Here is a 56,712-nt window from a genome sequence, read left to right on the forward strand (position 1 = left end):
CGTCGTGAAGAAGCGCTCCGGCTCCCCGAGCACGAGGGCCTGCTTCTCGGCCTCGTCGCCGACGTAGAGCACCGCGATGTCGGTGCGGATGACCCGTCGCTGCCCCGGGCGCCGCTCGGGCCAGGACCACACGAAGCCCTTGTTGCCGACCCGGAAGTCGAAGCCGTTGCTGGCCATCTCCTCGACCCCGGGCAGCGTCAGGGCCAGGCGACGGACGTCGTCGGCGTCGGCCATCGGCTCAGGCCCAGCCCAGGGCCCGCAGCACGGCTGCGGTGGCGGCGCCCAACGCGACGACGACGATGAACGGCGCACGAAGCAGGAGCGCCACCACCGCGACCGCCACGGCGACGGCGCGGGCATCGAGCACGAGGACGCCGCCCGCCCCGGTGAACGCCTGGGTGGCGACCAGTGCGGCCAGCAGCGCGATGGGCAGCGCGCCCGTGATGCGCCGCACGCGCGGGGCGTCGAGCAGGTGAGCAGGCACGAGGTGGCCGGCGAGCTTGAGCGCGAAGGCGATGCCGGCGGCGAGCAGCAGGGAGGTCCACAGGCTCACGGCGCCTCCCTCCGCGGCGTCCGCCAGGCCAGGAGCGAGGCGGCCGCCGCCGCGACGACGGGAATGCCGGGCGGCATCGTCGGTGACAGCACGACCGCCACCACGGCGCCCACGACGGCGATGGCGACCGCGTCCCGGTTGCGCAGTCGCGGCCACAGCAGGGCGGTGAACGCAGCGCACGCCGCGGCATCGAGACCGTAGGTGCGCGGGTCCCCGATGAGGTTGCCGATGAGGGCCCCGGCGAGGGTGGTGAGGTTCCACAGAGCGAATACCGTCAGGCCGGTGACCCAGAAGCCGAGGCGGGAGATGCGCGCATCGTCCTGGGCCACGGCCACGGCGGTGGACTCGTCGATGGTCAGATGGGCCGCGGCAACCCGGCGTGGCCCGCGCGCCCCGAGCAGGTGCGTCAGCTCCAGGGCGTAGAGGCCGTTGCGGATGCCGAGCATCGAGGACGCCGCGATCGCCGCCGGCGCAGCGTGCAGCCCGTTGGCGATGATGCCGACGAAGGCGAACTGCGAGCCGCCGGTGAACATCAGCAGCGACAGCGCCATCGCCTGCCACGTGTCCAGCCCGGCAGCGACCGCGAGCGCCCCGAAGCTGATGCCGTAGGCGCCGGTCGCGATGCCCACCGACAGCGCCTGGCGCACGACGGTGCGCCGTGCCCCCGGGTCAGCGGTGCCGAAGTCTGCCGCCGCGGTCACGCCCGCTCCAGGTCCTCGCCGTCTACGCCGTCCCCGCCATCCCCGCCATCCTCGCCGTCCTCGGCGTCGACGACGGCCGCCGACAGGCGGATCTCACCGGTGGTGCCACCGTCCTGCGCCACCACTCGCTCGCGGTGCGCGCCGTCGGCCACCATGCCGGCGGCGGTGAGGAAGCCGCGCGTGGAGTCGTCGCTCGCCAGCACCCACGCGGCGAGCTCGGCCCGGCCACGGGCGCGCGTCGTGTCGACGACCGCGTGCAGCAACCGTGAGCCGTGCCCCTGGCGCCGCGCTTCGGGGTGCACCCCGAGCACGAGAAGCTCGGCCGTGCCGGGATCGGCGTCGGCGTCGTTGGAGGCGCCGACCGCCGCGAACCCGACGACCTGCTCGCCCGCGCAGGCGACGAGCAGCACGCCGTCGCCGGACTGCGCGCCCTCGAGCGTCGCGCGCCAGGCGTTCCCGAAGGCCCGCGGCTCGAACGTCGCGAGGACCTCGGGTGCGAGCGTGGCGGCATACGCCTCCCGGAAGACGACGGCCTGCACCAGCCCCACGGCGGGGGCGTCCGAGACGCGGGCGACCCGGACCGACGCGTCGGCGACGGGCCCGCGCTCGTGCCCGTGGTCGTGCCCGTGGTCGTGCTGATGTCCATTCGCGTGCTCGTGTGCCACACCGGCATCCTCTCAGGCGAGGACGGGCCCGTTGTCCGCCCCGGCCCACCCCGGCTTTGGACGCCCCCCGTCCCATCTCGCATACTGGACTCATGTATGGCAACGACGTCATCGACCCGAACGAACCGCTGAACGCGGCCGAGACCGACGCCTATGACGCGTCGGCGGTGCACGAGGACCAGCGAGACACGGTCGGGAACGACTTCGACGCCCTGATCGCAGCCGACCAGCGCATCGAACCGCGCGACGCGATGCCCGACACGTACCGCGAGACCCTGATCCGCCAGATCGCCCAGCACGCGCACTCCGAGATCATCGGCATGCAGCCCGAGGGCAACTGGATCACCCGCGCCCCGTCCCTGCGCCGCAAGGCGATCCTCATCGCGAAGGTCCAGGACGAGGCCGGGCACGGGCTCTACCTCTACTCGGCCGCCGAGACCCTCGGCATCGACCGGCAGGAGCTGCTCGACCGACTGCACAGCGGCAATCAGAAGTACTCCTCGATCTTCAACTACCCGACGCTGACGTGGGCCGACTGCGGCGCCATCGGCTGGCTCGTCGACGGCGCGGCGATCATGAACCAGGTGCCGCTCTGCCGGTGCTCCTACGGCCCCTACGCCCGCGCCATGATCCGCGTCTGCAAGGAGGAGTCCTTCCACCAGCGGCAGGGCTTCGAGATCCTCTGGAACCTCATGCGCGGCACCGAGGCCCAGCAGGCGATGGCCCAGGACGCTGCCAACCGGTGGTGGTGGCCCGCGCTCGCGATGTTCGGCCCGCCCGACACCGGCGAGGCTGCCACCAAGGGTGGTCACACCGAACAGTCGATGGCGTGGGGCATCAAGCGCTTCAGCAACGACGACCTGCGCCAGAAGTTCGTCGACATGATGGTCCCGCAGGCCGAGAAGCTCGGAATCGTCCTGCCCGACCCCCAGCTGCGCTGGAACGAGGAGCGCGGCCACTACGACTTCGGCGAGATCGACTGGGACGAGTTCTGGCAGGTGCTGCGCGGTGACGGCCCCTGCAACGCCGAGCGCATCGAGCACCGCCGCCGCGCCCACGACGAGGGCGCCTGGGTCCGCGAGGCGGCCAACGCGTACGCCGCCAAGCACCCCGCCAAGCACGAGGAGAGTGCCGCGTGAGCGGAGTCGACACCACGCCGACGAGTGCGACGACCCCGGCGCCGCCGGCGACTCCGTCCGAGCGCAGCTGGCCGCTGTGGGAGGTCTTCGTGCGCGGGAAGCGCGGACTGTCGCACGTGCACGTGGGGTCCCTCCACGCGCCGGACGCCGAGCTCGCCCTGCGCAACGCCCGCGACGTCTACACCCGGCGCCAGGAGGGCGTCTCGATCTGGGTCGTCAAGGCCGACGACGTCACCGCGAGCAGTCCGTCCGAGAAGGACTCGTTCTTCGACCCGGCCGGCGACAAGATCTACCGGCACCCGACGTTCTACGACGTGCCCGAGGATGTCGAGTACCTATGAGCGACCATGTGACCGAGGCTGCGACCTCCGCCTCGGAGTCCGCGCAGCGTGAGCCCCTGCCGGGCGCCGCCGAGAACACCGGCGCCGACCCCGGCTCGAAGCCGTACGCCGGCTACCTCCTCGGCCTCGCCGACGACGCGATGGTCTACGCCCAGCGTCTGGGCGAGTGGATGACGAATGCCCCGCAGATCGAGGAGGACATGGCGCTCGGCAACATCGCGCTCGACCTCCTGGGCCAGGCGCGCGGCCTCTACCCCTACGTCGGCTCGATCGACGGTACCGGGCGCGGCGAGGACGACTTCGCCATGCTGCGCGACGAGCGCGAGTGGCACAACGTCCACCTCGTCGAGCAGGAGCGCGGCGACTTCGCCGACGAGATGGCCCGGTTGCTGTGGTTCTCGGCCTACCAGGTCGAGCTCCACACGGCCCTGGCCGGATCGACCGATGACATCGTCGCGGGCGTCTCGGGCAAGGCGCTCAAGGAGGTGCGCTACCACCTCGACCACGCCTCGCTCTGGGTCGTGCGCCTCGGTGACGGGACCGAGGAGTCCTCCCGCCGCATGCAGGCCGCCCTCGACCGCGTGCTGCCCTACCTCGCGGAGCTCTTCGACGACGACGAGGCGTCGGTGCTCGCCGCCCGTCTCGGCGCCGGCGTGCTGCCCTCGACCCTGCACCAGGCTGTCGTCGACCGGGTCGCGCGCGTCGTCGAGCAGGCGACCCTGACGCTGCCCGACGGGTCACGGTGGCGCTCGCGGGGCGGCCGTGCCGGCATCCACTCGCGGCCCATGGGCTACCTCCTCGCCGAGATGCAGCACATCGCGCGCTCCCATCCCGGCGCGACGTGGTGAGTGTCGTGGCGGCGGAATCTGCTGTCGCACAGGTGATCTCGCGCATCCCGGACCCCGAGGTGCCGGTCATCAGCATCGCCGACCTGGGCATCCTCCGGTCGGTCGACGTCGACGAACAGGCGCACACCGTCGTGGTGACGATCACCCCCACCTACAGCGGCTGCCCCGCCATGGAGGCCATCGCGTCCCGCATCGTCTTCGAGTCCGCCCGCCAGGGGTATGCCGCCGACGTGCACACCCAGCTGTCGCCGGCGTGGACGACCGACTGGATGAGCGACGAGGGCCGAGCAGCCCTGCAGCGGTTCGGGATCGCCCCGCCCGGGCCGGTGCCGACGGGCGAGGCGCACGGCCCGGTCGCCGTGACCCTCAGCCGTCACGTCGTCGCGTGCCCACACTGCGGGTCCACCGACACCTCCGAGATCGCCCACTTCGGTTCGACCGCCTGCAAGGCCCTGCGCCGGTGCAACGCGTGCCTCGAGCCCTTCGACGAGTTCAAGGCCATCTGAATGACCGACGTCACCACCCCGGCCGCGGCCGAGCTCTCTTCGACCACGCCGACCGCCGCGGCCGCGCGCCACCGGGCGCGCTTCCATCCCCTCGCCGTCTCCTCGGTCGAGCGGTTGACGGAGGACGCGGTCGCCGTGACCTTCGCCGTGCCGGAGGAGCTCGTCGACGAGTTCGCGTTCGAGCCCGGGCAGCACCTGACGCTCCGCGCGACGATCAACGGCGAGGACGTGCGCCAGTCCTACTCGATCTGCCAGTCACGTCGCGCCGACCCCGCCGGGCGTCGACTCCGGGTCGCTGCCGCGCGCGTGCCCGAGGGCCGGATGTCGAACTGGCTCAACGACGTCGTCTCGCCCGGCGACGTCGTCGAGGTCATGACCCCGCAGGGTTCCTTCACGTGCGCGACCCGGGCGGACGGCATACGCCATCACGTCGCGATCGCCGCCGGCTCCGGGATCACGCCGGTGCTCTCGCTGCTGACGAGCGCCCTGGAGGACGAGCCCGGCTCGCGCGCGACGCTGCTCTTCGGCAACCGGCGCACGAGCTCGATCATGTTCCTCGAGGAGCTCGAGGACCTGAAGAACCGCTTCCCCGGCCGCTTCCACCTGATCAACGTGCTGTCCCGCGAGGCCCAGGACGTCGAGCTCTTCCACGGTCGGCTCGACACCGAGCGCCTCGCGACGATCTTCGGCTCGCTCCTGCCGGTCGGGTCGGTCGACGAGTGGTACCTCTGCGGGCCGTTCGGCATGGTCACCGGCGCGGAGGCGTTGCTGACGGGACGCGGCGTCGACCCGCGCCACATCCACCACGAGATCTTCCACGTCGCCGACGGGACCGAACCGAAGCGCAAGGTCGTCGTCGACGCCGGGGCACCGCCCGAGGCCACGGTCACCGTCAACCTCGACGGGCGCACGACGGTCATCCCGATGCCGAGCCGTGAGGAGACGATCCTCGACGCGACGCTGCGGGCCCGGCCCGATGCGCCCTTCTCGTGCACCAACGGCGTCTGCGGCACCTGCCGCGCGCGACTCGTGTCGGGTGAGGTGCGGATGGACCGCAACTACGCGCTGGAGCCCGAGGAGGTGGCTGCCGGCATCGTGCTCGCCTGCCAGAGCCACCCGGTCACCGACGCGGTCAGCCTCGACTACGACGCCTGACGCCGGGTCTCACCAGCGCTGTGTGCACTAATCGGCGTCCTGGCCCCGACCGGTGCACACACGACGGTGAGTCACGCCGCCTTCCGCCCCACGATCGTGCAGTCTCGCCGCCTGCACGGCACGACTGATCCCGTCCAGCCGCGGGCACGCAGCAGCTCGCCGAGCTCCGCCGCCAGGTCACACGGAGTCACGGCGACGTCGGACCAGAACGCCCGGACCGTCAACAGGCCATGTCGCGCCGACTTCCGGTCTCGTATACCGTCGCGGACCCGGGCGCCCCACCCCTCGTGCCCGAGCCTGCCGTCCACCTCGAGCACGAGCTGCTCGGCGAGGTAGAGGTTGTCGCACCGCCTGCGCTCGCCGAGGTGGTACTGACGCAGCGCCGTCGGTAGTCCGTGGGCCCGCTCGACATCGCGGATGAAGCGCACCTCCGCGGGGCTCTCGGCTCCCGCGCCGACGTCGGCGAGGCACTCGCGGAGCAGGGCCCGATGCGTCTGGTCGGGGCGTTCCTGTAGGGCCGCCGCGAGACGGGCTTCGTCAGTGAGCCAACGCTGGCAGGCGAGCGTCGCGAGACCGAGCACCCGGTCGAGGGGCGTCCGCATGCCGAGGTCGAGGACGGTGTGCGGGACGGTGGTGCGGTGCGGCCACGCCCAGTCGTCGACCCGGTCGGCGAATCGCCTCGACCGCGTGACCTGGATGCCGGCACGGGTGCTCGCCCTCCGCCCGGCCGGCACCACCACGTGGACCGCGTCCGGCTCGCGCCGTTCCAAACCCCACGCCAAGGCCGCGCTGGGTCCGGCAAGCGCCACCGGGGTCCCGACGAAGAGCAGCGCTGCGACAGCGCGGACCTCCCAGTCGTCGCGACCCGGCAGCGTCAGGTAGACCCCCGGATGGGGCGCGGCCCAGCGGCCGGAGGTCACCGCCCAGCGGATGGCCTCGTCGCTGATGCCGGCGCGGTGCGCCTGAGCCCGGGTGAGCAGACCCGCCTGACCGCCAACCTGGGCGCGTAGCCGCGGCAACTGCTCCAGGACCCGGTCGGCGCGCATGTGCCCAGCGTGCCGAGGTTGGCGTGCGAACGGCCCCAGTCATCCACACCGGAGACTCCGGGGGAGGCGCTGTGTGCACCAGTCGTTGCCAGGACCCCGATTTCTGCACACAGCGTCGAAGCGCCGGGCGCGCTCCGACGCGGCGTCACTTAGCGGGGTTAGGCTGCGGACCGTGCGGCAGTACCTCGATCTCCTCGACCACGTCCTGACCCACGGCCAGGAGAAGTCCGACCGGACCGGCACGGGCACCCTGAGCGTGTTCGGCCACCAGATGCGCTTCGACCTCGCCGACGGCTTCCCGGCGATGACGACGAAGAAGCTGCACCTGCGCTCGATCATCGGTGAGCTGCTCTGGTTCCTCCGCGGCGACACCAACGTGCGCTGGCTCCAGGAGCGCGGCATCTCGATCTGGGACGAGTGGGCCGACCCCGTCACCGGCGACCTCGGCCCCATCTACGGCTACCAGTGGCGCTCGTGGCCCACGCCCGACGGCCGCCGCGTCGACCAGATCGCCAAGGTCATCGAGCAGATCCGGACCAACCCCGACAGCCGGCGCCTCATCGTCTCGGCGTGGAACGTCGCCGACGTCGACGACATGGCCCTGCCGCCCTGCCACACGATGTTCCAGTTCTACGTCTCGCCGCCCGGGTCCGACGGTCGCCGGCGCCTCTCGTGCCAGCTCTACCAGCGCAGCGCCGACATCTTCCTCGGCGTGCCCTTCAACATCGCGAGCTACGCCCTGCTGACGCAGATGGTCGCACAGCTGACCGACCTCGAGCCCGGGGAGTTCGTGCACACCCTCGGCGACGCGCACCTCTACCTCAACCACCTCGACCAGGCGCGGCTGCAGCTGACCCGCACGCCGCACCCGCTGCCGACGATGCGCATCACGCCCGGCAAGACGAACATCGACGACTTCGACCTCGACGACTTCGAGCTCGTCGACTACGTCGCCGAGCCGGGCATCAAGGCACCCATCGCCGTCTGAACCGCGTCCGTCTGGGAGCCTTGGCGCCATGACGACTGCCTGGCCGAACGTGACCATGATCGCCGCGGTCGGGCGCAACGGGGTCATCGGGGACGGCCTGACCATGCCGTGGCACCTCTCGGAGGACCTCAAGTTCTTCAAGCGCACGACGATGGGCCACCCGATGGTCATGGGCCGGCGCACCTTCGACTCGATGGGCGCGCTGCCCGGTAGGCGCAGCATCGTCGTGACCAGGCAGCGTGACTGGGCCGCGCCCGGCGTCGAGGTCGCGCACTCGCTCGACGATGCGCTCGAGCTCGTCGCCGACGCCGAGCAGGTCTTCGTCGTCGGCGGGGGAGAGGTCTACCGCCAGGCGATGGCGTATGCCGCCCGCCTCCTCGTGACCGAGGTCGACCAGTCCCCGGACGGTTCCGTCACCTTCCCGCAGATCGACCCCGCCCACTGGACCGAGACGGCGCGCGACGAGCACCCCGGCTTCGCCTGGGTCACCTACGAGCGGCGCCGCTGACACGGCATACGCACGCAGCCCCAAAAAACATCGGTCCGGGCTGTAACGCCCGTCGACCGCCCGCGATGGAGGGGGTGGCGAGGCACTACTCGGACCCCCGAGCGAGTAGTGCCTCGCCTCTTGTATGCCCGTGACCGGCACGCTGGCGCGCCCGACGTGGGCGCGGCGCCGAGCGCGAGGCCCGGGCGCTAACCTTGGGCGCATGCCTGACGCACCCGCCCTCGGACGTGTCCTCTCGGCGATCGTCACGCCCATGCGGCCTGACGGTTCGATCGACTTCGACGCCGCCCAGCGGGTCGCGACGCACCTCGTCGACTCGGGGCACGACGGCCTCGTCGTCTCCGGCACGACCGGTGAGTCGCCCACGACCTCGGCGGACGAGAAGGACGAGCTGCTCCGCGCCGTCATCGGTGCTGTCGGGGACCGCTGCGTCATCATCGCCGGCGCCGGCAGCAACGACACCGCCAAGAGCATCGAGTCGGTGCGCCTGGCCCAGAAGGCCGGCGCGGACGCTGTCCTGGCCGTCACGCCGTACTACAACAAGCCACCGCAGGCCGGGCTCGTCGCCCACTTCACGGCGCTCGCCGACGCCAGCGACCTGCCCGTCATGGTCTACGACATCCCGGGCCGCTCGGGCATCGCCATCGCCCGCGAGACCTACCTGCGCATCGCCGAGCACGACCGCATCACCGCGGTCAAGGACGCCCGCGGCGACCTCTGGTTCGCCGGCGAGATGATGCAGGAGACCGGCCTCGACTGGTACTCCGGCGACGACGCGATGAACCTCGCGCACTTCGTCAACGGCGCCGTCGGATTCGTCGGCGTCACCTCCCAGGTCGCGCCCGGTGCCTACCGCGAGATGGCCGACGCCGTCGTCGCGGGGCGCTGGGACGATGCCCGCGCGGTGCACCGTCGCCTCGTCCCGCTCGTCAATGCCGTCATGAACGTCACCCAGGGCGCGATCATGGCCAAGGCCGGCCTGGCCGCCCAGGGACTCATCGACTCGCCGGCCGTGCGGCTGCCGCTCGTGCCCGCGGACGAGGTGCAGACCAGGCTCGTGCGCGAGGCGATCGCCGCGGTCCCGGCGCCCCCGACGGTCGGGTGACCGCCCCATGACCTCCGACCGGAGCCCTCGACGGCCCGGCAGCACCACCGAATGACAGGACACCTGTGAGCCATCCGCACCCCGAGCTGACCACGCCCCCAGCCCTCCCCGCCAACGGCCTGCGGGTCGTCGCACTCGGTGGGCTCGGCGAGGTCGGACGCAACATGGCCGTGCTCGAGACGAAGGGCAAGCTCCTCGTCATCGACTGCGGCGTGCTCTTCCCCGAGGACCACCACCCCGGTGTCGACCTCATCCTCCCGGACTTCAGCTACATCGCCGACCGGCTCGACGACATCGTGGCCATCGTCCTCACGCACGGCCACGAGGACCACATCGGCGCGGTGCCCTACCTGCTCAAGCTCAAGGGCGACATCCCGATCATCGGCTCCACGCTGACCCTCGCCCTCATCGAGGCCAAGCTCAAGGAGCACCGCATCCGGCCCTACACCATGGCCGTGAAGGAGGGGCAGCGCGAGAAGCTCGGCGTCTTCGACCTCGAGTTCGTCGCCGTCAACCACTCGATCCCCGACGCGCTCGCCGTCTTCGTGCGCACCGAGGCCGGCACCCTGCTGCACACCGGCGACTTCAAGATGGACCAGCTGCCCCTGGACGGACGCCTGACCGACCTCCGCGCCTTCGCCCGGCTCGGCGAGGAGGGTGTCGACCTCTTCCTCACCGACTCGACGAACGCCGACGTCCCCGGCTTCACGACGCCCGAGCTCGAGATCGCGCCCGCCATAGACAAGGTCTTCCGCCACGCCGAGCGCCGGATCATCGTCGCCTGCTTCAGCAGCCACGTGCACCGCGTCCAGCAGGTGCTCGACGCGGCTGAGAAGGCCGGCCGCAAGGTGGCCATGGTGGGGCGCTCGATGGTGCGCAACATGGGCATCGCGGCCGAGCTCGGCTACCTCAGGGTGCCCGACGGCATCCTCGTCGACATCAAGAAGATCGACAGCCTGCGCGACGACGAGCTCGTCCTCATCTGCACCGGCTCCCAGGGCGAGCCGATGGCGGCCCTGTCGCGGATGGCCAACCGCGAGCACCGCATCGACGTCGGCCCCGGCGACACGGTGCTGCTGGCGAGCAGCCTCATCCCCGGCAACGAGAACGCCGTCTACCGCATCATCAACGGCCTGATGCGCCTCGGCGCCACCGTCGTGCACAAGGGCAACGCCAAGGTGCACGTCTCTGGCCACGCCAGCGCCGGCGAGCTGCTCTACTGCTACAACATCGTCAAGCCGCGCAACGTGCTCCCGGTCCACGGCGAGTGGCGGCACATGTACGCCAACGCCCAGCTCGCCATCGCCTCCGGCGTCCACGAGGACAACGTCGTGCTGGCCGAGGACGGCGTCGTCGTCGACCTCGTCGACGGACAGGCGTCGGTCGTCGGTGTCGTCGAGTGCGGCTACGTCTACGTCGACGGCAGCAGCGTGGGCGGCGCCGACGAGGCCCTCCTGAAGGACCGCCGCATCCTGCGCGACGAGGGCTTCATCACCTGTGTCGTCGTGCTCGACGCGGCCACCGGCAAGATCGCGAGCGGCCCGGAGATCACGGCCCGCGGGTTCGTCGAGGACGACGAGGTCTTCCAGCAGGTCATCCCCAAGGTCGAGCGGGCCATCGAGGAGGCCGTCGCCAAGGGGGTCCGCGACGACCAGCAGCTCCAGCAGGTCATCCGCCGCGCGGTCGGCTCCTGGGTCGGGGGCAAGATCCGCCGCCGCCCGATGATCATCCCGGTCGTGCTGCAGGCCTGAGGTGACGGTGCAGGAGGTCGACGGGGGGACCGCACGCGCCGACGCGCACCGCGCGGACCGCGCCCCACAGGGCGACACGCCGGGCTCCTCGCGCGGCGGCCGGCACGAGTTCCCCGGCCGCCGGGGTCGTCGGCTCTGGCTCGACGTCGTCATCGGGGTCCTGCTGCTCGTGCTCGTCGCGGTCGGGGCGCTGCGCTGGTACGACTCGACGGCATACCTCGTCGTCGTGCTCCAGACGGCAGGGCCGTTCGTCGTCGTCGGCCTGGGACTGCTCGCCGTCGCGACCCTGGTGCTGCGCCGGTGGCGGATGCTGATCCCTGTCGTCGTCGCGTTCGTCGTCGCTGCGACGGTCGCGGCGCCCGCCTTCCGGGCGACCTCCTCCCCGAAGGCCAGCCGCGACCTCACGGTCATGTCGGCGAACACGTGGATCGGTTCCGCCAACGCCGGGCAGCTCATGGACGCCGTGCGGTTCCACGACGTCGACGTCCTCGTCGTCACGGAGGCGACGCCCGCGATCATGCGACGGCTCGACGCCGAGGGTGCGAGCGACTACTTCACCCATCGCGAGGGGATCGCGCGGGCCAGCACGTTCACCGGGACGATGATCCTGTCGCGCTACCCGCTCTCGGTGCGCAACCCCGGCACCGACGCGGCGGTCGAGGCCACGCAGAGCGTGCAGCCCGAGGTCGACGTCACGGCGCCGGAGGGCACGGTGCGGCTCAAGGCCGCGCACCCCACGGCGCCGCTCCAGGGCGACACCGCCCAGTGGCGCGCGGGGCTGAGCGCTCTCCAGGCGTGGAAGGAGCACCTCGCCGGCGACCAGCCTGTCGTCATGGCGGGCGACTTCAACGCGAGCTTCGGTCACCCCGGTTTCCGTGACCTTGCGGAGGGACTTGACGACGCCCAGCGCACCGACGGTCAGGGCTGGGTGCGCACCTGGCCCTTCGCGGGCAACCGGTTGCCGCCGTTCGTGCAGCTCGACCACCTGCTGAGCCGGCGCCTGACGGTCGTCGCGGCCGGCCAGGTGGCGTTCAACCGGGCCGACCACGCGGCCGTGTGGGCGAGCTACCACCTGCCGGCGCGCTGACGCGCCGACGCGCGACATGGGGCCAGCCGCACCCGCCGGGGGTCACCAGGGACGGGCGACCTCGACGTCGCGCGGGTCGGTGCCCTCGACCGTCCAGCTGCCACCGGTGCGGGTCCACACCGCGCCGGTGCCGTGCTCGACCAGCCGGGCGACGGCGGCGACGAGCCGCTCGACGCCCTCGAGGGTGCTGCCGAGGCCGATGCTCGCGCGGACGGCCGTGGCCGGGCGCTCGCCCCACGGGTCCTCGAGGAGCTCGTCGACGAGCAGGTGGGCGCAGAACTTGCCGTCGCGCACGCCGATGCCGTGCTCGACGGAGAGCGCCTGCGAGACGAGGGAGGAGTCCCAGCCCTCGACGGTGAAGGCGACGACGCCGACGCGGTCGCTGTCGTCGCCGAAGATCGAGAGGACCTCGACACCGGCCACCTCGTCGAGCCCGGTGCGCAGCCGGTCAAGCAGGCGGGACTCGTGCTCCTCGATGGCCTCGCGGTGGCGGGCGATGGTCGAGCACGCCGCCGCGAGGGCGATCGCGCCGAGGACGTTGGGGCTGCCGCCCTCGTGGCGCGCCGGGCCGGTCGCCCAGGTCGTGCCGTCCTCGGTCACCGACCGGGTCGCGCCACCGCCGAGCAGGTAGGGGTGCCCGGCGTCGAGCCAGTCGGCGCGCCCGGCGAGCACCCCCGCGCCGTAGGGGGCATACGTCTTGTGGCCCGAGAACGCGACGTAGTCGGCGTCCCACGCGGCGAGGTCGATGGTGCGGTGCGCCGACAGCTGGGCCGCGTCGACGGCGATCCGGGCACCGTGCCCGTGGGCGAGGGCGGCGAGACGCTCGACGGGCCACACCTCGCCGGTGACGTTGGACGCCGCGGCGACGACGACGAGGCGGTGGCGCGACGGGTGGTCCGTCAACGCCTCCTCGAGCAGGAGGTGCGCGTCCTCGACGGTCTGCGGGACGGGGAGGCGCACCGTGCGGAAGCGCCCCCACGGCAGCAGCGTCGAGTGGTGCTCGGTGCCGAAGACGAAGACCGTCGTGCGACTCGGCAGCGCCTTGCTGAGCAGCGCCCACGAGTCCGTCGTCGAGCGGGTGAAGACGACCGAGTCGCTCTCCCGGGCGCCGACGAACGCCGCGACCTCCTCGCGGGCCTGCTCGTACCACGCGCTCGTCAGCCGTGAGGCGAAGCCCGCGCCGCGGTGCACGGAGGAGTAGGTCTCGAGCGCGCGGTTGACGGCCGCCTTGACCGTCTCGAGCGCGGGCGTCGAGGCGGCGTGGTCGAGGTTGGCGTATGCCGCGTCGCCGTGGAGCGTCGGGACACGCAGCCCCGCGCCGACGACGGTGGGCAGCGTGCGCGCCTCGGGCACGACGTGCAGCGCACGGCTGCGCACGACCGGTGCCGACGTCCCGCCACAGGGCGAGGACGCCGGGTGAGCGGCGGGGTGGGAAGAGGGACGGGTCGAGGACAGGACCGACATGCCAGTGCTCCTGGGTCATGGGACCCACCCGGTGCGGGTCCGCGCTTGCCGACCTCGATCGCACGTTCGGACCGAGGGTGGCCTGGTCGTCACCCGGAGCACCCCACCGCGGAGGAGGGTTGCTGGCCAGCGAGCCGGGGCTTGTCACTGGCACTCATGACCTGGCAAGGACGATAGGGGCCGCACCAGCCGTCTGTCCACCAGTCGGTACCGGGATGTCGCGATCTGAGACGACATCCGAGGCGCGGCCGGGCGGCGACCCACGCGAGCCACGCACTCGGCATACGGAAGCTCTCGTCGAACCCCGCAGACCGGCCACCGCTGTTGCGCGTGTGACGCGTGAGTTCAGCAGCGCCTTGACGTACGGTGCCACCATGGCGTCACGTCCGTCCAGCAGCCAGCGCTCGAGCACCACCGCGGCCACACGCGCCAAGGGGTCCTCGGGCGGTGCCACGTCGCGCCCGCCCGCAGCCCGCTCGACCCGGCCCGCGCAGCGCAAGCCCGCCGCCCGCAAACCGGCCGCCAAGGCCGCGTCCAAGGCCCGGGGCGGTGGCCTGCCCTTCCCGCTCGGCGCGATGCGCAACACGTGGATGGGCGTCTCGCACCTGGCCGGGGGAGCGGTGCGTCGCGTGGGCCACAGCGCCGCGGACCTCGAGCCGGAGCACCGCCGCGACGGCATCGGCTTCGCCCTCATCGCGCTGGCCGTCGTCGTCGCCGCCCGCGAATGGTGGGGCGTCTCCGGCACCTTCGGCGACGTCGTGCACGCGGTCTTCGCCGGCACCTTCGGTCGCGTGGCGTATGCCGTGCCGCTCGTCCTGATCGCCCTCGGCCTGCGCATGCTGCGCGCCCCCCAGGACGACGCCGCCACCAACCGCGTCGTCGTCGGCACCATCGCGCTGACCTTCGCCGCGTGCGGCCTGTCGCACCTCGCCGACGGCATCCCCAACCCGCCCGACGGCGCCGACGGCATGCGTGCCGCCGGCGGCATCCTCGGCTTCCTCGCGTCGAGCCCGCTCGCCGCGGCCGTCTCCACCTACGGTGCGGTCGTCCTGCTCATCATGCTCGGCCTCTTCGGCCTGCTCGTCGTCACGGCCACCCCGGTCAACATGATCCCGACCCGGATGCGTCAGCTCCGGGCCCTCGTCATCGACCGGGGCCACGAGGACGACCAGCACGACGACGCCGACGATGCCCCGGCGGCCGCCGTCAAGCGCGCCCGCCGCAAGCCCGTGGACCTGTCCGAGCGCGACGGCGACGAGGCCTTCCGCCAGGCAGCCCAGAAGGCCCTCGAGGACGAGGGCGCCACGGGGCCGCGCCCCGGCGAGAAGCGCGCGACCCCGCCCGGCCTGCTGGCGCCGCGCCCCGGCGGCGAGAGGAGCGGCGACAAGGGCCGCGAGAAGGTCATCGACGCGACGGACCCGAAGACCCTCGGCGCCCCCGACACGAGCAAGATCGGCCCCAAGGCCGAGCTCATCCCGCCGCCCATGTCGGAGCTGCCGGCGCGGGTCGAGCAGCTGAGCCTCGGCGGCGACATCACCTACCGGTTGCCCGACCCGGCGATGCTGACGCCAGGCCCGGCGCACAAGACGCGCAGCGAGACCAACGACCGCGTCGTCGAGTCCCTGACCAACGTCTTCGACCAGTTCGACATCGACGCCGCCGTCACGGGCTTCACGCGCGGCCCGACGGTCACGCGCTACGAGGTCGAGCTCGGCTCGGGCACCAAGGTCGAGCGCGTCACCGCCCTGTCGAAGAACATCGCGTATGCCGTCGCCTCGGCCGACGTCCGCATCCTCAGTCCCATCCCCGGCAAGTCCGCCATCGGGATCGAGATCCCGAACCTCGACCGCGAGAACGTCTCGCTCGGCGACGTGCTGCGCAGCCACACGGCGCGCGGCAACGAGCACCCGATGGTCATGGGTGTGGGCAAGGACGTCGAGGGCGCCTACGTCATCGCCAACCTCGCCAAGATGCCGCACCTGCTCGTCGCCGGTGCGACCGGCTCCGGCAAGTCGAGCTTCGTCAACTCGATGATCACCTCGATCCTCATGCGCGCCACGCCTGAAGAGGTGCGCCTCATCCTTGTGGACCCGAAGCGCGTCGAGCTCACGGCATACGAAGGCATCCCGCACCTCATCACCCCGATCATCACGAACCCGAAGAAGGCTGCCGAGGCGCTCGCCTGGGTCGTCAAGGAGATGGACCAGCGCTACGACGACCTCGCGGCGTTCGGGTTCAAGCACGTCGACGACTTCAACAAGGCGGTCCGCGCGGGCAAGGTCAAGCCGCTGCCGGGGTCCGAGCGCCAGATCACGACCTACCCCTACCTGCTCGTCGTCGTCGACGAGCTCGCCGACCTCATGATGGTCGCCCCGCGCGACGTCGAGGAGTCGGTGGTGCGCATCACGCAGCTCGCGCGAGCCGCCGGCATCCACCTCGTCCTCGCGACGCAGCGCCCGTCGGTCGACGTCGTCACCGGCCTGATCAAGGCCAACGTGCCCTCGCGCATGGCGTTCGCGACCTCGTCCCTGGCGGACTCCCGCGTCGTGCTCGACCAGCCCGGCGCCGAGAAGCTCATCGGCCAGGGTGACGCGCTCTTCCTGCCGATGGGCGCGAGCAAGCCGATGCGTGTGCAGGGCGCCTGGGTCAACGAGTCCGAGATCCACGAGGTCGTCAAGTTCGTCACGACCCAGCTCAAGCCCAACTACGTCGAGAACGTCACCGTCGCAGCCCCGAAGAAGCAGATCGACGACGACATCGGCGACGACCTCGACGTGCTGCTCCAGGCCACCGAGCTCGTCGTCACGACCCAGTTCGGGTCGACCTCGATGCTCCAGCGCAAGCTGCGTGTCGGCTTTGCCAAGGCCGGCCGGCTCATGGACCTGCTCGAGTCGCGCGGCGTCGTCGGCCCGAGCGAGGGCTCCAAGGCGCGTGACGTGCTCGTGCGCCCGGACGACCTCGAGCAGACGCTCGCGCTGCTGCGCGGCGACGACGTGCCGCACCCCAACGAGCCCGTCGACGTCGACGACCTCGATGACCTCATCGAGCCCGCGGAGCCGTATGCCGCCCCGCCCGTCGACGTGGAGCCGCCGGAGGTCTCGGCGCAGTATGCCGACGACGCCGAGCCGGACGCTGCGCCCCAGCGGACGGCCGCCCTCGTCGCGCAGCGCGGCGAGCAGCGCCTCGGTGACGACGAGACGACGGCCGTGCCCACGGCCCGGTGGACCCCGGGTGACATGACGCGCACGGTCGACGAGGACGACGAGGAGTCCGAGGACGCCTGGAACCTCACCGACCGCGGCGGCCGCGAGCGCTACTGACCCCCACCTTCAACCGTCGAGAGGCCACGAATGGTCGCCTCCCAACGGTCGAGGGGCCACGAATGGTCGCCTCCCAACCGTTGGCGACTCGCCCGATGTGGCGCGGATCAGCCGTGACAAGGCGGCGACACGTGGCCTCTCGACGGGGGCGAGGCGGCCACATGTGGCCTCTCGACGGTCGGGGTTGAAGCGGCCACACGTGGCCTCTCGACGGTCGGGGTTGAGTGGGTCAGGGGTTGAAGCGGTAGCCGAGGCCGGGCTCGGTGAGCAGGTGGCGCGGGCTGGCCGGGTCGGGCTCGAGCTTACGGCGCAGCTGGTTGGCGTAGACGCGGAGATAGTTCGACTCTCGCCCGTAGGACGGACCCCAGACGGCGCGGAGCAGGTCCTGCTGCTGGACGAGGTGCCCGGGCTCCCGGCACAGCGCCTCGAGCAGGCGCCACTCCGTCGGCGTGAGCCGGACGTCCTCACCGGCGACCGTCGCGCGCCGCTCGGCGAAGTCGAGGGTGAAGTGGCCGGTGACGACCGGCGCGAGGTGCCGACCGAGGTCGCTGCCGCGCCGCACGGCAGCCCGCACCCGGGCCAGCAGCTCCTCGACACCGAAGGGCTTCGTCACGTAGTCGTCTGCACCGAGGTCGAGGGCCTCGATCTTGTCGTCGGACTCGTGGCGGGCAGACAGGACGATGACGGGCACGACCGACGCGGCGCGGATGCGGCGCAGCACCTCGGTGCCGTCGAGGTCGGGCAGCCCGAGGTCGAGGATGACGACGTCGGGCGCGTCCTCCGCCACCGACTGCACCGCGGTGCGGCCGTCAGAGGCGGTCACGACCTCGTTGCCGTGCGCCCGCAGGGCGATCGACAGCGTGCGCTGCAGCCGTGGGTCGTCGTCGACGACGAGTACTCGGGTCACGTCTCCTCCTCCTGAGCGGCCTGGGGGGCGGGCGCGAGCGGCAGCTCGATGAGCATGGTGAGGCCACCTCCCGGGGTGTCCTCGGCCACGAGGGAGCCCCCCATGACGTTCATGAGTCCGCGGGCGACGGCCAGCCCGAGGCCGAGTCCGTCGCCCTGCGGGGCGTCACCGGCCCGCTGGAAGGCAGCGAAGATCCGCTCCTTGTCGGCATCACCGACCCCAGGGCCCCGGTCGATGACGCGCAGCTGCACCGTGTCTGCGATGCGCCCCGCCGTGAGGCGCACCTCGGCGTCGCCGCTGTGCCTCAGGGCGTTCTCGACGACATTGGCGAGCACCCGGTCGAGCAGGCCGAGGTCGGCGCGGACCAGGGGCAGGTCCGCCTCGAGGTCGACCTCGACGCGGTCCGGCTCGGACGTCGTGCGCACCGTGGAGACGACGGCATCGAGCACGTCGACGGAGTGGTGGTGGGGGCGCACCGCCCCCGTCTCCAGCCGGGAGAGGTCGAGGAGGTTGCCGATGAGGGCGTCGAGGCGATCGGCGCTCTCCTCGATCGACTCGAGCAGCTCGGCCTCGTCCTCCGGAGTCAGGTCGAGGCCGGACTGACGCAGGGTGGACACGCCGGCCTTGATGCTCGAGAGCGGAGTGCGCAGGTCGTGCGAGACGGCCGCGAGCAGGGTCGTGCGGGCGGCGTTGTCGCGGGCCAGTCCGGCGGCCTCGCGTGCGGCTCGAACGAGCTGTTCGCGTCCGTGCAGGATGGCGGCGTGGGCCGCGTAGGCACCGACGACGCGCTGGTCCTCGGCAGCAACGGGCGGTCCGTCGAGCAGCAGGTGCACGCCGTCATCGACGGTGACATCGAGCGCCCACGTCGTCGCGGCCGGCACGGTGCTGCCAGCCGGCAGGAGCGGGTCCGTCGAGGCGACGACCGTCGACGGCCGGTCCTCGCCCGACTCGGTGAGAACGGCGGACCGCATCCCGAGGTCGTCCCGAGCGTGCTCGAGCAGTGCCGGCAGGGGGCGGGGCTCGGCCAGCAGGTCACGGCTCATCGCCGCGAGGGCCGCCGACTCGCGCTCGGCCGAGATCGCCTGCTCGGTCCGTCGGGCGGCGACGTTGACGACCGAGGAGACCGCCATCGCCACCAGGACGAAGACGGCGAGCGCCAGCGCGTTCGGTGCGTCGCTGATGGTCAGGGTGCCCCGGGGCTCGGTGAAGAACCAGTTGACGACGAGCGAGCCGACGACGGCGCAGAAGAGCGCGGGCCAGATGCCGCCGACGAGGGCACAGGCCACGGTCAGTGCGAGGTAGAGCAGCAGGTCCAGCGACAGGGTGTGGCCCCCGCGCGTCGCGACGAGCGCCGCGGTCATGGCCACGAGGGCGACGACGGCCAGCAGCAGCCCGCCGAGGACACGACGTCTGGGCAGGCCGGCGGCTCGTGCGCTGCGGCGACCGACCTTTGAGCCCTCGTGCGGGACGAGGTGGACGTCGATGTCGCCGGAGCGGTCCGCGACCTCGGAGGCGATGCTCGGTCGCAGGATCTGCTGCCAACGGCTGCGGCGGCTGACCCCGACGACGATCTGCGTGGCGTTGACGCCGCGGGCATGGTCGAGGATCGCCTCGGCCACGTCGGGGCCCGAGACGTTCTGGAACTCGGCGCCGAGGTCGCCCGCCAGCCTGCGGAGGCGCGCGAGCGCTGCCGGGTCGGTGGAGGCCAGGCCTTCTGCCGACTGGACGTGGCAGGCGATGAGGTCGCCGCCGGCTGCCCGGGTCGCGATGCGGGCGCCGCGCCGGAGCAGCGTCTCGCTGCCGGCGCCCCCGGTCAGCGCGACGACGATCCGCTCGCGGGCCGGCCACTGGTCGCTGATGCCCTGGTCGGCCCGGTAGCGCTCGAGGGCCTCGTCGACGCGGTCGGCGAGCCACAGGAGCGCGATCTCGCGCAGGGCCGAGAGGTTGCCGACGCGGAAGTAGTTGGCCAGGGCGGCGTCGACCTGGTCGGGTCCGTAGATGTTGCCGTGCGCCATCCGGCGGCGCAGGGCCTCGGGTGACATGTCGACGACCTGGACCTGGTCCGCCCGCCGCACGACCTCGTCGGGCACCGTCTCGTGCTGCCGTATGCCGGTGATCGACTCGACGACGTCGTTGAGCGACTCGAGGTGCTGGATGTTCACCGTCGAGATGACGTCGATGCCCGCCTCGAGGATCTGCTCGACGTCCTGCCAGCGCTTCTCGTGTCGCCCCACAGGGTGGACCTCGCCCTCCTCGCCCGCGCCGAGCCCGTCGCCGAGCCCGTCGCCGAGCCCGTCGCTGAGCCCGTCGCTGAGCCCGTCGCCGAGCCCGTCGCCGAGCCCGTCGCCGAGCCCGTCGCCGAGCCCGGTGGCTTCGGGCACGTTCGTGTGGGCGAGCTCGTCGACGAGCACCACGTGGGGACGGCGGGCCAGGACCGCGTCGACGTCGAGCTCGGTCAGGGTGGTTCCGCGGTAGGTCACCTGGCGACGCCGCAGCACCTCGAGGCCGTCGAGCAGCGCAGCGGTGTGCGGCCGTCCGTGCGTCTCGACGTAGCCCACGACGACGTCGGTGCCACGGTCGAGGCGACGGTGGGCCTCATCGAGCATCGCGACGGTCTTGCCCACTCCCGGCGCCGCACCGAGGTAGATCCGCAGCGAGCCTCGCCCCATGTCGCGATCCTCTCAGGTCATCCGTGGCCGGGCGCCGTCAGGCGCTCCAAGGCGAGGTTGAGCTCGAGGACGTTGACGCGTGGCTCGCCGAGGAACCCGCCGACCCGGTCCTGGGTGTGCGCCGCCACGAGCGCCCGCACGCGGGCGACGTCGAGCCCGCGGGCCGCGGCGACGCGCGCAACCTGGGCGGCGGCATACGCGGGGGAGATGTGCGGGTCGAGCCCGCTGGCGGAGGCCGTCAGGGCGTCGGCCGGTGAGGAGGCCGGGTCGAGTCCGGCGGCAGCCGCCCGCTTGGCGACCTCGGCACCGAGCGCGGAGCCGGAGAGGTTCGAACCCCCGCTCGTGTCGCCCGAGTAGCTGCTGGCAGACGGGCGGCCCCAGAACCACTGGGCGCCCGTCCACTGCTGCCCGACGAGGGACGACCCGGCGACCGTGCCGTCGACGGTGACGAGCGAACCGGCGGACTGGTCAGGAGCGACGACTCGCCCCACGCCCCAGACGACGGCTGGGTAGAGCAGGCCGAAGAGGACGGTGAAGACGAGCATGGCGCGCAGGCCGGCCCGGGACTGCTTGACGAACGTGTTCAGGGTGCTGGTCACGGGGATCACATCATTCCGGGGAGGTGGCTCACGACGAGGTCGATCAGCTTGATCCCGATGAACGGGGCCATGATGCCGCCCAGGCCGTAGACGAGGATGTTGCGCCGAAGGAGCTCCGTGCTGCCGATCGCGCGATAACGAACACCTTTCAGCGACAAGGGAATCAGCGCGATGATGATGAGCGCGTTGAAGATGACTGCCGAGACGATCGCCGATCTCGGCGAGGCGAGGCCCATGATGTTCAGCGCGTCGAGGCCGGGGAAGAGGACGACGAACATCGCCGGGATGATGGCGAAGTACTTCGCGATGTCGTTGGCGATCGAGAAGGTCGTCAGGGCTCCGCGGGTGATGAGCAGCTGCTTCCCGATGGAGACGATGTCGATGAGCTTGGTCGGGTCGGAGTCGAGGTCGACCATGTTGGCCGCCTCCTTGGCCGCCGACGTGCCGGTGTTCATCGCGACGCCCACGTCGCTCTGCGCCAGCGCCGGTGCGTCGTTCGTGCCGTCCCCGGTCATGGCGATGAGCCGGCCCCCGTGCTGCTCCCGCTTGATGAGCGCCATCTTGTCCTCCGGCGTCGCCTCCGCGAGGAAGTCGTCGACCCCGGCCTCGGCCGCGATCGACCTGGCGGTCAACGGGTTGTCGCCCGTGACCATCACGGTCTTGATGCCCATGGCGCGCAGCTGCGCGAAGCGTTCCTTCATGCCCGGCTTGACGACGTCCTTGAGGTGGATGACGCCGAGCACGCGAGGCGGTCGGCCCTGCTCCCGCACCGCGACGGCCAGCGGGGTGCCGCCGGACGTCGCGATGCCGTCGACCTCGGTGAGCACGCCGCTCGGCATCTCGCCGCCGAGGCCCGTCACCCACCGGGCGACCGAGTCTGCCGCGCCCTTGCGGTAGGCCGTGCCGTCGGGCAGGTCGGCGCCCGACATCCGGGTCGCGGCACTGAACTCGACGAAGGTGGCTCCGGCCCGGGGCAGCCGGTCGAGCGCCTCTCGCGACGGCGCGTCGAGCGCCGACGCGGCCAGCTCGACGATGGAGCGTCCCTCCGGGGTCTCGTCCGCGAGTGACGAGACGTATGCCGCCCGGGTGACCCCGCCGTTGTCGAGCCCCGGGGCGGCCAGGAGCTCGGTCGCCCGACGGTTGCCGAACGTGATGGTGCCGGTCTTGTCGAGCAGCAGCGTCGACACGTCGCCGGCGGCCTCGACGGCGCGGCCGGACATGGCGAGCACGTTGTGCTGCACGAGGCGGTCCATGCCGGCGATGCCGATCGCCGACAGCAGCGCACCGATGGTCGTCGGGATCAGGCAGACGAGCAGGGCGACGAGCACGACCGGCGACTGCGCCTGGCCTGAGTAGATCGCCATCGGCTGCATCGCCATGACGGCCAGCAGGAAGATGATCGTCAGCACGGTGAGCAGGATCGTGAGCGCGATCTCGTTGGGGGTCTTCTGCCGCGAGGCGCCTTCGACGAGGGCGATCATCCGGTCGATGAAGGTCTCACCGGGCTTGGTCGTGATGCGCACGGTGATCCCGTCGGACAGGACGGTCGTACCCCCGGTGACCGCGCTTCGGTCACCGCCGGACTCGCGGATGACTGGGGCGGACTCGCCGGTGATGGCCGACTCGTCGACGGTGGCCATGCCCTCGACGACGTCGCCGTCGCCGGGGATGACCTCGTTCGGTCGGACCACGACGAGGTCGCCGATCGCGAGGTCCGACGCTGCGACGGTCTCGAGGGAACCATCGGGGAGTCGACGCTGGGCCGTGGTGGTCTTCCGGGTGGCGCGCAACGTGGCCGCCTGGGCCTTGCCACGGCCCTCGGCGACGGCCTCGGCCATGTTGGCGAAGAGGACCGTGGCCCAGAGCCAGACGGCGACGGCCCAGGCGAACCACGAGGGGTCGACGACAGCCTGGACGGTCGTGACCACCGAGCCGACCCACACGACGAACATGACCGGGCTGCGCCAGACGTGACGTGGGTCGAGCTTGGCGACGGCCTGGGGAAAGGTCGTGACGAGCTGCCGCGCGAGCTGCGCGTACGTCGTGCTCGACCGGCCGGGCCGGATGAGGGCCTCGCGGCCAGCGCGTGCGGGCCGGGACGGCGGCTCGCCACCGGGCGTGGTGCGTGACGACTTCGTCGTCGACGAGGGGGTCATGAGAGTGCCTCCGCGAGGGGACCGAGGGCCAGGGCCGGGAAGAAGGTGAGACCGCCGACGATGACGGCCACCCCGACGAACAAGCCGATGAAGGTGGGGGTGTGGGTGGGGAGCGTGCCGGCGGTGATCGGTCGGCGACGTTGTGCCACAAGGGAGCCGGCCAGGGCGAGCACGAGGACGATGGGGGCGAACCGGCCCAGGAACATGCACAGCGCCAGCGTGAGGTTGGTGTAGGGAGTATCGGCGGAGAACCCGGCGAAGGCGCTGCCGTTGTTGTTCGCCGCGGACGTGTAGGCGTACATGACCTCGGTGAGGCCGTGCGGACCCGTGGCGAGCATCTGTGACGACACGAGAGGCGCCACCATCCCGATACCGGTGAAGGCGAGGACGAGGGTCGGCATGACGAGGACGGCGAGGGCGGTCAGGGTGATCTCGCGACGCCCGATCTGCTTGCCGACCAGCTCGGGGGTGCGCCCGACCATGAGACCGGCGAGGAATACCGTGAGGACGGCCACGAGCAGCGCGCTGTAGAGGCCCGTGCCGACGCCACCCGGCGACAGCTCGCCGAGCATCATGTTGAACAGCGCGCCACCGCCCCCGAGCGCAGAGAAGCTCTCGTGCATCGAGTTCACGGCCCCGGTCGACGTGGCCGTCGTGCTCGTCGCGAAGAGCGCCGAGGGCCACACGCCGAAGCGGAGCTCCTTGCCCTCCATCCCGGCCAGCGGGCCGGACGCTGCGTGCACCTCCGACCACGTGACCACGCTGAGCATAAGGACCCAGAGGGTCGCCATGAAGCCGAGGACCGTCCAGCCCTGGCGGCGGTCGCCGACCATGACGCCGTAGGTGCGCGGCAGCGAGAACGGGATGACGAGGAGCAGGAAGATCTCGACGAGGTTGGTGAACGCGTTGGGGTTCTCGAAGGGGTGTGCCGAGTTGGCGTTGAAGTAGCCACCACCGTTGGTGCCGAGCTCCTTGATCGCCTCCTGCGAGGCGACGAGGCCGCCCTGGATCACCTGGTGCCCGCCCGAGAGCGTCGTGACCGTCGTCGGTTCGGTGAGGTTCTGGATGACGCCACCGAGCAGCAGCACGACCGCGCCGACGAGGGCGATCGGCACGATCACACGGAACAGTCCGCGCACGAGGTCGACCCAGAAGTTGCCGAGCGCCGCGCCGCTCGAGCGCACGAGGCCGCGCACGAGGGCAACCGCCACGGCCAGGCCGACGGCCGGGGAGACGAAGTTCTGGACGGTCAGGCCCACGGTCTGCACGAACGGCGACGTCCCGGCCTCACCGGCATACGACTGCCAGTTGGTGTTCGTCACGAACGAGACGGCCGTGTTGACCGCCGTGTCCACGTTCATCGCGGCGCCGCGAGCGAGTGGCAGCACGCTCTGGAGCACGAGGACGAGGAACAGCAGCACGACCCCGACGACCGAGAACGCGACGACGGCGACGGCGTAGGTGGTCCAGCGCTGTTCCGAGGTGGGATCCACCCGTACGAGACGGTAGACGAGACGCTCACCCCGCCAGTGCCTCTCATCGGTGAAGACCTTCGCCATCCAGTTGCCGAGCGGCACGTGGACGATCGCCAGGGCTGCCACCAGGACGGCGATCGTGAGCAGCCCGCTGACGGTGTCGCTCATCAGAAGCGATCCGCGTGGAGGAGGACGTGGACGAGGTAGACGAGCAGAGCGAGCGCCACGAGGCCCAGGAGGATGTTGGTGACCATGCCTCGTTCCTACGCCGCGGGCGGTCCCGGTCCCGGGGCGTTTGACCCGGCGCTGACGCCTCTTGACGCGTTCTTGACGGGTCGCCACTAGAGTCCGGGACGTGAGTGCGTCGCTGGAGCTCTGGCCGTCATCGCCCCGTCGTGCGGGGCCGCCGTCCCGGCTGGACCGCCTGCGCCGCAAGGTTTCCGAGCTGCCGTGCGCGATGCTGCTCTTCGCTCAGCTGGCGGCGCTCGTGGCCTACCCGTTCGTCGAGACCAGGGCGGGTGACGTCCGTGAGACCGGTCGCGCGATCTTCGGCCTCATCGGCCTGCTCGTGCTCTTCCTCGCCGTGCGCGCCGTGCGCGCGACACCGGCCCTGACGTGGGTGGCCGTGCTCCTCGGCGGGCCGGTCGTCCTGCTGACGGTCGCGGAGGCGGTCTGGGCCGACAACACGACGGTCGCCCTCTGGAGCGCGCTGCTGCACGCGCTCTTCTACTTCTACACGGGCTACGGGTTGCTGCGGTACATGTTCGCCGACAACTGGGTGACCCGCGACGAGCTCTACGCCACCGGGGCGACGTTCACCGTTGTGGCGTGGGGCTTCGCCTACCTCTACGTCGCCGTGCAGATGCTGTGGCCGCACTCGTTCACGATCTACGGCGAGGGCGCGCCCGGCACGCGCACGTGGTTCGAGCTGCTCTACCTCTCGATCACGACGATGACCTCCACCGGCCTGTCCGACATCATCGCCGTCGAGCCGCACGCCCGCGCCTTCGTGCTGCTGCAGCAGATCGCCGGCATGCTCTACGTCGCGCTCGTCGTCGCGCGCCTCGTCGGCCTGACCATCGCCCGCTTCCGCCAGTAGGTCGCGCCGGTCTCCGAGGACGTATGCCGTGTGCCCGGGTCGCGCTCAGGCCGTGACGTCGAGCTCGGCGAACGTCCTGAGGCTGGGGGAGCGGGTGGTCCGGAGGTCGCGGGCGACGGCCTCGACGTCGCGCATGACGCGCAGCGTGTTGCCGCGGACGAGCTGCGCGACGTCGGCCTCGGACCACGACCGCTCGAGGAGCGCGGCGACGAGCCGGGGGTAGCCGCTGACGTCCTCGAGCCCGACGGGGAAGGTGTCGGTCCCGTCGTAGTCGCCGCCGATGCCGATGTGGTCGATGCCGGCGACCTCGCGCACGTGCTCGAGGTGGGCGACGACCTGCTCGATCGTCGCGTCGGGCTTCGGGTGCTGCTGCCGCCACGTGGCGGTGAACCGGCCGAAGGCCTCCCAGTCGCGGGCCTCGACACCGACCTCGGCGGCCGCCGCGGCCGCCTCGACCCGCCAGGCGGCGGTCGCCGGTGAGACGAACTCCGGCACGAAGGTCACCATGCACACGCCGCCGTTGCGGGGCAGGGCGGCGAGGACGTCGTCGGGCACGTTGCGCGGGGTGTCGCACAGGGCGAGCGCCGAGGAGTGGCTGAAGATGACCGGGGCCTCGGTCGTCTCGAGCGCGGCCCGCATGGTCGTGGCGGCGACGTGGCTGAGGTCGACCATCATCCCGAGACGGTTCATCTCCCGCACGACCTCGCGGCCGAACTCGCTGAGGCCACCGACGACAGGCACGTCGGTGGCCGAGTCGGCCCACGGCGTGTTGTCGTTGTGCGTCAGCGTCAGGTAGCGCACGCCGAGCACGTGCAGCAGCCGCAGGGTGCCCAGCGAGCAGCCGATCGAGTGGCCTCCCTCGGCGCCGAGCAGCGAGGCGATCCGTCCCGTCGCGGTGGCCTGCTCCACCTCGTCGGCGGTCCCGGCGAGGACCAGCCGGTCGGCATACGCCCCGATCATGCGGTGGACCGCGTCGACCTGCTCGAGCGTGGCGGTCACGGCCGAGTCGCCCTGCAGCGTGCTCGGCACGAAGACCGACCAGAACTGCGCGCCGACCCCACCCTCGGTGAGGCGAGGCAGGTCGGTCTGCGTCGTCGTGAGGCGGCCGGAGATGTCGAGGGCCTCGAAGTCGTAGCCGGTCTGCTCGCGGGCCTCCCACGGGAGGTCGTTGTGCCCGTCGACGAGGGGGTGGGCCCGGAGCAGCTCGCGTGCCCGCATGAGGAGTTCGTCGTGGCCGTGGGGGGCGGTTCCGAGCATGTCGGCCATTGAACACCCCGGCATCTAGAGTGGACGCATGACCCCTCCCCACCCGAGCGCCGACAAGAGCGTCGCACTCGTCACCCTCGGGTGCACGCGCAACGAGGTCGACTCCGAGGAGCTGGCCGGACGGCTGCTCGCCGGAGGATGGCGCCTCGTCGACGACGCATCGGAGGCGGACGTCGCGGTCGTCAACACGTGCGGCTTCGTCGAGCAGGCCAAGAAGGACTCCATCGACGCGCTGCTCGAGGCCTCCGACCTCAAGGGCGACGGCGGCCGCACGCAGAAGGTCGTCGCGGTCGGCTGCCTCGCCGAGCGCTACGGCAAGGAGCTCGCCGACCAGCTGCCCGAGGCCGACGCCGTGCTCGGCTTCGACTCGTACCGCGACATGAGCTCGCACCTGCAGACGATCCTTGCCGGTGGCCACGTCGAGAGCCACACGCCGGGCGACCGTCGCACCCTGCTGCCGCTCACGCCAGCGAAGCGCCAGGACGGCGCCGCCGACGTCGCGTTGCCCGGACACGGCGACGCGCGCCCCGACCTGGCCGACGACGACGTCCCCACACCCGCCTCGGGCCCCCGGGTCATCCGCGCCCGGCTCGACGGGCGGCCCTGGGCACCGCTGAAGATCGCGTCCGGCTGCGACCGCCGCTGCTCGTTCTGCGCCATCCCGATGTTCCGGGGCGCCTTCCTCTCCCGCCGCCCCGCCGACGTCGTCGCCGAGGGGCGCTGGCTCGCCCAGCAGGGCGTCAAGGAGCTCTTCCTCGTCTCGGAGAACTCGACGAGCTACGGCAAGGACCTCGGAGACCTGGCCCTGCTCGAGAAGCTGCTCCCCGAGCTGACGGCGATCGAGGGCATCGAGCGCGTCCGCGTCTCCTACCTCCAGCCCGCCGAGATCCGGCCCGGGCTGCTGCGTGCCATGGCCGACGTCCCCGGCGTCGTGCCCTACTACGACATCTCCTTCCAGCACGCATCCGAGCAGCTCCTGCGCTCGATGCGGCGCTTCGGCTCGCGCGAGGCCTTCCTCGACCTGCTGGCGCGCGTGCGGGCCGACGCCCCGCACGCCGGTATCCGCTGCAACGTCATCGTCGGCTTCCCCGGCGAGACCGAGGCGGACCTCGCCGAGCTCGAGGCCTTCCTCACCGAGGCGCGCCTCGACGTCGTCGGCGTCTTCGGCTACTCCGACGAGGACGGCACCGAGGCCGAGGGGTATGCCGGCCACCTGGCCCCCGAGGTCGTCGCCGAGCGGCTCGACCGCTTCACCCGCCTCGTCGAGGAGCTCAACGCCCAGCGGGCCGAGGAGCGCATCGGTGAGCGCGTCGTCGTCCTCGTCGAGGAGATCGACGACGAGGACGGCTCCGTCATCGGCCGGGCCGACTTCCAGGGTCCCGACGTCGACGGCGTCACCATCGTGCGCGTCCCGGAGGGTGCCCCGGCACCCCAGGTCGGCGACCTCGTGCCGGCCGTCGTCGTCGGCACCGAGGGGATCGACCTCGTCGCGGAGCCGCGATGACGCCGCAGACCTTCCACCGGGGGGAGGGGCCCGCGCCCCGGCCCACCGACTGGAACCTGCCCAACGCCCTGACGGTGCTGCGCTTCCTGCTCGTGCCCGTCTACGCCGCGCTGCTCTTCCAGGACGGCGGCCACCAGCCGTGGTGGCGTTTCTGGGCGTGGGCGGTCTTCGTCCTCGCCGCGGTCACTGACGGCATCGACGGCAAGATCGCGCGGCAGCGCGGCGAGATCACCAACTTCGGCAAGGTCGCCGACCCCATCGCCGACAAGGCCCTGACGGGCACGGCGTTCATCGGCCTGTCGCTGCTCGGTGTCGTGTGGTGGTGGGTGACCGTCGTCATCCTCGTGCGCGAGATCGGCATCACCGTCCTGCGCTTCGTCGTGATCCGCCACGGCGTCATGCCGGCCGGGCGCGGCGGCAAGCTCAAGACGATGCTCCAGACCCTGTCGCTCGGCGCCCTGACCTTCCCGCTCTGGGTCCTGCCGCTCGGCGACGCGTGGCTCCTCGTCGCGTACGTCGTGCTCGGTGCGGCCCTCGTCATGACGGTGCTCAGCGGCATCGACTACGTCTTCAAGGCAGCCCGGCTGCGCGAGACGAGCGAGCGCACGAGGACTCGACGGGCCGCCCGCGCCGCCCAGCGCGAGGCACGGCCGCAGTCCGACGCGCCGCCCGAGCGGACGGCGCAGCGGGACTGACGTGGGCGACGGTTCCGGAACGCCGGGCGCGCTCCTCGTGGCTGCACTGACCGAGGCCGGTCAGACGCTGGCGTGCGCCGAGTCGCTGACGGCTGGGCTCGTGGCCGCCACCGTGGCCGACACCCCAGGGGCCTCTGCGGTGCTGCTCGGTGGAGTCGTGGCGTATGCCGCCGCGGTCAAGACGTTCCTCCTGGATGTGCCCGCCGACCTCGTCGCGCGGGTCGGCACGGTCGATCCCGCCGTCGCCGTCGCGATGGCCGAGGGCGTACGCCGTCGGCTGGGGTCGACATGGGGGCTGGCGACGACCGGTGTGGCCGGTCCGGGACCCTCCGAGGGCAAACCCGCGGGCACCGTGCACGTGGCCGTGGCGGGACCGTCGGGAACAGCGACGCGCGCGCTCGAGTTGAAAGGGACCAGGGCCGAGATCCGGTCGGCGACCGTCGACGCGGTGCTCCGGCTCGCGGTGCAGGAGACCGGCGCCACGCGCGGAACACCTGCGCCGCCGTGGGACCCTCGGGGTACGGTAGGGCTGTCGGGTCACCCCGGTGGTGACCCCGCACCCGACACCGCCACACCAGCGACCTGAGGAGGACGGCATGACGACACTGTTGCGACGCGAGCTCGGTGACGTCCTGCGCGAGCGCCGCCGCGCCCAGGGCCGCACGCTCCGTGAGGTGTCCGCCACGGCCTCGGTCTCCCTCGGCTATCTCAGCGAGGTGGAGCGCGGCGAGAAGGAAGCGTCCTCGGAGCTGCTCGCCTCGATCTGCGGCGCGCTCGCCCTGCCGCTCTCGCAGGTGCTCATCGACGTGTCCAACCGGATGGCCGAGAGTGAGGGTCTCGCTCCGACCGTCACGCTCCCTGTCGCGTCGGACGACGTGGTGTCCGCCTCCGCCGCCTGATCGTCTACCGTGCTGGGGTGCTCAGCCCCTTCTCGGACCTCGACTCACGCCTCGCCCTCGCTACCACCAGGCACGCCTCGGCGCCCTCACAGCCCGCCGTCCTGTCGGTGTGGCTCGGTGACCTCGACGGTCGCCCCCGCTACGAGCACGACGCGCTCGCCGCCCACTACGCCGCGTCCACGATGAAGCTCCCTCTCGTCATCGCCGCCTATCGTCGGGTCGTGCGCGGCGAGCTCGACCTCGACACGCCGGTCCGGGTCTCCGGCACCTTCGCGTCGGTGCACGACGGGTCGCCCTTCGACCTCGACGAGTCGGACGACCAGGACCCCGTGACGTGGGCAGCGCTCGGCGAGACGCGTACGCTCGCCGAGCTCGCCGAGCAGGCCATCACCCACTCGAGCAACATCGCGACCAATCTCTTGCTCGACGTCGTCGGCCTCGGCGAGGTCGCGGACGTGCTCCGCATCGTCGGCTGCTCGCCGGCAATGATCGTGGGGCGCGGCATCGAGGACGCGGCCGCCCGCACGGCGGGCATCACGAACACCGTGACCGCCGCCGACCTCGGGCTCGTCATGGCCGCCGTCGGACGCCGCGAGCCGACCCTCGGCGGCGACCAGGTGCTGGCCCCCGTCGAGGCGATGCTGGCCCGCCAGGTGCACGTCGACCAGGTGCCCGCAGGGCTGCCGCCGGGCACGCCGACGGCGAGCAAGTCCGGCTGGATCCCCGGCGTCTCGCACGACGTGGCGCTGGTGCGTCCCCCTGGCGAGGAGCCGTTCGTCCTCGCCGTGTGCACCACCGTCGACCTCGACGAGACCGCGGCCGCCGCCTTCGTCGCCGACATCGCCAGGGACGTCTGGCGGGCTGAGCACCCGGTGGGGGAGGAGCAGCCGTGACGACCATCGAGCGGGTGACGACGACGACCGTGTCCGTGCCGCTGCACACGCCGTTCGTCACCGCGCTGCGCCGCACCGAGACGACCGACACCGTGGTCGTGACCATCACCGACAGCGACGGCCGCGCCGGCTGGGGCGAGGCGCCGCAGGTGTGGCAGGTGACCGGGGAGTCCCTCGCGAGCGCCACTGCCTGCATCGAGGCGATGCTCGCTCCGGTCGTCACCGGGCGGAGGCTCGACGACCGGGACGACCTCGCGGCCGCGGCATCGGCCGTCCAGCGCGCCGTGGCCCGCAACTTCGGTGCCAAGACGGCGGTCGATGCGGCCCTGCACGACCTCGTCGCCCAGGCGGAGGGGGTCTCGGTCGCCGCGGTCCTCGCGGCCCGGCCGGACGGCATACGCGATGTGCTGACCACCGACGTCACCCTGTCGGCAGGTGCGGCTGACGCCCTCGCCGACACCGCCCGCGCACGGGTGGCCGAGGGCTTCCGCACCTTGAAGATGAAGGTGGGCACCGACGCCGGCACGGACGTGCAGCGCGTCGCAGCGGTCCGGGCTGCCGTCGGGCCCGACGTCGCCATCCGCCTCGACGCCAACCAGGGCTGGTCCCGTGAGGAGGCGGTCCACGTCATCCGGGCGCTCGAGGTCGCCGACCTCGGGGTCGAGTTCGTCGAGCAGCCGGTCGTAGCTGACGACGTCGAGGGTCTCGCCTGGGTGCGCGAGCGTGTCGGCCTGCCGGTCATGGCCGACGAGTCCTGCTTCGGGCCTTTCGATCTCGAACGGATCATCCGGCTGGAGGCGGCCGATCTCGTCAACGTCAAGCTCGCCAAGTGCGGGTCTCTCACGGTCGGCCGGGACATGCTGCGTCGCGCCCATGACGCAGGCCTGCGCACCATCGTCGGCTCGATGATGGAGAGCCACGTCGGGGTGGGAGCCGCGGCCGCGCTCGTCGCCGCCGAGCCCACGACCGAGGTCAGCGACCTCGATGCCGCCTGGTGGTCGGTGCGTTCGCCCGTGGACGGCGGAATCGCCTACGCCGGCAAGCAGATTCGCGTGCCCACGTCGAAGGGCTTCGGGATCACGGGTTTCGCAGCGCCCGCTTGACCCGTCGCTGCACGACGAAGGGCCCCGCCGTAGCGGGGCCCTTCGTCGTGCAGGAGGAGGTCAGTTGCCCACGACACGGAGCGTGAAGGTGCCCTCACCGTTGCCCGTGGTCGAGGAGTTGACGCCGACTGCGCGCAGGGACTCGAGGAACGTCTTCGCCTCGCCGTCCACCTGTCCCTTGGTCAGCGTGTAGACCTTGTCGAGATCGACGAAGAGCGTGACGTTGGAGCTGCTGACGTCGCCCACGGCCAGCTTGAAGGCGTCGCTGTCCCCGAGCTTGCCGCCGGACTTGAGGTCGTCGGCGTAGCCGGGCGTGGTGGCCACGAAGACCTTGTCGCCGTCGACCTTGTGCGTCAGCATGTCGCTGGGCGCGCCGGAGGCGTCCATGAGACGGCCGACGAGCTCGTCGGCGCGCTTGGCATCACTGGAGACGACCTTGGCGCCGATGGTCGGGACCTCCGACGTGAAGTCCTGGTCGGGCATCGCAATGGTGAAGGACCGGCCGAGGAGGACCTTGAGGTCGTCCGGGAGCTTGACGTCGAGCTGCTGCTCGACCTGGCCGATGGGGTCGGACGCGCCGTCGGCTGCAGCGAGGCTCTCGATCTGCTTCTTGACGGCGGGCCACGCGCCGTCGAGCATCTGGTCGGCGCCCGAGATGTTGAGGGCTCCCAGCGTGTTGGCCGGGAGGGACGCGATCTCGGCACCGCCGCCCTTGACCGACTTGGTCCCGTCGGCGCCGCGCACGATGCCGGCCATCTCGACGTAGTCGGCGTCGAAGCGCAGCGCAGCAGCGAACCTGCCCTTGGCGCCGGCCGTGGTGACGGCGCTCAGGCCAGCCGTCCCACCCAGCTTCTGGATCTCGCCGAGGCCTCGGCCCATGTCGAACCAGGCCGACATGATGCCCTGCTCGCCCAGCGCACCCATGTCCTGAGTGAAGGTGGCGTTCTGGGCCAGCGAGCCCTTGTCGACCGCGGCCAGGGTGGCGTCTCCGACACCTGACGGCGTGACGATGGCGTAGCCGTCCTTCATGCGCAGGTCGGTGTCACCGCTCTTGTCGCACGCGAACAGCTTGGTCAGCGTGTCCTTGGCGGCAGCCTCGTCCTTGACCTGGATCGCGACGGCGACGTTCGGGGCCTTCTCGGAGCCGCCGGGTCGGATGGCTGCACCGACGCGGTCCCCGAGCCAGGGCGCGATGTCCTTGTCGTAGTCGAACTTCGCGACGCAGTCGTTGGTGGAGTTCTTGGAGGCCATCTCCCAGAGCTTCTTGCGAGGGTCGTCGCTCCCCAGGGTGTCCTTGACCTGGGGGAGCTTGCCCAGGAAGCGCACCGCGGCGATCTTCTGGCCGGCGGAGGGGTCGATGTCGAGTCGGAGGTAGGCGTACGCGTCGCCGGGCAGCACGTCGGCGGGCTGGGAGCCGCCACCGCTCAGGCTCTGGAAGGCGAACGCGCCGGCGCCGCCGAGGACGAGCGCCGTCGCGACGCCGCCGATGAGCAGACCGGTCCGCTTGCGGCCACCGGTGACCTTCGGCTGCGGGTCGTCGGCGAGGGCGACCCCGCCGGGGACGGTCCCGGCCGCCGTACCTGCCGATGTGCCGGCCGTCGGGCCGGCCGTCGGGTAGGTGTAGGGCTGGTCGGGTTGGTTCGTCCCATGGGTGGGCTCGGTCACGGTCTGCTCCCCTGAAGTGTCGGTGGGCCCGCGGCGTCGCGCGGGACGGCAGGACAATACCGTCCGAGCCGGACATTCGTCGCCGGTTGTGGTAACGGTCCGACGACGGTTTCGGCGCGGAACGGCCCCCGCCGCGCGGGTGGCAGACTGCTGTGGTGCGGATCAGCCATTTCTGGACCTTGATGGACGACGAGTTCGGCGCGGCGTATGCCGGGTCGCTCGCCCGCGACCACGTGCTGGGCGCGCTCGGCAACCGCACCGTCGTGCAGGCCCTCGCCGACGGCGAGGCCCCGCGGGCCGTCTGGGAGGCGCTGTGCACCGACATGGACGTGCCGCCCGAGCGTCGACTCGGCCGGGACGCCCGGGTCGCTCGTGGGGCTCAGGGCGGTCAGGGCGGGCAGACGCGCCGCTGACGGGTCGCCGAGGAGCGCTTCCCGGCGTGTCGTGATGACTTCGAACACCTGTTCGGTAATGTTCTCCACAGGTCCTGCGCCACCACCCGCATCGTCCACAGGCCGTCTCGTGGTCCACCTGATGTCGGCGCCGGCACCTAGCGTCTGACCCGACAGCGAATCTCTCAGGACGAGCAGTCGCCCGGGTCGAAGGTAGACGACCGCAGCGCAGACGGCAGATAGGTGACCGACATGGCATCGGTGCAGGCAAAGGACAAGGACAAGGCCCTCTCCTCGGTGATGGGCCAGATCGAGAAGAGCTACGGCAAGGGCGCAGTCATGCGTCTCGGCGACGACATCCGTCCGCCGATCGAGGTCATCCCGACCGGGTCGATCGCGCTCGACGTCGCGCTCGGCATCGGCGGACTGCCCCGTGGCCGTGTCGTCGAGATCTACGGTCCGGAATCCTCGGGCAAGACCACGGTCGCCCTCCACGCGGTCGCCAACGCGCAGAAGGCGGGTGGGATCGCGGCGTTCATCGACGCGGAGCACGCGCTCGACCCCGACTACGCGAAGAAGCTCGGCGTGGACACGGACGCGCTGCTCGTGTCGCAGCCAGACACGGGCGAGCAGGCACTCGAGATCGCCGACATGCTGATCCGTTCCGGCGCCATCGACATCATCGTCATCGACTCGGTCGCGGCCCTGGTGCCCCGTGCCGAGATCGAGGGCGAGATGGGTGACAGCCACGTCGGTCTGCAGGCGCGACTCATGAGCCAGGCGCTGCGCAAGCTAACGGGGGCCCTCAACAACACGGGCACCACCGCGATCTTCATCAACCAGCTCCGCGAGAAGATCGGCGTCATGTTCGGCTCGCCGGAGACGACGACCGGTGGCAAGGCGCTGAAGTTCTACGCCTCGGTCCGCTTGGACGTGCGTCGCATCGAGACCCTCAAGGACGGCACCGAGCCGGTCGGCAACCGCACCCGCGTCAAGGTTGTCAAGAACAAGGTGTCGCCGCCGTTCAAGCAGGCCGAGTTCGACATCCTCTACGGCCACGGCATCTCCCGTGAGGGCGGCCTCATCGACATGGGTGTCGAGCACGGCTTCGTCCGCAAGGCCGGCGCCTGGTACACCTACGAGGGCGACCAGCTCGGTCAGGGCAAGGAGAATGCCCGCAACTTCCTCAAGGACAACCCCGACCTGGCCGACGAGATCGAGAAGAAGGTCAAGGAGAAGCTCGGTGTCGGGCCGCGCGTCGACCAGCCCGCCGAGGTCTCGGACGTGCCTGTCGACTTCTGATCGTGGGTCCCTCCGAACCGGAGACCGCGCAGGACCGTCTGGCCCGCGCCGCGGCCGCCCTGGCTGAGGCCGAGGGTGTTGCTGGGGTGCGGGCCGACAGCCCGCCCCGGGCTGTCCCGGTGCGCGAGAGCGGCGCGGGACGTTCCGACGGTCCAGCTCGGCCAGCTCGGCCAGGTCGGCCAGGCGGTCGGCGTGGGCAGCCGCGGTCTGGATGGGGCTCGGACGATGCGGGGGAGCGGCCCGACTGGGCGCCTCCGCCGGACGACACCGAGACGCTCGTCCCCGATGCTGACGCCGAGTCCGTCGCGCGTGCCATCGTCCTGCGGCAGCTGAGCATGGCTCCGCGGAGCCGATCCCAGCTCGAGCGGAAGCTGCGCCAGTGCGGGTGTGACGACGAGGTCGCGGCCAAGGTGCTCGACCGGATGACCGAGATCGGACTCGTCGACGACGAGGCGTACGCCCAGATGCTGGTCCGCTCGAAGCAGTCGGACAAGGGGCTGGCGCGGCGCGCTCTCGCCCACGAGCTGCGCAAGCAGGGCATCGACCAGGAGATCGCCGACGACGCGCTGGGCCAGGTCGGGGCCGGTGACGAACGCGTGCGGGCCGAACAGCTCGTCGCCAAGAAGCTGCGCTCCATGCGTGGCCTGACCCCTGAGGTCCAGACCCGCCGCCTGGCCGGACTGCTCGCCCGCAAGGGCTACTCGGGTGAGGTCGCCTGGCCCATCATCCGGGACGCCGTCGACGGCCTGCCCGAGCACCGACGCGACTGACATCTCCGGCCCGTGGGCGCCGGGACACCGCGAGGGGGTGAGGACCGAATCGGTCCTCACCCCCTCGCGGTGATGCTGTCGTGCTGTCGTGCGGTGCTGCTCAGACCTCGGCAGGCACGTTGGCGATCGCCGAGATGTCGAACTCGAGCTTGACCTTCTCGCTCACGAGGACGCCGCCGGTCTCGAGGGCCGCGTTGAAGGAGAGGTTCCAGTCGGTGCGGTCGATGGTGACCTCACCCTCGAAGCCGACCCGGGTGTTGCCGAACGGGTCCTTGGCCGAGCCGGTCTCCTCGAAGGGAACCGTGACCGACTTGGTGACGCCGTTGATGGTGAGGTCGCCGGTGATGGCCCACTCGGCGCCGTCGCGCTCGACATCGGTCGAGACGAAGGTGATCTGCGGGTAGTTGGCGATGTCGAAGAAGTCGGGGGTCTTCAGGTGGCCGTCGCGCTGCTCGTTGCCGGTCGTGACGCTGGCGGCCTCGATGGTCACGGTGACCGACGAGTTGGCCGGGTTGGCGGTGTCGACGTGGGCGGAGCCCTCGAACTGGTCGAAGTTGCCCCGGACCTTCGTCACCATTGCGTGACGGGCGGAGAAGCCGATTCGCGTGTGGCTCGGGTCGAGCGTGTAGTCGCCGGAGATGTTCTCGACGGCGACCGAGGGGGTCTCGGCGACGGTCTCGGTCTTGGTGCGGTTGAACAGGCCCATGATGTGTCCTTCGGAGTAGTTATTGAATCTTCAACAACTATGGTGCTCCAAAGTTGTTGAACTGTCAAGCACTGGGGTCAACGAGGCCACCCCTCCGGCTATTCCCCGACCGGGGAGCGCGGCCGTCGGCAGCCGCCGCACGACGTACCCTTGTCGATGCCATGACAACGCAGAACTTCACTCCCGCGCCCGTCGCGACCGCGCCCATCACCCCGGGCGGCTCGCCCCGGACCTACGACGTGCGCACGCACGGCTGCCAGATGAACGTCCATGACAGCGAACGCCTGGCCGGCCTGCTCGAGACGGCCGGCTACGTCGACCTCGCCAGCCTGCCGGCCGGGGAGCGTCCCGAGGTCGCCGACGTCGTGGTCTTCAACACGTGCGCGGTGCGCGAGAACGCCGACAACAAGCTGTACGGCAACCTCGGACAGCTGCGCCCGGCGAAGCAGAAGAACCCCGACATGCAGATTGCCGTCGGCGGCTGCATGGCCCAGAAGGACCGCGGCGCCATCGTCCAGCGCGCGCCGTGGGTCGACGTCGTCTTCGGCACCCACAACATAGGCTCCCTGCCGGCCCTGCTCGACCGGGCCGCCCACAACAAGCGCGCGGAGGTCGAGATCCTCGAGAGCCTCGAGGTCTTTCCCTCCACGCTGCCGACGCGACGCGACTCTGCCTACAGCGCCTGGGTGTCCATCTCGGTCGGCTGCAACAACACGTGCACGTTCTGCATCGTGCCGAGCCTGCGCGGCAAGGAGCAGGACCGCCGCCCCGGAGAGATCCTCGCCGAGATCGAGGCGCTCGTGGCACAGGGTGTCGTCGAGGTGACGCTCCTGGGCCAGAACGTCAACACCTACGGCGTCGAGTTCGGCGACCGGCTCGCCTTCGGCAAGCTGCTCCGGGCGTGCGGCGAGATCGAGGGACTCGAGCGGGTGCGCTTCACCAGCCCACACCCGGCGGCCTTCACCGAGGACGTCATCCTCGCCATGGCCGAGACGCCGAACGTCATGCCGAGCCTGCACATGCCGCTGCAGTCCGGCTCGGACAAGGTGCTCAGGGACATGCGCCGCTCCTACCGCAGCACGAAGTTCCTCGGGATCATCGACAACGTCCGCAAGCACATCCCGGACGCCGCGATCACGACCGACATCATCGTCGGCTTCCCCGGCGAGACGGAGGAGGACTTCCAGGGCACGCTCGAGGTCGTGCGCGAGTCCCGCTTCTCCAGCGCCTTCACCTTCCAGTACTCCATCCGCCCCGGCACCCCCGCGGCGACGATGGACCACCAGGTCCCCAAGCAGGTCGTCCAGGAGCGGTTCGAACGGCTCATCGCCCTCCAGGAGGAGGTCAGCTGGGCCGGCAACCGAGCTGTCGAGGGTCGTGAGGTCGAGGTCCTCGTCACCCCGTCGGAGGGGCGCAAGGACGCCGAGACCAAGCGCCTGTCGGGACGGGCCCGCGACAACCGGCTCGTCCACTTCGCCGTGCCCGAGGGTGGCGAGGTGCCGAGGCCGGGTGACATGGTCACCGTGCAGGTCACCTACGGCGCGCCGCACCACCTCGTCGCCGACTCGGGCCTCGAGGGCGGGACGTATGCCGTCCGCCGGACTCGGGGCGGCGACGCCTGGGCTGCGCTCCAGGACGTCCCCCAGGGCACCGGCAAGCCGGGCGTCAGTCTGGGGATGCCGTCGATCGGCAAACCGGCCGCAGCACCGACGGCACCGGGCTGCGCTGTCGTCTGAACCGATTCGGGCCGAGGCGACGCCTCGTGCTTGACTTGGCGCATGAGCGTGCGCCCCATCGTCATCACCGGCGAGCCCGTCCTCCATCGGGCAGCAGCCCTCGTCACGGACTTCGACGACGATCTCCGCACCCTCGTCGAGGACATGTACGAGACCAACGTCGCAGCCAACGGTGTGGGCCTCGCGGCGCCTCAGATCGGTGTGGGGCTGCGCGTCTTCATCTGGAAGATGGCCAACGATGACGGGGTGCCCGAGCAGGGGCACGTCATCAACCCGACGCTCACCACCTCGAGGATCCCGCAGGAGCGGCCGAACCCCGACGAGGAGACCGAGGGCTGCCTGTCCGTGCCCGGCGAGGCCTTCCCCCTCAAGCGTGCCGATCGGGCGCACGTCATCGGCTTCGACGTCGACGGGAACCGGGTCGAGTTCGACGCGACGGGCTGGTTCGCCCGCTGCATGCAGCACGAGTACGACCACCTCAACGGCACGCTCTACGTCGACCGCCTCGACGATCGGCAGGCCAAGAAGGCCCGCAAGGCCGTCAAGCGCAACGGCTGGGGGAAGCCCGGCAACTCCTGGCACCCCGGCGTCGACCGCGACCCCTTCGGCCACGCCGAGGACGACGCCGAGCATGCCGGCGAGCACACCGACGAGCTCATCGGCTGATTGCGCGCCATCGTCGTGAAGGGCAAGACCTCCAGCGGTCCGGTGGCCCGTGGCGCGTGACCGGGAGACCTCCGACGCCGAGCCGATCGTCGCGGTCGTGGGTCCGACCGCCACGGGCAAGTCCGACCTCGCTCTCGACCTGGCCGAGCGACTCGGGGGAGAGGTCGTCAACGCCGACGCCATGCAGTTCTACCGCGGCATGGACATCGGCACGGCCAAGCTGCCCGCTGCCGAGCGGCGGGGTGTCCGGCACCACCAGCTCGACGTCCTCGACGTGACCGAGGAGGCCAGCGTCGCGGGCTACCAGGTCGCCGCGCGGGCCGACATCGCTGCCATCCGGGGCCGCGGCCATCGCCCCCTTCTCGTCGGCGGCTCGGGCCTCTACGTGCGGGCGGCCCTCGACCGGCTCGAGATCCCCCCGACCGACGCCGAGGTGCGCACCCGCCTCGAAACGGAGTCCGAGGTCGTCGGCGGCGACGCCCTCCACGCGCGGCTGCGCGGCCTGGACCCGCGGTCTGCTGCCTCGATCCTGCCCGGCAACCTCCGTCGTGTCATCCGGGCGTTGGAGGTCATCGAGCTGACGGGCAGGCCCTTCAGTGCGACGATGCCCAAACGCGAGTTCGTCTCTCCCGCAGTCGTTCTGGGGTTGCGAGTGGACCGCGAGGTCCTCGTCGAGCGGATCGACCGACGCGTCGAGCGCATGTGGGAGGACGGCTTGCGGACAGAGACCGAGACCCTGCTCGGAGCCGGCCTGCGTCACGGGGTCACGGCCAGCCGGGCCATCGGCTACAGCCAGGCCATCGCCGTCCTCGACGGTGACCTCGACGAGACCGCGGCGCGGCGCGACACCGCCCAGGCGACGCGCCGCTACGCCCGGCGGCAGGAGTCGTGGTTCCGCCCCGATCCGCGCATCGTCTGGCTCGACGCGGCCGCGCCCGACCTGCTCGACCGGGCGCTCACGGCGGTTCGCGAGGCGGATGCTCGGGTGCGACACGGCATGGCGGAGAATGCCTGACATGACGCGTTTCACCAAGGGCCACGGCACCGAGAACGACTTCGTCCTCGTCCCTGACCTCGAGGGCTCTCTCGAGCTCACCCCCGCCCAGGTGCAGCGCATCGCCGACCGGCATGCCGGGATCGGCGCGGACGGCGTGATCCGGGTCGTGCGCACGGCGCTCTCCACCGACGAGACGGTGCGGGCGCAGTCGCGCGACGCCGAGTGGTTCATGGACTACCGCAACGCCGACGGCTCCCTCGCCGAGATGTGCGGCAACGGGACCCGCGTCTTCGCCGCGTACCTGCGGCGCGAGGGGCTGGCCTTCGGCTCGACCCTCACCATCGCCACCCGCGCCGGTGTGAAGACGGTCCGGGTCGTCGACGAGGGGTATGCCGTGGACCTCGGTCCGTGGCGGCTCGCCGACGAGGAGGGTGCGCGACGCGACGGCTTCGACGTCATGGTGCGGCCGCGCCACGGCAAACCGGTGCCGGCGCTGTCGCTCGACCTGGGCAACCCGCACGCCGTCGTCATGCTGCCCGAGGGCATCACCCTCGAGAACCTCGACCTCGGTGAGGCGCCCGAGCTGCACCCCCAGCCGGCCGACGGGTCCAACGTCGAGTTCGTCCGTGCCGTGGGGCCGGGGCACATCGCGATGCGCGTCCACGAGCGCGGCGTCGGCGAGACCCGCTCGTGCGGCACCGGCGCTGCGGCGGCAGCCCTGGCCACGCGCTTCTGGTCCGGCGTCGAGGACCTCAGCCCGTGGACCGTCGACGTGCCGGGCGGACGCCTGACCGTCACGCCTCTGCCCGGTCAGCGGGTCGAGCTCGCGGGGCCGGCCGTCCTCGTCGCCGACGGCGACTTCCCGCTCTGAACCCTGTCGTGACGCGTCCCGACGGGTCGAGGTGACTCTCCGTGACCCGGCCCGGCGGCATACCTCGACCCGGGCCGGGAGCGGACCGGCTCAAACGCGGCGGACCTCGAGGATGCGGAACGCCTTGGCGGACGACAGGCGCGTGCACGTCAGTCCCCAGTCCTGCGCGTTGACCCATCTCTGCAGCGAGTCGGAGCCCAGGTGCTTCTGCACGACGAGGTGGCCCACGCCGTCGTCGGCCAGGCGCGGGAGCCAGCGCTCGAGGAGGGCGTGCAGGGCCGCCTTGCCCACGTGGATCGGCGGGTTGGACCAGATTGTCGCGAACCGCAGGTCGGCCGGGACCTCGTCCGGCTCGCAGAAGGTCGCATTGTCGACGCCCGCCGCGCCGGCGTTGGCCCGGGCGAGGTCGAGCGAGCGGCGGTTGACGTCGACACCCCAGACGCGTGCGGCAGGGGAGCGCAGCGCCAGGGTGATCGCGATCGGCCCCCAGCCGCAGCCGAGGTCGAGCAGGTCGCCGGTCGGGCTGGGGTCGGGTGCGCCGGCCAGCAGCACGGACGTGCCCGGGTCGAGGCGGTCGGGGGAGTAGACGCCACGAGCGGTGCTCAGCGTGAACCGGCGCCCCTCGAGGGTGACCTCGATGGTGCGGCGCTCCTCCGGGGTGGCCGGCTCTGCGGTGAAGTAGTGGTCGGTCGGCTCGCTCATCAGGGGTCACGGTATCGGCCGCGGCCGCACGCCTCCACGACGAGCACGTCAGGGGTGGGTAAGCAGGTCTTGGGCACAAACGAGTGGCTCGTGGCGTTGGACCAGTGGAACCATAGGGAGAACATGACGAGCAACCACACCCAGCACACCGATGACCGAGCCCACGCTGCGGAGCGTGAGCGTGACCTCTTCGCCACCCGCGCCGACGCGCTGGCCGAGGACGCCCACGAGACCGACGACACGGCATACCCCCTCTACGACGGCGATCAGCTCGACCGTGAGGAGCGCGCCGCGCTCCGACGCGTCCAAGGCCTGTCGACCGAGCTCGAGGACATCACCGAGGTCGAGTACCGCCAGCTCCGCCTCGAGCGGGTCGTGCTGGCCGGCGTCTGGACCGAGGGGACCGCCGACGACGCCGAGAACTCCATCCGCGAGCTCGCGGCCCTCGCCGAGACGGCAGGTTCGACCGTGCTCGAGGGTGTCGTGCAGCGTCGTCAGCGGCCCGACCCCGCCACCTGGCTGGGCAAGGGCAAGGCGCTCGAGCTGCGCGACATCGTCGTCCAGGAGGGGGCCGACACCGTCATCTGCGACGGCGAGCTCGCCCCGAGCCAACGGCGCGCGCTCGAGGACGTCGTCAAGGTCAAGGTCATCGACCGCACCGCCCTCATCCTCGACATCTTCGCCCAGCACGCCAAGAGCCGCGAGGGCCGCGCGCAGGTCGAGCTGGCCCAGCTGCAGTACCTCCTGCCCCGCCTGCGTGGCTGGGGTGAGTCGATGTCCCGTCAGGCCGGTGGCCGTGTCGCCGGGGGTGAGGGCATCGGTTCGCGTGGACCCGGTGAGACGAAGATCGAGCTCGATCGCCGCCGGATCAACACGAAGATCGCCAAGCTCCGCCGCGACATCAAGGACATGAAGACGAGCCGCGACACGCGGCGCCACTCGCGTCGCGCCGGCGGCGTCCCGTCGGTCGCCATCGCCGGCTACACCAACGCCGGCAAGAGCTCGCTGCTCAACCGCCTCACCGGCGCCGGCGTGCTCGTCGAGAACCAGCTCTTCGCGACCCTCGACCCGACCGTACGTCGGACCGAGACCGCGGACGGCCGCGTCTACACGCTCGCCGACACGGTCGGCTTCGTGCGCAGCCTGCCGCACCAGCTCGTCGAGGCGTTCCGCTCGACGCTCGAGGAGGTCGGTGACTCCGACCTGCTGCTGCACGTCGTCGACGGCTCGCACCCCGACCCCGAGGGGCAGATCTCAGCGGTCCGCGAGGTGCTCGCGGAGGTCGGCGGCGACCAGATCAAGGAGATCATCGTCGTCAACAAGGCCGACATCGCCGACCCGGAGGTGCTCGACCGGATCCGGCGCCACGAGCGGCACTGCGTCACGGTCTCGGCCCGCACCGGCGCCGGTCTCGCCGAGCTGCGCGCCCTCATCGACGACGAGCTGCCGAAGCCCGACATCGAGGTCGAGGTGCTCGTGCCGTACGACCGCGGCGACCTCATCTCGCGCCTGCACGAGGAGGGCGAGATCCTCGAGAGCGAGCACGTGGCCGAGGGGACCCGCCTGCGCGCCAAGGTCACGCCGACCATGGAGCCGGACCTCGCGGCATACGCCGTCGTCGCCAGCTGACACCGATCGCTCGAAGGGCCCCCTCCGTGGGGCCCTTCGGCATGTCGGGCTCCGGGCTGTCAGGGCTCTCGGGGAGGATGGGCGGCATGGCCCTCGAGATCCCGTGCCCCTACTGCGGCACCCAGATGTATGCCGAGCAGGCTCACAACCGCTGCCCGAAGTGCCGCTACATCGAGCCCTGCTGTGACGGCGCGCCCCTGGCCGCCTGTGAGACGCGCGCGCCCGAGCGACAGGTGCCGTGAACGCTCCGGCCGGCGAAGGCTCCGTCTGGCTGACGACCGAGCGGCTCGCGCTGCGGCGACCTCGCCCCGAGGACCTCGACGACTACGTGCGCGTGCACAACGACCCACGGACGTATGCGCACGCGCCGTCGAGCATGCCGAGCCCGGAGCAGTGCCGCGAGCGACTCGCGGCCGACCTCGTCGACTGGCAGCAGGACGAGCTGGGGTATGCCGTCGTCGTCGACCGCGCGTCGGGTGACGTCATCGGGTGGGCCGGTTTGCGGCACAAGGAGTCCGACCACGAGAGCCTCAACCTCTACTACCGGCTCGAGCACGACCGTCTCGGTGCCGGACTCGGGCGGGAGATCTCTCGTGCGGTCGTCGCCTGGGCGGTCGAGCACTGTCCCGAGGCCCTGGTCACGGCGATGGTCGACGAGGTCAACGCCGCCTCGCTGCGCACCGCGTCGTCCGCAGGACTGGTGCGGGTGGGCATGCGGCCCATGAGGGACGATCCGGACGGCACGCCGATGGCGTACTTCGAGGCGCCCCGCGTCGAGCCGGTGCCCACCGGGGCCGTCGACGACGCGCTGCGTGACGCAGTCGTCGACCTGTGGGGCCGGGTCAACGACGCCGGCGGCGCGGTCGGCTTCCTTCCCGGCGCGGCGCGCCGCGACGTGGCCGCGGCCCTCGACCGCCATCTCGAGGACGTCCGTGACGAGCGCTCCCTGCTGTGCGTGCTGAGGGACCCCGACGGCAAGGTCAGTGGGCTCGGCCTCTGGGAGCACTCACGTGGGTTCCCGTACGCCCATGTGGCGGGGCTGAAGCGGCTGATGGTCGAGCCGACGGCGCAGGGACGCAACCTCGGGCGCATCCTCCTCGGCGGCATGGTCGGCATCGCGCGGCGCGAGCTGCCGTGGGTCGAGCTGCTGCGCCTCGACTACCGCGGCGGTCTCGGCCTCGGCGGCTTCTACGGGCGCGCCGGCTGGACCGAGGTCGGCCGCGTGCCGCGCGGTCTGCGCCTCAGCGCGACCGACTACCGCGACGACGTCGCCATGGCCCGCCGCGTCGACGGATGTCCTCTCGGGTGATTCCCGGGCTGATCCCGGGCCGTTCACAGCGCTGTCCACGGGGCAGTCGGGGCGGAACCGCGACCTCTCAGGAGAGGCCCGTGACCCGGCCGTCCTCGGTGATGTCGATGCGCTCCGCGTTGGGGGAGCTCGGCAGCCCCGGCATCGTGCGCATGTCCCCGCAGATCGCGTAGACGTAGCCGGCGCCCACCGCCGCGCGCACCTCGCGCACCGGCATCCGCCACCCGCGCGGGGCACCGCGCAGGGTGGGGTCCGAGGAGATGGACAGGTGCGTCTTGGCGATGACGACGGGCAGGCCGCCGTAGCCCAGCCGTTCGTAGTCCTTGAGTGCTCGCGCTGCCGCGGGGCTCACGTCGATGCCGTCGGCGCCGTAGACCTGGGTGGCGATGGCCTCGATCTTCTGCTCGAGCGGCAGGTCGAGGGGATAGAGGAACTCGAAGGCGGTCGGCTCGTGCGCGGCTTCGACGACGACCTGCGCGAGCTCCAGCGCGCCCGCCCCGCCCTCGGCCACGTGGCGGGTCACGGCAGAACGGACCCCGAGGCTGTTGCAGAAGCGCCGGATGACGGCGTGCTCTGAGTCGTGGTCGTCGGGGAAGGCGTTGATCGCGACGACGGGCTGCACGCCGAACCGCCGGACGATCTCGATGTGCTTGCGCAGGTTGGGGAGCCCGGCCTCGACGTCCTTGGGGCTCTCCTTGAGCATGCCCGCGGGAAGGGGCTTGCCGGCTCGGACGGCATACCGCCCCGAGTGGGTCTTCAGGGCGCGGACGGTGGCCACGACGACCGCGACATCCGGCTTGAGCCCGCTGACCCGGCACTTGACGTCGAAGAAGCGCTCGGCGCCCATGTCGGCCCCGAAGCCCGCCTCGGTGATGGCGTAGTCGCTGCCGCGCATGGCGATGAGGTCGGCGGTGACGGACGACGTCCCGGTGGCGATGTTGCCGAACGGTCCGCAGTGGATGATGGCCGGTCCGCCTTCGAGCGTCTGGAGCAGGTTGGGCTTGAGGGCGTCCTCGAGGATGGCCGTCATGGCCCCTGCGGCGTGCAGGTCCTCCGCGGTGACGCTCTTGCCCTCGGTCGTGTAGCCGACGACGATCCGGCCAAGCCGTTCGCGCAGGTCGTGCAACGAGGTGGCGAGGGTGAGCAGCACCATGACCTCGCTCGCGGCGGTGATGTCGAAGCCGGTCTCGCGCGCCAGCCCGTCCTGTCGCGCCCCGAGCCCGATGACGACGTTGCGCAGCGCACGGTCGTTTACGTCGAGCACGCGCCGCCACGTGATGTTGCGGACGTCGATGCCGAGCTCGTTGCCGTGGTGCAGGTGGTTGTCGATCATCGCCGCGAGCAGGTTGTGGGCGGACGTGACGGCGTGGAAGTCGCCGGTGAGGTGGAGGTTGAGCCGCTCCATCGGGACGACCTGGCTGTAGCCGCCACCGGCCGCACCGCCCTTGATCCCGAACGTCGGTCCCATCGACGGCTGACGCAGCGCGACGACCGCCCGCTGGCCGAGGCGGTGCAGAGCCTGCGCGAGCCCGACCGAGGTCGTGGTCTTGCCCTCGCCGAGCGGCGTCGGTGTCACCGCCGTGACGACGACGTACCTGGCCGTATGCGTCGGCGCGGGCTCGTCGAGGACCGCGAGGTCGATCTTGGCGACGCCGCGGCCGTACGGCTCGAGGTGCTCGTCACGGACGCCGAGGTCGGCGGCGACGTCGGCGATCGGACGCAGGGTCGCTGCGTTGGCGATGTCGAGGTCGGTGGGCAGGGGTGCGCTCATGGTCCGATCCAACTCCCGGCGCCGGTGCCGCGCACCGGAATCGCCGAGCCCCTCCAGTGAGCTCGGTCCCACGAGGGCCGGGCATCGGCGCACCGGTCCACAGGTCGGGGCCCACGGCGGCGGTGCCCCCGTGCGTCGGCACTACGCTGACCCAATGCCCCAACGCCCCGCGCTCGACGACCTCCTCCACGCCGCGGTGTCGGGAGTCGGTGGCGCGGAGCGGCCGGGACAGGTCGAGATGGCCAAGGCCGTCGCGCACGCCATCGACGACGGGGAGCACCTGCTCGTCCAGGCCGGCACCGGCACCGGCAAGTCGCTGGCCTACCTCGTGCCGGCAGTCGCCCACGCCTTCGAGGCGGGCAAGCCTGCCGTCGTGGCGACCGCGACGCTCGCGCTGCAGGCGCAGATCGTCGACCGGGACATGCCGCGCGTCGCCGACGCGCTCGCGCCGGTCCTGGGTCGCCGCCCCACGTACGCCCTCGTCAAGGGCCGGCGCAACTACGTGTGCCTCAACAAGCTCGAGGGCGGCTTCCCCGACGACGAGGACGGCCTGCTCTCGGTCGGGCAGGTCGACGCCTCGGTCGGCCGACTCGGCCAGGAGGTCGTCCGGCTGCGTGAGTGGGCGTCCACCACCGACTCCGGCGACCGTGACGAGCTCGTCCCGGGCGTGTCCGAGCGCGCCTGGCGTCAGGTGTCGGTCTCGGCCCACGAGTGCATGGGCGGCAAGTGCCCGCTCGTCACCGAGTGCTTCGTCGAGCGTGCCCGCGAGGCGGCCAAGGACGTCGACGTCATCGTCACCAACCACTCCTTCATGGCCATCGACTCGTTCGAGGGGCGGCAGATGCTGCCCGAGCACGACGTGCTCGTCGTCGACGAGGCCCACGAGCTCGTCGACCGCGTCACGGCCACGATCACCGACGAGCTCACCGGCACCATGGTCATGACCGCCGCCAAGAAGGCCGGTCGGATGTCGGAGAACACCGCGGCCCTCGACGAGGCGGGGGAGATGCTCGCCCAGGCGCTCGAGCCGCTCGAGGAGGGGCGGATGCTCGGCATCCCGGACTCCGTCGGCCTCGCCCTCGCTCGGGTGCGCGACACCGCACGCACGGTCCAGAGCGACCTCAAGCCGCCGCCCGGGCAGGAGGCCGACGGCGCTCGGCAGATCGCCCGTGCGGCGGTCGACGAGGTGCACGAGAACGCCGAGCGCATCCTCGAGGAGCGCGAGCTCGACGTCGTGTGGCTGAACCGCGACCAGCGCCGGGGTCCCGTCCTGCGCGTCGCGCCGATGAGCGTCGCCATGCTCGTGCGCGACAAGGTCTTCGAGGAGCGCACGGTCGTGCTCACGTCGGCGACGCTCGAGCTCGGCGGCACGTTCGACTCCGTCGCCGGCACGATCGGCCTGCGCGGCGAGGGGGCTCCGAAGTGGCAGGGCCTCGACGTCGGTAGCCCCTTCGACTACCCCAAGCAGGCCATCGCCTACGTCGCTGCCCACCTGCCGCCGCCCGGCCGCGACGGCGCCGGTGACGACACCCTCGACGAGATAGAGCAGCTCGTGCGCGCCGCCGGCGGCCGCACGCTGGGTCTCTTCTCGTCGATGCGCGCCGCGCAGACCGCCGCCGAGGTCATGCGTGCCCGCTTCGGTGACGACATCCCGGTCCTGTGCCAGGGCGAGGACCAGATCACGACGCTCGTGCGCCAGTTCGCCCGCGACCCGCGCACCTGCCTCTTCGGCACCCTCACCCTGTGGCAGGGTGTCGACGTGCCCGGCTCGTCGTGCCAGCTCGTCATCATCGACCGCATCCCCTTCCCGCGGCCCGACGACCCGTTGGCGTCGGCGCGGTCGCAGGCCATCGCGCGGATGGGTGGCAACGGCTTCATGGCCGTGTCGGCCACCCACGCCGCGCTCCGGCTCGCGCAGGGAGCCGGCCGTCTCGTGCGCCGGGCCGACGACCGCGGCGTCGTGGCCTTCCTCGACTCCCGGATGATGACGGCGAGGTATGCCGGGTTCCTCCAGCGCTCGCTGCCCCCCTTCTACCCGACCACCGACAAGCAGATGGTGCTCGCCGCGCTCGCGCGCCTCGACGCGATGGCCCCGCCGCCGGTCGCGGTCGAGGAGCCCGCGCTGCGCTCGCTCACCGGTGCCCGGGCCGACGCCGACGGCACGGAGCACCCGAGGCCGGTCGCCGTGCCACCGCCGGCTCCGGTCTCGTCGCGCAGCGCCGTCACGTCCGGACACGCCTGGACCGACGAGCAGGACGAGGAGCTGCGCGACGCCGCCGACGCCGGCATGCAACTCGACGAGCTCGTCGACCACTTCGAGCTGCCGGAGGAGACCATCGCCGCGCGGGTCGAGCAGCTCGGGCTCACCATCGCGTCGGGCGCGCTCTTCGACTGACGCGCCCCACGGCATACGCGATCACCCCAGCGACCGCACCCCTCGCCCCGCAACACACCCGGTAACGGTCAACCACTCGGTGCTGCAACCGGATGGTCTGCTCGGTACCGGGTGTGTTGCGCTCGGCGTCAGGGGGTCTTCGAGGTGGCCGCGGGCGGCGTGGGCAGCTGCAGCAGGTTCGAGGTCCCCTGTGGCACGACGATGAGCGAGTCGCCGTGCTCCTTGAGCATGTCGATGTACTTGCTCATGAGGACCTGCTCGTTGAGCCGGTTCTGGCACTTCTCGGACGGCACCGGCACGACCTTCACGGCCTTGACGTCCTTGCCGTTGATGACCTCGTTGACCTGCGTCGAGGTCGCTCCGCAGCGGATGATCTGGTCGGCGTCGGACGTGGCCTGTGCCTCGGTCTTGGTGATCTCGGCCTTCGCGAGAGCCGTCTGCAGGTCGGCCTTGGCCGCCTCGGCGTTGGCGAGCGAGCTCTGCACCTTGTCGTAGTTGGCCTGGACGCTCTGGTCGAGCGTGATGGCCCTCGGGTCGACCTGCTCCACCGTGACGCCGACCTCGCCGAGGCGCTTCTCGAGGCCTTCGGTGATCCGCAGCGCGAGCTGGGCGCGTGACTGGCGGACCGTGGCGGCCGTGAACGTGGTCGGCGCGTCGCGGGTCACCGACGAGACGCCGGGCAGCACCGCACGCGAGATGAACGACTCCTGGTCGGGGTACTGCCGCACGATCTCGGAGAGCTTGCCCGGGTTGAGCGAGTAGCGGATGGTCACGTCGTACGCGACCGTCGCGTTGTCGCTCGTGACCGTCGAGATCCGGCCCCCGCCCTCATCGAGCGCGATGGTCTGGTTGCGGATGTCGAAGCGGATGAGGTCCTGCCACGGGGCCTTGAGGTGGATGCCGGTGGCGCTGATCGCCTCGTCACCCACCGTGCCGAAGGTCTTGGTCACCGCGGCCTCGCCCGCGTCGAGGCGGTAGTACGAGGCGCTCGCGACGAGGAACAGCGCGAGCCCGAACGGGATCGCGGCGTAGCGGCTCAGCTTCTTGGGGTGGTCCTTGAGCCGGAGCAGGACGAAGCCGGCGGCGGCGAGCACGATGGCGAGGACGAGGGCGAACATGACCTTCACTTCCACAGGGGACGGGGCGGGCCGGCTGTCGGGCCCGCATGGCAGAGTTGACGCCATGACCGACCCGGCCGTTCCGCCCTTCGTGCTCGTGACCGGACCGGAGGGCGTGCTGGTCGAGCGCGCCGTCGCCGGGGTGCTCGTCGCCGGCAAGGAGGCCGACGTCGAGGTCATCCGCATCGACCCTGCGACCTACGAGTCCGGGGCCCTGCAGATGCATGCCAGCCCGTCCCTGTTCGGCGGCGCCAAGACCATCGTCGTGCGCGACCTGCACGAGTCGTCGGACGAGCTCCAGCTCGACCTGCTCTCGCTCCTCGCGGCGCCCGACCCCGACCTCGGTCTCGTCGTCGCCCACGGTGGGGGCATGAAGGGCAAGAAGGTCCTCGACACCATGAAGAAGGCCGGCGCCCGGGTCATCGAGTGCCCGGCCATCAAGACCGACCGCGACAAGACCGACTTCGTCATGAAGGAGTTCGCGGCCGCCCGGCGCAAGATCACGAGCGAAGGGGTGCGCGCCCTGGTCGAGGCCGTCGGCAAGGACGTGCGAGAGCTCGCCGCGGCCTGCTCGCAGCTCGTCTCCGACACCGAGGGCACGATCGACGACGCCGTCGTCGACACCTACCACGGGGGCAAGGTGGAGGCCACGGGCTTCCGGGTCGCCGACGCGACGGTGGCGGGCCAGTCGGGAGAGGCCCTGCGCCTGCTCCGTCACGCCATCGCCACCGGCGTCGACCCCGTGCCCATCGTGGCCGTCATCGCCTCCCAGCTGCGCCAGCTCATCAAGGTCGGCGCCGCCGGGCGAGGCAGCTCCGCCCAGCTGGCCAAGAGCCTCGGCATGGCTCCGTGGCAGGTCGACAAGGCACGTCGGGCCGTCGGTCACTGGAGCGCCGACGGCCTCGCCGTCGCGGTCCAGGCCGTCGCCGCTGCCGACTTCGAGGTCAAGGGCGGCGGACGCGACCCCGTGTATGCCGTGGAGCGGGCGATCCTGACCATCGCCCGTGCCCGCGCCGCGCGCTGAGTCGCACCCCCACGGAGTGGCCCGACGACCGCGCGGGACGGCATGCTCCCGGTTTGGTCGTGCGCACCGGCCGCTGGTAACTTTGACCCTTGCGTGCGCGCTCAGGTCGTGCGCGCACGTCTGCAGCATCCAGAGCTGCTCACGCGGGGTGTCCCCACGCCCGGTCCCGAGCAGCTTTGCCGCCCTCTAACGGCAACCATCCGACCGAACGAAAGAAACCATCAACGTGGCAAACATCAAGTCGCAGCTCAAGCGCATCAAGACGAACGCGACGCGCACCGAGCGCAACAAGGCCGTCAAGAGCGAGCTTCGCACGTGGGTCCGCAAGGTCCGTGAGGCCACCGCCTCCGGCGACAAGGACGCCGCTGCCGACGCCCTCAAGACCGCCTCGAAGAAGCTCGACAAGGCTGTCAGCAAGGGTGTCATCCACCAGAACCAGGCCGCCAACAAGAAGTCGGCGCTGGCGAAGAGGGTCGCGTCGCTCTGACGCACCACCCTTTCGCGTGAGCGGGCCCGTCACCTCGTGGTGACGGGCCCGCTCTGCGTCCGGAGGGGGTCAGGGAGCCTCAGCCCGCGTGCAGGGCGCGTGCCGCAGCGACAACCTGGTCGTAGCGCTCGCGGGGGAGCACGGCACCCTCGCGGCGCACCCCGTCGGGGTCCACCCGGACCAGGCGGTTGACCCGCACCTCGCTGGGACGACCACGGCCGTCCCAGGCGCCGGTGCCGATGTCGACCCACTCGCGGCCCGAGCGCCGCTCCTGCTGCTCGTCCCGGTCGTGGTCCTTGCTCGTCAGGGGCAGCGCCACGAGCCAGTCGCCGTCGCGCCCGACGACGAGCACGGGGCGGTCCTTGCCCTGGGTGTGGTCCTCCTCGTAGGGCACCCACGTCCAGACGATCTCGCCCGGGTCCGGCCGGCCATCCGGCCGTGGCGCGTACGTCGTGTCGGGCAGCCGCGTCGCGTCACCGGGATAGGCCGCACCCGGGTGGGCGACCGACCGCCCGGCCGGCGGGGTGCTCGGCCGGCTGGTCGGTCGGGCGCGGGTGGGGGAGGAGGCGCCGCGCACGATGCCACGGAGTCGGCCGAGGAGACGCTCGAAGGTGCTGGACATGGGAATCACCGTAGCCGCGCCGCCGTTACCGTTGGGGTCCGAGACCGGGTCGACGGCGATCCGCACCACGCCACCCTGCCACCACGCCGGTGCCACCACCGTGGCCGCCGATCGAACGACCCAACCCGGAGAACCTCTGTGAGCCCCGCCAGACGCCGCACGACCCTCGCCATCCTCGCGCTCGCCGTGGGAGGTTTCGCCATCGGCACCACCGAGTTCGTGACGATGGGCCTGCTGCCGCAGATCGCCGAGGGCACCGGTGTCGACATCGCCACGGCAGGCCACTACGTCTCGGCCTACGCGCTCGGCGTCGTCGTCGGGGCACCGCTCATCGCCGTCGCCGCGGCCAAGGTCCCGCGCAAGGGACTGCTCATGGCCCTGATGGGCTTCTTCGCCGTGGCGCACCTCGCCATCCTCGCGGCGGACAGCTACCCCACCGTCATGGCGGCACGGTTCCTCGCCGGTCTCCCGCACGGTGCCTTCTTCGGGATCGGCTCGGTCGTGGCTGCCTCCCTCGTGTCCCACCACCGCCGCACCGCCGCGGTGGCGGCCATTCTCGGCGGCCTCGGGGTCGCGAACGTCGTCGGGGTGCCCGTCGCGACGCTGCTGGGCCAGCGGTTCTCCTGGCACCTGCCCTACGTCCTCGTCGGCGCCATCGCGGCCCTGACCGTCGTGGCCATCGCGATCTTCCTACCGCACCAGCCGCCGAGCGGCGAGGAGTCCATGCGAGCCGAGATGCAGGCGCTGCGCCGCGTCCAGGTCTGGCTAGCCCTGCTCGTCGGCGTCGTCGGCTTCGGCGGCATGTTCGCGATGTACTCCTTCATCACGCCGACCATGACCGAGCTCGCCGGCCTGGACGAGCGCTACATCCCGTGGGTGCTGGCGGCATACGGCATCGGCATGGTCGTGGGGATGGTGCTGAGCGGGCGGATCGCCAACCGGGTCGGGGTGCTCAAGGGCATCATCGGCGCCCTCGGCCTCATCGCCGTGCTCCTGGCCCTCTTCGGTTGGGCGGCGCACACCCTCTGGCTCGCCGTCGTCATGGTCTTCGTCCTGGGCCTGCTGCCCTCGATCGTCGTGCCGCTGCTCCAGACGCGCCTGATGGACGTCGCGCACGAGGGGCAGTCGCTCGCGGCCGCCCTCAACCACTCGACGCTCAACACGGCGAACGCGCTCGGTGCCTGGCTCGGCTCGATGGTGCTGGCCGCCGGGTGGGGCTACGGCGCGCCGAGCCTCGTCGGTGCCGGTCTGGCCGTGCTCGGGGTCGGGGTCGCGGTGCTCTCGGCGGTGCTCGAGCGTCGGTCGCGCGTCGTCGCGCACGGCTCCGACCGTCCGGTCGACCGGGCTGCTGTCGGCGCCGAGACCACCAACGCCTGACCTGAGAACGTCGGGCGACCCGCGGGCGCGACGCGGTCACTCGACTGACCGAGGCTCCCACCGTTCGTCGTCGTGACGTCCACCGTGCGCCGCTGTGCTCGACACGGCGCCGACCGGAGCCGCGTCCGGCGCGAGAGAGTCGGGTGGCCCCTGCTGGATCGCGGGGGCGTCCTCCGGGAGGGGCGTCGGGGCGAAACCGACCATGGCGGGCAGGGCGTACGCCCCCGGCGCGGCCGGCCGGCCCCAGAGCCACGGCTCCTTCGGACGCCAGAGCAGGCGGCCGGGACGGCGCCGGTCGCGCAGCGCGTGGATGCGCCACAGCAGCACCGGGTGGCTCGCGACGGCGTTGGTGACCCAGACGAAGAAACCCGGCTCGGTGACGGCACGGTCTGCCATCGCGTCCACGTCGACCGAGCGGCCGAGGTACTTGCCCCCGGCGAGGGTCGCCATGGCGGAGCGCGCACCCTGCGGCGCGAGCGCATGGCCGTAGTTGTCGGCGGTGAACTCCTGCGCCCGGCTCAGGGTCGAGCCGATGAGGGGGATCCATTGCGACGCGAACGTCCCGAGGACGCGCCAGTAGCTGACGTGCCCGGCGGCAATGTGCCCGACCTCGTGGGCGATGACGAAGCGCAGCGCGTCGGGCTCCCTCGCCGCGCCGCCGACCTCGAGCAGGTCACTGTTGATGAACACGAACCGGCGGAAGCCGTGTCCCGAGGCGGCGGCGTTGAGGACGCCGTTGCCGAGCACGACGTACGCGTCGGGGACGTAGGACAGGCCGGACCGGGCGGCCGCGTCGACGAGCATTGCATAGGCCTCGGGGAACTGCTCCGGAGTCAGCTTGATCCCGGAGAGCCGCTGCTGGGCCCACAGCTGTCCGCGCGCGAACCAGACGAGCAGCGGGGCGAAGATCAGCGCGAGGGCGTAGACGTCCGGGGTGCGCTGCTCGTCGATGGCGAGCGACACCTCGGAGAAGGCCGCGACGAGGAGCAGCACCGACGTCACGATGGCGACGACGAGCGTCACGATCTCGCGCGGGTGCCGCACGTAGCGGCGCAGCGGCAGGTGCGAGCCGGGGGCCACGGGCAGGACCTGCATCGGTTGGGCGCGCATGGCGGCCATTGTGCGTCACCGGGGCGCCCCGATGCGGAGGCAGGCCGGGGAGGCGTGAGCACCGGCACCCCAAAGCATGGGAGACTGTGCTGGTTGCAGCGGCGGCCCCGAGCGAGTCGAGTGACTCGAGCGCTGCCGACGCCGCTCACCCACCGACCAGCCACCCTGACTCTGCGAGGTTCGTCCCACGTGTCGCCCATGGCCCGCTCCGCGTTGGCACCCAACGCAACGCCGCCGGACCTGATCCGCAACTTCTGCATCATCGCGCACATCGACCACGGCAAGTCCACGCTGGCCGACCGCATGCTGCAGCTGACCGGCGTCGTCGACTCGCGCGCCATGCGCGCGCAGTACCTCGACCGTATGGACATCGAGCGCGAGCGCGGCATCACGATCAAGAGCCAGGCCGTGCGCATGCCGTGGGAGCTCGACGGCACGACGTACGCCCTCAACATGATCGACACCCCGGGGCACGTCGACTTCACCTACGAGGTGTCCCGCTCGCTCGCGGCGTGCGAGGGCGCCGTGCTCCTCGTCGACGCAGCCCAGGGCATCGAGGCGCAGACCCTCGCGAACCTCTACCTCGCGATGGAGAACGACCTGACCATCGTGCCGGTGCTCAACAAGATCGACCTGCCGGCGGCCCAGCCGGAGAAGTACGCCGAGGAGCTGGCCAAGCTCATCGGGTGCGAGCCCGAGGACTGCCTCAAGGTGTCGGGCAAGACCGGCGCGGGCGTCGAGCCGCTGCTCGACACGATCGTGCGCGACCTGCCGGCCCCGGTCGGCGACCCCGCCGCGCCGGCCCGCGCGATGATCTTCGACTCCGTCTACGACACCTACCGCGGCGTCGTCACCTACGTCCGCGTCGTCGACGGCAACCTCAGCCCGCGCGAGAAGATCGTCATGATGTCGACGCGGGCGACCCACGAGCTGCTCGAGATCGGCGTCATCAGCCCCGAGCCGGTGCCGTCGAAGGGTCTCGGGGTCGGCGAGGTCGGCTACCTCATCACCGGCGTCAAGGACGTGCGCCAGTCGCGTGTCGGCGACACGGTGACCAACGCGAGCAAGCCCGCGACCAAGGACCTCGGCGGCTACCGGGACCCCAAGCCGATGGTCTTCTCCGGCCTCTATCCCATCGACGGGTCCGACTACCCCGACCTGCGCGACGCCCTCGACAAGCTCAAGCTCAACGACGCCGCGCTGGTCTACGAGCCCGAGACGTCGGCCGCCCTCGGCTTCGGTTTCCGCGTCGGCTTCCTCGGTCTGCTCCACCTCGAGATCGTGCGCGAGCGCCTCGAGCGCGAGTTCGGCCTCGACCTCATCTCGACGCAGCCCAACGTCGTCTACGACGTGACGATGGACGACGGCAAGGCCGTCCACGTCACCAACCCGAGCGAGTACCCCGACGGCAAGATCCGGGAGGTGAGCGAGCCGATCGTGCGCGCCACGATCCTCGCGCCGTCGGAGTTCGTCGGGGCGATCATGGAGCTCTGCCAGCAGAAGCGCGGCAACCTCCGGGGCATGGACTACCTCTCCGAGGACCGGGTCGAGATGCGCTACACGTTGCCGCTCGCCGAGATCGTCTTCGACTTCTTCGACCAGCTGAAGTCGCGCACCCGCG

At 71.5% G+C, this 56,712-nt stretch carries 53 protein-coding genes and 1 riboswitch (2 of these 54 only partly in view); of the genes, 33 read left to right on the forward strand and 20 right to left on the reverse strand.

The window, feature by feature from the left end; genetic code table 11:
* The 4 genes in view from AB4030_RS09835 to AB4030_RS09850 are tightly spaced (at most 4 nt apart) and all read right to left on the reverse strand, a layout consistent with a single transcriptional unit that may run on beyond the window.
* Positions 1–234 carry the 5' portion of an MmcQ/YjbR family DNA-binding protein gene (locus AB4030_RS09835; RefSeq protein WP_442279030.1) on the reverse strand. Its footprint begins 123 nt before the window's first position, so 234 of the gene's 357 nt are visible here — the first part of the coding sequence; the start codon lies at positions 232–234; its stop codon lies off the left edge, out of view.
* Positions 235–238: 4 nt separating this feature from the next.
* On the reverse strand, positions 239–553 hold the full coding sequence (locus AB4030_RS09840) for an AzlD domain-containing protein (RefSeq protein ID WP_442279031.1): 315 nt from the start codon (positions 551–553) through the stop codon (positions 239–241).
* Positions 550–1,254, reverse strand: a complete 705-nt coding sequence (locus AB4030_RS09845) for an AzlC family ABC transporter permease (protein WP_442279032.1) — start codon at positions 1,252–1,254, stop codon at positions 550–552. Before AB4030_RS09845 ends, AB4030_RS09840 begins: the two co-directional genes overlap by 4 nt.
* A complete protein-coding gene (locus AB4030_RS09850; RefSeq protein WP_442279033.1) occupies positions 1,251–1,919 on the reverse strand; it encodes a GNAT family N-acetyltransferase in 669 nt (222 codons plus the stop codon). The genes AB4030_RS09845 and AB4030_RS09850 overlap by 4 nt, the downstream gene beginning before the upstream one ends.
* Before the next feature lie 92 nt (positions 1,920–2,011).
* On the opposite strand from AB4030_RS09850, the gene paaA reads away from it, so the two are divergent.
* Genes paaA through paaE form a run of 5 tightly spaced genes read left to right on the forward strand, consistent with a single transcriptional unit; the run spans position 2,012 to position 5,908 of the window.
* The gene (gene paaA / locus AB4030_RS09855) at positions 2,012–3,058 is read left to right on the forward strand and encodes a 1,2-phenylacetyl-CoA epoxidase subunit PaaA (protein WP_442279034.1); all 1,047 of its coding nucleotides are present in this window, start codon (positions 2,012–2,014) and stop codon (positions 3,056–3,058) included.
* Positions 3,055–3,399, forward strand: a complete 345-nt coding sequence (gene paaB, locus AB4030_RS09860; protein ID WP_442279035.1) for a 1,2-phenylacetyl-CoA epoxidase subunit PaaB — start codon at positions 3,055–3,057, stop codon at positions 3,397–3,399. Before paaA ends, paaB begins: the two co-directional genes overlap by 4 nt.
* A complete protein-coding gene (paaC, locus tag AB4030_RS09865; protein WP_442279036.1) occupies positions 3,396–4,247 on the forward strand; it encodes a 1,2-phenylacetyl-CoA epoxidase subunit PaaC in 852 nt (283 codons plus the stop codon). Before paaB ends, paaC begins: the two co-directional genes overlap by 4 nt.
* Positions 4,241–4,753 carry a 1,2-phenylacetyl-CoA epoxidase subunit PaaD gene (gene paaD, locus AB4030_RS09870; protein WP_442279037.1) on the forward strand — a complete coding sequence of 171 codons (513 nt, stop codon included), beginning with the start codon at positions 4,241–4,243 and terminating at the stop codon, positions 4,751–4,753. The genes paaC and paaD overlap by 7 nt, the downstream gene beginning before the upstream one ends.
* Positions 4,754–5,908: a 1,2-phenylacetyl-CoA epoxidase subunit PaaE gene (gene paaE, locus AB4030_RS09875; RefSeq protein WP_442279038.1), complete on the forward strand. Its 1,155-nt coding sequence runs from the start codon at positions 4,754–4,756 to the stop codon at positions 5,906–5,908.
* A 71-nt stretch (positions 5,909–5,979) separates the two neighbouring features.
* Here paaE and AB4030_RS09880 read toward each other — a convergent pair whose 3' ends face one another.
* Positions 5,980–6,954 (reverse strand): type IV toxin-antitoxin system AbiEi family antitoxin domain-containing protein, encoded by a 975-nt coding sequence (locus AB4030_RS09880; protein ID WP_442279039.1) that lies wholly within the window; start codon positions 6,952–6,954, stop codon positions 5,980–5,982.
* 172 nt (positions 6,955–7,126) lie between these two features.
* On the opposite strand from AB4030_RS09880, the gene AB4030_RS09885 reads away from it, so the two are divergent.
* The 5 genes from AB4030_RS09885 to AB4030_RS09905 all read left to right on the forward strand — a co-directional run bounded on the left by AB4030_RS09885 (position 7,127) and on the right by AB4030_RS09905 (position 12,393).
* Positions 7,127–7,942 (forward strand): thymidylate synthase, encoded by an 816-nt coding sequence (locus AB4030_RS09885; RefSeq protein WP_442279040.1) that lies wholly within the window; start codon positions 7,127–7,129, stop codon positions 7,940–7,942.
* A gap of 28 nt (positions 7,943–7,970) precedes the next feature.
* Entirely contained in the window at positions 7,971–8,450 is a 480-nt protein-coding gene (locus AB4030_RS09890; protein ID WP_442279041.1) for a dihydrofolate reductase, read from the forward strand.
* A 202-nt stretch (positions 8,451–8,652) separates the two neighbouring features.
* The gene (dapA, locus tag AB4030_RS09895) at positions 8,653–9,555 is read left to right on the forward strand and encodes a 4-hydroxy-tetrahydrodipicolinate synthase (protein WP_442279042.1); all 903 of its coding nucleotides are present in this window, start codon (positions 8,653–8,655) and stop codon (positions 9,553–9,555) included.
* A 65-nt stretch (positions 9,556–9,620) separates the two neighbouring features.
* Positions 9,621–11,306, forward strand: a complete 1,686-nt coding sequence (locus tag AB4030_RS09900) for a ribonuclease J (RefSeq protein WP_442279043.1) — start codon at positions 9,621–9,623, stop codon at positions 11,304–11,306.
* 1 nt (position 11,307) lies between these two features.
* On the forward strand, positions 11,308–12,393 hold the full coding sequence (locus AB4030_RS09905) for an endonuclease/exonuclease/phosphatase family protein (protein ID WP_442279044.1): 1,086 nt from the start codon (positions 11,308–11,310) through the stop codon (positions 12,391–12,393).
* A 42-nt stretch (positions 12,394–12,435) separates the two neighbouring features.
* Here the strand turns inward: AB4030_RS09905 and AB4030_RS09910 are convergent, their stop codons facing one another.
* Positions 12,436–13,770 (reverse strand): aminotransferase class V-fold PLP-dependent enzyme, encoded by a 1,335-nt coding sequence (locus tag AB4030_RS09910; RefSeq protein ID WP_442279045.1) that lies wholly within the window; start codon positions 13,768–13,770, stop codon positions 12,436–12,438.
* Between the two features lie 123 nt (positions 13,771–13,893).
* Positions 13,894–14,019: riboswitch (SAM riboswitch) on the reverse strand.
* A gap of 212 nt (positions 14,020–14,231) precedes the next feature.
* Between AB4030_RS09910 and AB4030_RS09915 the strand changes: the two genes are divergently transcribed.
* Positions 14,232–17,177 (forward strand): DNA translocase FtsK 4TM domain-containing protein, encoded by a 2,946-nt coding sequence (locus AB4030_RS09915; RefSeq protein ID WP_442279046.1) that lies wholly within the window; start codon positions 14,232–14,234, stop codon positions 17,175–17,177.
* A gap of 229 nt (positions 17,178–17,406) precedes the next feature.
* On the opposite strand, the gene AB4030_RS09920 is transcribed toward AB4030_RS09915, so the two are convergent.
* The 6 genes from AB4030_RS09920 to kdpF are packed head-to-tail and all read right to left on the reverse strand — an operon-like array spanning position 17,407 to position 25,237.
* Entirely contained in the window at positions 17,407–18,084 is a 678-nt protein-coding gene (locus AB4030_RS09920; RefSeq protein WP_442279047.1) for a response regulator, read from the reverse strand.
* A complete protein-coding gene (locus AB4030_RS09925; RefSeq protein WP_442279048.1) occupies positions 18,081–20,753 on the reverse strand; it encodes a DUF4118 domain-containing protein in 2,673 nt (890 codons plus the stop codon). Before AB4030_RS09925 ends, AB4030_RS09920 begins: the two co-directional genes overlap by 4 nt.
* A gap of 17 nt (positions 20,754–20,770) precedes the next feature.
* Complete coding sequence (gene kdpC / locus AB4030_RS09930; RefSeq protein WP_442279049.1) at positions 20,771–21,352, reverse strand: potassium-transporting ATPase subunit KdpC; 582 nt, start codon at positions 21,350–21,352, stop codon at positions 20,771–20,773.
* 5 nt (positions 21,353–21,357) lie between these two features.
* Positions 21,358–23,508, reverse strand: coding sequence for a potassium-transporting ATPase subunit KdpB (kdpB, locus tag AB4030_RS09935; RefSeq protein WP_442279050.1), 2,151 nt, complete (start codon positions 23,506–23,508; stop codon positions 21,358–21,360).
* Positions 23,505–25,151, reverse strand: coding sequence for a potassium-transporting ATPase subunit KdpA (gene kdpA / locus AB4030_RS09940; RefSeq protein ID WP_442279051.1), 1,647 nt, complete (start codon positions 25,149–25,151; stop codon positions 23,505–23,507). Before kdpA ends, kdpB begins: the two co-directional genes overlap by 4 nt.
* Complete coding sequence (gene kdpF / locus AB4030_RS09945) at positions 25,151–25,237, reverse strand: K(+)-transporting ATPase subunit F (RefSeq protein ID WP_442279116.1); 87 nt, start codon at positions 25,235–25,237, stop codon at positions 25,151–25,153. Before kdpF ends, kdpA begins: the two co-directional genes overlap by 1 nt.
* A 101-nt stretch (positions 25,238–25,338) precedes the next feature.
* Between kdpF and AB4030_RS09950 the strand changes: the two genes are divergently transcribed.
* On the forward strand, positions 25,339–26,082 hold the full coding sequence (locus AB4030_RS09950; RefSeq protein ID WP_442279052.1) for an ion channel: 744 nt from the start codon (positions 25,339–25,341) through the stop codon (positions 26,080–26,082).
* Positions 26,083–26,127: 45 nt separating this feature from the next.
* Here AB4030_RS09950 and AB4030_RS09955 read toward each other — a convergent pair whose 3' ends face one another.
* Positions 26,128–27,348 carry a dipeptidase gene (locus AB4030_RS09955; protein ID WP_442279053.1) on the reverse strand — a complete coding sequence of 407 codons (1,221 nt, stop codon included), beginning with the start codon at positions 27,346–27,348 and terminating at the stop codon, positions 26,128–26,130.
* Positions 27,349–27,376: 28 nt separating this feature from the next.
* Between AB4030_RS09955 and rimO the strand changes: the two genes are divergently transcribed.
* From rimO to AB4030_RS09985, 6 genes are read left to right on the forward strand one after another with little or no spacing between them, the layout of a single operon-like run.
* Positions 27,377–28,852: a 30S ribosomal protein S12 methylthiotransferase RimO gene (gene rimO / locus AB4030_RS09960; RefSeq protein WP_442279054.1), complete on the forward strand. Its 1,476-nt coding sequence runs from the start codon at positions 27,377–27,379 to the stop codon at positions 28,850–28,852.
* The gene (pgsA, locus tag AB4030_RS09965) at positions 28,849–29,547 is read left to right on the forward strand and encodes a CDP-diacylglycerol--glycerol-3-phosphate 3-phosphatidyltransferase (RefSeq protein ID WP_442279055.1); all 699 of its coding nucleotides are present in this window, start codon (positions 28,849–28,851) and stop codon (positions 29,545–29,547) included. Before rimO ends, pgsA begins: the two co-directional genes overlap by 4 nt.
* 1 nt (position 29,548) lies before the next feature.
* A complete protein-coding gene (locus AB4030_RS09970) occupies positions 29,549–30,133 on the forward strand; it encodes a CinA family protein (protein WP_442279056.1) in 585 nt (194 codons plus the stop codon).
* A 10-nt stretch (positions 30,134–30,143) separates the two neighbouring features.
* On the forward strand, positions 30,144–30,446 hold the full coding sequence (locus AB4030_RS09975) for a helix-turn-helix domain-containing protein (protein WP_442279057.1): 303 nt from the start codon (positions 30,144–30,146) through the stop codon (positions 30,444–30,446).
* Between the two features lie 17 nt (positions 30,447–30,463).
* Entirely contained in the window at positions 30,464–31,339 is an 876-nt protein-coding gene (locus AB4030_RS09980; RefSeq protein ID WP_442279058.1) for a serine hydrolase, read from the forward strand.
* Positions 31,336–32,442 carry a dipeptide epimerase gene (locus AB4030_RS09985; RefSeq protein ID WP_442279059.1) on the forward strand — a complete coding sequence of 369 codons (1,107 nt, stop codon included), beginning with the start codon at positions 31,336–31,338 and terminating at the stop codon, positions 32,440–32,442. Before AB4030_RS09980 ends, AB4030_RS09985 begins: the two co-directional genes overlap by 4 nt.
* Positions 32,443–32,502: 60 nt before the next feature.
* Here AB4030_RS09985 and AB4030_RS09990 read toward each other — a convergent pair whose 3' ends face one another.
* Positions 32,503–34,107 carry a DUF3352 domain-containing protein gene (locus AB4030_RS09990; protein ID WP_442279060.1) on the reverse strand — a complete coding sequence of 535 codons (1,605 nt, stop codon included), beginning with the start codon at positions 34,105–34,107 and terminating at the stop codon, positions 32,503–32,505.
* A 155-nt stretch (positions 34,108–34,262) separates the two neighbouring features.
* Here AB4030_RS09990 and AB4030_RS09995 point away from each other — a divergent pair, with 155 nt between their 5' ends.
* The 3 genes from AB4030_RS09995 (at position 34,263) to AB4030_RS10005 (ending at position 36,571) form a co-directional block, all read left to right on the forward strand.
* Positions 34,263–34,520, forward strand: a complete 258-nt coding sequence (locus AB4030_RS09995) for a DUF3046 domain-containing protein (RefSeq protein ID WP_442279061.1) — start codon at positions 34,263–34,265, stop codon at positions 34,518–34,520.
* A gap of 231 nt (positions 34,521–34,751) precedes the next feature.
* Complete coding sequence (gene recA, locus AB4030_RS10000) at positions 34,752–35,801, forward strand: recombinase RecA (RefSeq protein ID WP_442279062.1); 1,050 nt, start codon at positions 34,752–34,754, stop codon at positions 35,799–35,801.
* A gap of 314 nt (positions 35,802–36,115) precedes the next feature.
* Positions 36,116–36,571: a regulatory protein RecX gene (locus AB4030_RS10005; protein ID WP_442279117.1), complete on the forward strand. Its 456-nt coding sequence runs from the start codon at positions 36,116–36,118 to the stop codon at positions 36,569–36,571.
* Between the two features lie 100 nt (positions 36,572–36,671).
* On the opposite strand, the gene AB4030_RS10010 is transcribed toward AB4030_RS10005, so the two are convergent.
* Entirely contained in the window at positions 36,672–37,277 is a 606-nt protein-coding gene (locus tag AB4030_RS10010; RefSeq protein ID WP_442279063.1) for a YceI family protein, read from the reverse strand.
* 161 nt (positions 37,278–37,438) lie between these two features.
* Here AB4030_RS10010 and miaB point away from each other — a divergent pair, with 161 nt between their 5' ends.
* The 4 genes from miaB to dapF are packed head-to-tail and all read left to right on the forward strand — an operon-like array spanning position 37,439 to position 41,547.
* Complete coding sequence (miaB, locus tag AB4030_RS10015; protein ID WP_442279064.1) at positions 37,439–39,013, forward strand: tRNA (N6-isopentenyl adenosine(37)-C2)-methylthiotransferase MiaB; 1,575 nt, start codon at positions 37,439–37,441, stop codon at positions 39,011–39,013.
* Between the two features lie 42 nt (positions 39,014–39,055).
* Positions 39,056–39,679, forward strand: coding sequence for a peptide deformylase (def, locus tag AB4030_RS10020; RefSeq protein ID WP_442279065.1), 624 nt, complete (start codon positions 39,056–39,058; stop codon positions 39,677–39,679).
* A gap of 49 nt (positions 39,680–39,728) precedes the next feature.
* Positions 39,729–40,694, forward strand: coding sequence for a tRNA (adenosine(37)-N6)-dimethylallyltransferase MiaA (gene miaA / locus AB4030_RS10025; protein ID WP_442279066.1), 966 nt, complete (start codon positions 39,729–39,731; stop codon positions 40,692–40,694).
* 1 nt (position 40,695) lies between these two features.
* Positions 40,696–41,547 (forward strand): diaminopimelate epimerase, encoded by an 852-nt coding sequence (dapF, locus tag AB4030_RS10030; protein WP_442279067.1) that lies wholly within the window; start codon positions 40,696–40,698, stop codon positions 41,545–41,547.
* A gap of 90 nt (positions 41,548–41,637) precedes the next feature.
* Here the strand turns inward: dapF and AB4030_RS10035 are convergent, their stop codons facing one another.
* Positions 41,638–42,249, reverse strand: coding sequence for a class I SAM-dependent methyltransferase (locus AB4030_RS10035; protein WP_442279068.1), 612 nt, complete (start codon positions 42,247–42,249; stop codon positions 41,638–41,640).
* A 123-nt stretch (positions 42,250–42,372) separates the two neighbouring features.
* Here AB4030_RS10035 and hflX point away from each other — a divergent pair, with 123 nt between their 5' ends.
* The 3 genes from hflX to AB4030_RS10050 all read left to right on the forward strand — a co-directional run bounded on the left by hflX (position 42,373) and on the right by AB4030_RS10050 (position 45,187).
* Positions 42,373–43,878: a GTPase HflX gene (hflX, locus tag AB4030_RS10040; RefSeq protein WP_442279069.1), complete on the forward strand. Its 1,506-nt coding sequence runs from the start codon at positions 42,373–42,375 to the stop codon at positions 43,876–43,878.
* An 86-nt stretch (positions 43,879–43,964) separates the two neighbouring features.
* On the forward strand, positions 43,965–44,120 hold the full coding sequence (locus AB4030_RS10045; RefSeq protein WP_442279070.1) for a hypothetical protein: 156 nt from the start codon (positions 43,965–43,967) through the stop codon (positions 44,118–44,120).
* Positions 44,117–45,187 (forward strand): GNAT family N-acetyltransferase, encoded by a 1,071-nt coding sequence (locus AB4030_RS10050; protein ID WP_442279071.1) that lies wholly within the window; start codon positions 44,117–44,119, stop codon positions 45,185–45,187. The genes AB4030_RS10045 and AB4030_RS10050 overlap by 4 nt, the downstream gene beginning before the upstream one ends.
* Positions 45,188–45,254: 67 nt before the next feature.
* Here AB4030_RS10050 and AB4030_RS10055 read toward each other — a convergent pair whose 3' ends face one another.
* Complete coding sequence (locus AB4030_RS10055) at positions 45,255–46,958, reverse strand: formate--tetrahydrofolate ligase (protein ID WP_442279072.1); 1,704 nt, start codon at positions 46,956–46,958, stop codon at positions 45,255–45,257.
* Positions 46,959–47,112: 154 nt separating this feature from the next.
* Here AB4030_RS10055 and AB4030_RS10060 point away from each other — a divergent pair, with 154 nt between their 5' ends.
* Positions 47,113–49,353, forward strand: a complete 2,241-nt coding sequence (locus AB4030_RS10060) for an ATP-dependent DNA helicase (RefSeq protein ID WP_442279073.1) — start codon at positions 47,113–47,115, stop codon at positions 49,351–49,353.
* 128 nt (positions 49,354–49,481) lie between these two features.
* Here AB4030_RS10060 and AB4030_RS10065 read toward each other — a convergent pair whose 3' ends face one another.
* The gene (locus AB4030_RS10065; protein WP_442279118.1) at positions 49,482–50,471 is read right to left on the reverse strand and encodes a prohibitin family protein; all 990 of its coding nucleotides are present in this window, start codon (positions 50,469–50,471) and stop codon (positions 49,482–49,484) included.
* Between the two features lie 64 nt (positions 50,472–50,535).
* On the opposite strand from AB4030_RS10065, the gene holA reads away from it, so the two are divergent.
* On the forward strand, positions 50,536–51,495 hold the full coding sequence (gene holA / locus AB4030_RS10070; RefSeq protein ID WP_442279074.1) for a DNA polymerase III subunit delta: 960 nt from the start codon (positions 50,536–50,538) through the stop codon (positions 51,493–51,495).
* A gap of 226 nt (positions 51,496–51,721) precedes the next feature.
* Positions 51,722–51,982, forward strand: coding sequence for a 30S ribosomal protein S20 (gene rpsT / locus AB4030_RS10075; RefSeq protein ID WP_442279075.1), 261 nt, complete (start codon positions 51,722–51,724; stop codon positions 51,980–51,982).
* A gap of 79 nt (positions 51,983–52,061) precedes the next feature.
* On the opposite strand, the gene AB4030_RS10080 is transcribed toward rpsT, so the two are convergent.
* Entirely contained in the window at positions 52,062–52,604 is a 543-nt protein-coding gene (locus tag AB4030_RS10080; protein ID WP_442279076.1) for a type II toxin-antitoxin system PemK/MazF family toxin, read from the reverse strand.
* Between the two features lie 138 nt (positions 52,605–52,742).
* Here AB4030_RS10080 and AB4030_RS10085 point away from each other — a divergent pair, with 138 nt between their 5' ends.
* Positions 52,743–53,981 carry an MFS transporter gene (locus AB4030_RS10085; RefSeq protein WP_442279077.1) on the forward strand — a complete coding sequence of 413 codons (1,239 nt, stop codon included), beginning with the start codon at positions 52,743–52,745 and terminating at the stop codon, positions 53,979–53,981.
* Between the two features lie 36 nt (positions 53,982–54,017).
* Here AB4030_RS10085 and AB4030_RS10090 read toward each other — a convergent pair whose 3' ends face one another.
* On the reverse strand, positions 54,018–55,091 hold the full coding sequence (locus AB4030_RS10090) for a M48 family metalloprotease (RefSeq protein WP_442279078.1): 1,074 nt from the start codon (positions 55,089–55,091) through the stop codon (positions 54,018–54,020).
* A gap of 198 nt (positions 55,092–55,289) precedes the next feature.
* On the opposite strand from AB4030_RS10090, the gene lepA reads away from it, so the two are divergent.
* Positions 55,290–56,712, forward strand: partial view of a translation elongation factor 4 gene (lepA, locus tag AB4030_RS10095; protein WP_442279079.1) — the 5' portion only. It continues 422 nt past the right edge of the window; only the first 1,423 of its 1,845 coding nucleotides appear in the window; it begins with the start codon at positions 55,290–55,292; its stop codon lies beyond the right edge, outside the window.

Origin of the sequence: Terrabacter sp. 2YAF2 (assembly GCF_052114705.1) — a bacterium.
In the GTDB taxonomy this organism is placed as follows: Bacteria; Actinomycetota; Actinomycetes; order Actinomycetales; family Dermatophilaceae; genus Terrabacter.

What these genes read in the sequence shown, in the direction of transcription:
- AB4030_RS10080 (WP_442279076.1), bottom strand. Translation starts at nt 52,604, where the DNA reads ATGTCCAGCACCTTCGAGCGTCTCCTCGGCCGACTCCGTGGCATCGTG.
- AB4030_RS10035 (WP_442279068.1), bottom strand. Translation starts at nt 42,249, where the DNA reads ATGAGCGAGCCGACCGACCACTACTTCACCGCAGAGCCGGCCACCCCG.
- pgsA (WP_442279055.1), top strand. Translation starts at nt 28,849, where the DNA reads ATGACGCCGCAGACCTTCCACCGGGGGGAGGGGCCCGCGCCCCGGCCC.
- kdpA (WP_442279051.1), bottom strand. Translation starts at nt 25,151, where the DNA reads ATGAGCGACACCGTCAGCGGGCTGCTCACGATCGCCGTCCTGGTGGCA.
- AB4030_RS10010 (WP_442279063.1), bottom strand. Translation starts at nt 37,277, where the DNA reads ATGGGCCTGTTCAACCGCACCAAGACCGAGACCGTCGCCGAGACCCCC.
- AB4030_RS10060 (WP_442279073.1), top strand. Translation starts at nt 47,113, where the DNA reads ATGCCCCAACGCCCCGCGCTCGACGACCTCCTCCACGCCGCGGTGTCG.
- miaB (WP_442279064.1), top strand. Translation starts at nt 37,439, where the DNA reads ATGACAACGCAGAACTTCACTCCCGCGCCCGTCGCGACCGCGCCCATC.
- rimO (WP_442279054.1), top strand. Translation starts at nt 27,377, where the DNA reads ATGACCCCTCCCCACCCGAGCGCCGACAAGAGCGTCGCACTCGTCACC.
- AB4030_RS09925 (WP_442279048.1), bottom strand. Translation starts at nt 20,753, where the DNA reads ATGGGGCGAGGCTCGCTGCGGATCTACCTCGGTGCGGCGCCGGGAGTG.
- holA (WP_442279074.1), top strand. Translation starts at nt 50,536, where the DNA reads ATGACCGACCCGGCCGTTCCGCCCTTCGTGCTCGTGACCGGACCGGAG.
- paaE (WP_442279038.1), top strand. Translation starts at nt 4,754, where the DNA reads ATGACCGACGTCACCACCCCGGCCGCGGCCGAGCTCTCTTCGACCACG.
- dapA (WP_442279042.1), top strand. Translation starts at nt 8,653, where the DNA reads ATGCCTGACGCACCCGCCCTCGGACGTGTCCTCTCGGCGATCGTCACG.
- AB4030_RS09975 (WP_442279057.1), top strand. Translation starts at nt 30,144, where the DNA reads ATGACGACACTGTTGCGACGCGAGCTCGGTGACGTCCTGCGCGAGCGC.
- paaA (WP_442279034.1), top strand. Translation starts at nt 2,012, where the DNA reads ATGTATGGCAACGACGTCATCGACCCGAACGAACCGCTGAACGCGGCC.
- AB4030_RS09890 (WP_442279041.1), top strand. Translation starts at nt 7,971, where the DNA reads ATGACGACTGCCTGGCCGAACGTGACCATGATCGCCGCGGTCGGGCGC.
- hflX (WP_442279069.1), top strand. Translation starts at nt 42,373, where the DNA reads ATGACGAGCAACCACACCCAGCACACCGATGACCGAGCCCACGCTGCG.
- paaC (WP_442279036.1), top strand. Translation starts at nt 3,396, where the DNA reads ATGAGCGACCATGTGACCGAGGCTGCGACCTCCGCCTCGGAGTCCGCG.
- AB4030_RS10065 (WP_442279118.1), bottom strand. Translation starts at nt 50,471, where the DNA reads ATGTTCGCCCTCGTCCTCGCCATCGTGCTCGCCGCCGCCGGCTTCGTC.
- AB4030_RS09915 (WP_442279046.1), top strand. Translation starts at nt 14,232, where the DNA reads ATGGCGTCACGTCCGTCCAGCAGCCAGCGCTCGAGCACCACCGCGGCC.
- def (WP_442279065.1), top strand. Translation starts at nt 39,056, where the DNA reads ATGAGCGTGCGCCCCATCGTCATCACCGGCGAGCCCGTCCTCCATCGG.
- AB4030_RS10090 (WP_442279078.1), bottom strand. Translation starts at nt 55,091, where the DNA reads ATGCGCGCCCAACCGATGCAGGTCCTGCCCGTGGCCCCCGGCTCGCAC.
- recA (WP_442279062.1), top strand. Translation starts at nt 34,752, where the DNA reads ATGGCATCGGTGCAGGCAAAGGACAAGGACAAGGCCCTCTCCTCGGTG.
- dapF (WP_442279067.1), top strand. Translation starts at nt 40,696, where the DNA reads ATGACGCGTTTCACCAAGGGCCACGGCACCGAGAACGACTTCGTCCTC.
- kdpF (WP_442279116.1), bottom strand. Translation starts at nt 25,237, where the DNA reads ATGGTCACCAACATCCTCCTGGGCCTCGTGGCGCTCGCTCTGCTCGTC.
- AB4030_RS09880 (WP_442279039.1), bottom strand. Translation starts at nt 6,954, where the DNA reads ATGCGCGCCGACCGGGTCCTGGAGCAGTTGCCGCGGCTACGCGCCCAG.
- AB4030_RS09955 (WP_442279053.1), bottom strand. Translation starts at nt 27,348, where the DNA reads ATGGCCGACATGCTCGGAACCGCCCCCCACGGCCACGACGAACTCCTC.
- AB4030_RS10055 (WP_442279072.1), bottom strand. Translation starts at nt 46,958, where the DNA reads ATGAGCGCACCCCTGCCCACCGACCTCGACATCGCCAACGCAGCGACC.
- kdpB (WP_442279050.1), bottom strand. Translation starts at nt 23,508, where the DNA reads ATGACCCCCTCGTCGACGACGAAGTCGTCACGCACCACGCCCGGTGGC.
- AB4030_RS10045 (WP_442279070.1), top strand. Translation starts at nt 43,965, where the DNA reads ATGGCCCTCGAGATCCCGTGCCCCTACTGCGGCACCCAGATGTATGCC.